The sequence below is a fragment of the Bradyrhizobium sp. Ken01 genome (genome assembly GCF_055807355.1).
The window spans coordinates 55,679-113,349 of record NZ_JBVVPC010000024.1; the positions used below are offsets into that span (position 1 = coordinate 55,679).

Here is a 57,671-nt window from a genome sequence, read left to right on the forward strand (position 1 = left end):
TCGACCGCGCCGACGATCGGCGATCTGGCGTCGGAGGCCTGCGCGACCGCGGCCGCGACCGGATGATGGCTCGACAGCGCGAGCCGCCCGGCAAGCTCGAAGATATCAGCGGGGATATCTGCCGCATTCATCACTTCGAGATCCGGCAGCGTCAGCGTGCCGGTCTTGTCGAAGATGACGTGATCGGCTTCCGCGAGACGCTCGATGGCATCGCCGGAATTCAGCAGGACACCCGCCTTGAACATCGCGCCCGAGGCCACTGTCTGCACCGTCGGAATGGCGAGCCCGAGCGCGCAGGGACACGTGATGATCAGCACCGCGACGCCGGTCACGATCGCATCATGCCAGCCGGCGCCCGCGATGACCCAACCGAGGATGGTGACGAGCGCGGTGGCATGCACCACCGGCGCGTAAAGTCGCGAAGCGCGGTCGGCGAGCCGCATGTAGCGCGAGCGCGCCTGCAGCGCATTGTCGAGCAGCCGCGTGATCTCGGCGAGCAGCGTCGCCTCGGAGGCGGCCGAGACCCGCACCCGCAAGCTACCCGAGATGTTCATCGATCCCGCATAGACCGGCGTGCCCTGCTCGGCGGTGACATAGAGCGTCTCGCCGGTGATCAGGCTCTGGTCGATTTCGGAGCGGCCCTCGATCACGGTACCGTCGACCGCGCAGCGCTCGCCGGGTCGCAGCAGCACGATGTCGCCGGGATAGATCGCGGCCACCGGCACTTGAGATATCTCGTCAGGCCCGATGAACTTGGCCGCGGTCTCCGCTTTGAGCGCGGCGAGATTGCCCGCGACCGCGCGGGTCCGCCGGCGCATGTTCTGGTCGAGGAAGCGGCCGACCAGGAGGAAAGTGAGCAGCATGATCGCCGCGTCGAAATAGGCGTGCTCGGCGTGGTTGATGGTCTCGACGACGGACATGCCGAGCGCCAGCGTCACGCCGATCGAGATCGGCACGTCCATGTTGGTGGTCTTGGCCGACAGCGCGCGCCAGGCCGAGCGGAAGAACGGCTGGCCGGCATAGGCCGCCGCCGGCAGCGCGATCAGCGCCGACAGCCAGTGGAAGAAATCGCGCTGTTCCGGCAGCATGTCCGAGACGTTGCCGGACCACACCGGGATCGACAGCATCATCACGTTCATGGTGGCGAACGCGGCGACGCCGAGGCAGCGCAGCAAGAAGCGCGATTCGGCGACCTCGCTCGCCTCCGCGCTCTCGGTCTCGTAAGGATAGGCCTTGTAGCCGAGCTCTTCGAGGCGATCGATGAAGCGGGCCGGATCGAGTGTGCCCGCCTTCCATTCCAGCGCAACGCGGCGGTCGGTGAGGTTCACGCGCGCCAGCGTGACGTCGGGAATCGCGGACAGACCGCGCTCGATCTTGGCCATGCAGCCGGCACAGTGAACGCCCTCGACCGCGAGATCGATGTGCTGGACGCCCTCGCCCGCAGTCCGGACGTAATGCGAGAAGTCGCGCGAGACGTGCATGACAAAATCCTTCAGTTCAGGATCACGCGGTTGCGCGACATGAACACGCGCGTTCCCCGCGCCTCGCCCTCGATCACCAGATCCCACTGGCCGGGCGCGACCGATGCGGCATTGCCGCGATAGAGGCCGATGCCGGCCTCCGAGAGCTCGATTGCGAGATCGGCGCGCTTGTCGGTCGGCCGCTCCAGGCGGCCGCCGAATTTCAGTCCGGCGATCGGCTGGCCGCTCGCGTCGCGCGCCTCGACCTGAAGCACGGCGCCGCCATCGCTTCGGCGCTCGACATGGGCGTTGACCTTCCATTTGCGCGCGGCCTGGTCCTGCGCCGCCGAAATTTCGCGATCGTAGGTGAGGCCCGCGGCATAGGGGCTGTCGACGTCCGTGCCAGGCAGCGTCGCGATCGCGAGCTTCATCATGGTCGCGTTGACACCGATCACGACGCCGAAGAAGGCGACCAGCATCAGAAACACCTTGGCTCCGGTCAGCGGCTTGGTTGCCATGGCGGGCTCCTGATCCTACGGCGCGACGAAATTGTCGGTGGCGGTGGCGACTTCGCCGAGGCCGATATCGGTGACGTGAAAGCGAACCGGGATCGACTTTTCCGGATTGCCCTCGACCGGCGCGGTCACGAGCAGCCGCAGCTCGCTGGTGGAGTCGCGCGGGACCACAATCATCGGCCGGTCCGGCGTCACGGAATCGATCCCGATGACATGGATCGTCGCATTGACCGGACCGCTCGCGTCGATCGCGATGACGCGGTCGTAACCGCTCTTGTTGAGCAGCCGCACCGTGTAGGCGTTGCGGATCGAGCCGTCGCTGAGCCTGACCGCGACCGGGTTACGGTCGTGCAGCACGTTGACGTCGAGCAGGCTGCGGGTCGCCAGCGTATAGATCATGATGCCGCCGACCGCCGCGATGATCGCGCTGTAGGCGACGGTGCGGGCCCGGACGATGCGGTAGATCGGCGCCTTGCCTTCCTGGCGGCGCTGGATGTTGACGTCGTTGTCGTAGCCGATCAGCCGCTTCGGCCGGCCGATTTTCGTCATCACGTTGTCGCAGGCATCGATGCAGAGCCCGCACTGGATGCATTCCAGCTGCGGTCCATTGCGGATGTCGATGCCGGTCGGACACACGGCGACGCATTGATAGCAGTCGACGCAGTCGCCGACTTGCTCGCCGAGCGCGCGCAGCTCGATCGCCTTCTTGACCGACGTACGCTTCTCGCCGCGATCGTAACGATAGGTCACGTTGAGCGCCCATTCGTCGGTGAGCGCGGCCTGGATCCGCGGCCACGGGCACATATAGGTGCAGACCTGCTCGCGCATGAAGCCGGCGAGCACGTAGGTCGTAGCCGTCAGAATGCCGATCCAGATATAGGCGATCATCGGCGCCTGGAAGGTGACGAGTTCCCTGACCAGCGTCGGTGCGTCGTTGAAATAGAGCACCCAGGCGCCGCCGGTCCACCACCCGATCAAGAGCCAGATCGAATGCTTGAGCACGATCTCGGAAATGCGCTCCAGCTTCATCGGGTCGGACGATTTGTCCTTCTTCATCCGCTCGCGCCGGTCGCCCTCGATCAGACGCTCGACTGCATAGAACAGGTCGGTCCACACCGTCTGCGGACAGAGATAGCCGCACCAGATGCGGCCGCCGACCGAGTTCATCAGGAATAGTGCCACCGCGGCGACGATCAGCAGGCCGGTGAAGTAGTAGACCTCCTGCGGCCACAGCTCGATGAAGAAGAAATAGAAGCGGCTGTTGGGAAGATCGATCAGCACCGCCTGGCTCGGAGCACCGAGGCCGCGGTTCCAGCGCACGAACGGCAGGAAGTAGTAGACGCCGAGGCAGAACGCCATCAGGCCCCATTTGATCCGGCGGAAGGTGCCGGAGATGCTCTGAGGATAGACTTTCTTCTGGGCCACATAGAGCGGCCCGTTGTCATCGTCTAATGGGAGCTCTTTTGGGTTCACGGGCCTGTTCATCGCCTGCAGCTTTTCGAGAGGTGCGATTAAACCTAGACCCGACGCCGCCGCGTCAGTTGATCCAGCGCAAGCGGGGGCGTTTTTTGTTCGCCCCCGCCTGTCCCGGATTGGCTATTTTCCGCCGCCCAGCGAGTGGACGTAAACTGCCATCGCCTTGATGGTGGCGGGATCGAGCCGCCCTTCCCAGGCCGGCATCACGCCCGCGCGGCCCTGGCTGATGGTCTCGATCAGCGTCGCCTCGTCCGAACCATAGAGCCAGATCTTGTCGGTCAAATTGGGGGCGCCCATCTCCGGGTTGCCCTTGCCGCCGTCGCCATGGCAGGCGACGCAATTCTCCGCGAAGATCTTCTCGCCTTTGGCCGCGTCATAGCCCTTGCGGGTCGGAAGGCCCGAGAGTGCCCGGACATAGTTGGCGGCCGTGACGATCTCGTCCGGTTTCAGCACGCCGTCCTTGCCGAATGCGAGCATCTGGCCTTCGTGCGCCTTGGCATGGCCGGAGCGTGCGCCGAACTGGATGGTCTGCATGATCTGGTCGAGCGTGCCGCCCCACAGCCAGTCGTCGTCGTTCAGGTTCGGATAGCCCTTGGCGCCGGCGCCGCCTGAGCCGTGACATGGCGCGCAATTGTCGCCGAACACGGTTTTGCCCTTGGCTCGCGCGAGCGCCAGCAACGCGGGATCCTTCTCGATGTCGGCGAGCGAGGCCGCGCCCAGCGCAACCATCTTGGCTCCGCGGATCTTCTCGAGGTTGGCGAGCTCGACCGCGACGTCGGCGCGCGTCGAGTAGCCGAACAGGCCCGTGGTATTGCTGGAGATCAGCGGCCAGGCCGGATACACGATCCAGTAGCCGATCGCCCAGACGATGGTGAGGTAGAAGGTGATTACCCACCAGCGCGGCAGCGGCGTGTTGAGCTCCTTGATGCCGTCCCACTCATGGCCGGTCGTGGACCTGCCGGAGACGGGATCGATGTCGCTATGATGATCGGTCATGATCTCTTACTCCTCCCGCAACGGCAGGTGTGCCGCTTCGTCGAAAGCTGCCTTGTTACGGGGCCAGAATGCGTAGGCGATGATCGCGACGAAGATCGCGACGAACACCGGCGTCCAGATCGTGGTCACGAGGCCGGACGCGAGATTGTCGAGGGTCAGGATGGCTTTCATCGTTGGTGCCTTCTCAGCGAAGATTGGCTTTCTCGTTGTAGATCTTGAAGTCGACCAGCGTGCCGAGCATCTGGAGATAGGCGATCAGCGCGTCCATCTCGGTCGGCGTGCCGGCCTTGCCGTCGAAGTTGCGCACCACGGCCTTGGCGTAGCGCTTCGTGAAAGCGTCGGAGCCTGCATTGTCAGGATCGGCCTGGGCCTTCATGTCGGCGCCCGCATTGGCGATCTGGTCGTCGGTGTAGGGCGTGCCGACCGTCCGCAGCGTGCGCATGTGGTCGGCGATCGTGTCCGGATCGACCTCGGTCTTGCTGAGGAATGGATAGCCGGGCATCACCGACTGCGGCACGATTGCGCGCGGGTTCGTCAGATGGGTAACGTGCCAGTCGTCGGAATATTTGGCGCCGACGCGGGCAAGATCGGGACCGGTGCGCTTCGAGCCCCACTGGAACGGATGGTCGTACATGCTCTCGGCGGCCAGCGAGAAATGACCGTAGCGCTCGACCTCGTCGCGCAAGGGGCGGATCATCTGCGAATGGCAGAGATAGCAGCCCTCGCGGATGTAGACGTTGCGCCCGGCGAGCTCCAGCGGCGTATACGGCCTGATCCCGTCGACCGCTTCGATCGTGCTCTTGAGGTAGAACAGCGGAGTGATCTCGACGAGACCGCCGATCGCGATCACCAGCAGGATGCCGACGATCAGGATGATCGAGTTCTTTTCGAAGATTTGGTGGCGTGTCCAGAACGACATGGAAAACTCCTCATTCCGCCGGCTGAAGAGCGACGGGCATCTGGACTTCCTGTTCGCCGACGCGAACGGTCATCCAGAGATTATAGGCCATGATCAACGCGCCGATCAGGAACAGCCCGCCGCCGGCTGCGCGGATGATGTAGAAGGGATGCATCGCCTCGACGGTCTCGATAAAGGAATATTCGAGGAAGCCGAGCGAGGTGTAGGCGCGCCACATCAGGCCCTGAAGGATGCCGGACACCCACATCGCCGAGATGTAGAGGACGATGCCAAGCGTCGCGATCCAGAAGTGCCAGTTGACGAGCTTGAGGCTGTAGAGGCCCTTGCGATTCCAGATCCATGGCACCAGGCAGTAGAGTGCGCCAAAGGAGACGAAGCCGACCCAGCCGAGCGCGCCGGAGTGCACGTGGCCGATGGTCCAGTCGGTGTAGTGGCTGAGCGAGTTGACCACCTTGATCGACATCATCGGGCCCTCGAAGGTCGACATGCCGTAGAAGGCGACGGAGACCACGAGCATGCGCAGCACGGGATCGGTGCGCAGCTTGTCCCAGGCGCCCGACAGCGTCATCAGACCGTTGATCATGCCGCCCCAGGAGGGCATCCACAGCATGATCGAGAAGGTCATGCCGAGCGTCTGGGTCCAGTCCGGCAGCGCCGTGTAGTGCAGATGGTGCGGGCCAGCCCAGATGTAGAGGAAGATCAGCGCCCAGAAGTGGATGATCGAGAGACGGTAGGAATAGATCGGCCGCTCGGCCCGCTTGGGGATGAAGTAGTACATGATGGCGAGGAAGCCGGCGGTCAGGAAGAAGCCGACCGCGTTGTGGCCGTACCACCACTGGAACATGGCGTCCTGGATGCCGCCCCAGGCGATGTAGGATTTCGAACCGAACACCGAGACCGGCAGCGCCGGGTTGTTGCCGAGATGCAAGACCGCAATCGTCACGATGAAAGCGAGATAGAACCAGTTCGCGACGAAGATGTGCGGCTCCTTGCGCTTGATGATCGTGGCAAGGAAGACCAGCAGATAGGTGACCCAGACGATGGTCAGCCACAGATCGGCGTACCATTCCGGCTCGGCATATTCCTTCGACTGGGTGACGCCGAGCAGATAGCCGGTGCCGGCGATCAGGATGAAGAAGTTATAGCCGACGACAACGAACCAGGGCGCGAGATCGCCCGCAAGGCGAACGCGGCAGCTCTTCTGGACGACGTAGAAGGAGGTCGCGATCAGGACGTTGCCGCCGAAGGCGAAAATCACCGCGGACGTGTGCAGCGGACGCAGGCGGCCGAAGCTGGTCCAGGGCAGATCGAAGTTCAGCGCCGGCCACGCCAGTTGCGAGGCGATGATGAGGCCGACGAGAAAGCCGGCAATGCCCCAGAACATCGCCATGACGGAGGAGAACTTGATCGGCCCCATGTTGTAATTCGGGCGACCGTTGATCTCCGCAGGCGGTAGCGCCGCCGGCCGGTCGAGGTAACGGTTGATGATGCAGAAGACGGCGGCCAGGCTCGCCGCCGCGCTCAGCGCGGCATGGAAGGCGAAGGGCGCATCGAGCGCCTTGGCCGAGGCAATCACGCAGAGGAAGGCGGTGACCGCGAACACGACAGCCAGGCCGCTTTCACCTGACGTCATGGACTTGGAGATGGAGGGCTGGCTCATGCGGATTCTCTCTGAAAGAACACAGGGCCAGAAACCACATTCGCCCTCGTGGGGAATTGATTGAAATCAAGCTATGTGGATTTCTGTTAATGTGAGGGCTGCGCCACAGCCAGTTGATGCGCCCTCTCTCCTTGTGAGAGGGCAGCGAGGACCGTCCCGCACACTCACTTGGGTGAGGGGTTGGTCCCGCACCAAGAGTCTCTCGGTGGAGAAAAACCTCTCATCCGGCGCCATAGCCGAAGCTTCGCTCCGGCGTTCTTAAGAACGGAGGCCGAAGGCCGCCTATGCCACCTTCTCCCACAGGGGGAGAAGGGAAGAAAAAGAATCTTCCGCAAAATCACGCAACCGCCGTGTCACTCGCGTGCCGTCGCCTTGAGCGCCGCGATAACGTCCTCGCGCGCGACGATACCGACCAGCTTCTGCGCGCCGTCGAGCACGATGATGCTCCTGATGCGGTGCTCGACCATGATCTGGAGCACGCGCGTCAGCCGCGTGTCGGGGCTGACATAGATAAAGTCGGGCGTCATGACGTCGCCGATTTTACGGCTCATCAGGTCGTGGTAGCGCGGCAGCATCTGGCTCGGCGTGAAGGCGAAGCACTTCAGGATGTCGAACTTGGTGACGATGCCGACGACCTGCCCGTCGTCCTCGACCGGATAGGAATTGAAATCGTCGCGTTCGAACATCTCGCTCAGCGCGAGCAGGTCGAGGTCGCGCCTCACCGTCCTGACGTCGTGCGTCATGTAGCCGTCGACGGTCTGTTCAAGGAATCTGTACACGGCGCGTCCTCTTCGATTCGTCTTGTATCGCTCCGGCGTCAGTGCGACAGCAGCACGCAGCGGGCAGATTGAGTAACCAGATACTGGGTGACGCCGCCGAGGATTAGTTCGCGGAAGCGCGAATGACCGTAGGCACCGGCGACGACCAGGCTGGCGCCGACATCGCCGGCAATTTTCTCCAGTTGCCCGGCGACGGTTTCGTTGCGGGCCGCTTCGGAAACGCGCGCGATCGCGGTCACGCCGTGGCGGGCAAGCCACGCCGTCACGTCGGTCACGCCAGCGACCGCGGCTGGGCGATCGTCGTCGCCTTCGGGAATTGCGACGACGGTAACATCCCTGGCCTTGCGCAGGATCGGCAGCGCATCGGCGAGCGCCCGCCGGGCTTCCGGCGTATCCTTCCACGCCACGAGGACGCTGCGCAGGTCGAGCCAGTTGACGCCGTCGGGCACGACCAGGATCGGCCGGCCGGCTTGCATCACCAGATCCTTGGGGCTCGCGAGCGCGAAGGCGTCGGAGAAGGTCGGGCTCTGCCCGCCGGTGACGATGATGTCGGCGCAACGCGCCTGGGTGAACGTAAAGCGCGCCGGGAAATCCATGGCGCTGCGCCATTCCACATGTCCGCCGCGATTCCTGATCGCGGCGCGGAATTGCGCCTCGAGCTCGCCCAGGCGTCGCTTGACCGAGGCTTCTCCCTCATCGATCAGTCCCTGCGCTGCGGCGCCATCGCTGAAATACAGCGGCGGGGCGAACTGCCCCGCAGCAATGCCGATGATCGACGCCTCGAATCGTTCGGCAAGCTCGCCCGCGAGCTGAAGCCGCGCCTCGTTGGGCTGATCGAGCGCCAGGCTGACCATCACGGTCGCGTATGTCATCGGAGTCTCCGGGGCAATGAGCTTTGATCCGATCGTAAGCCGGTCGCCAGCTGGCAGGATGAGATAGATCAAAACCTTGGATCACCGCGCGGGCCCGAAATCTGCCAATGGTATAAGACATCGGAACTTGCCTCTGGCCCCTCCTTGGGTACATTGCCGACGGTAACGCTGTGCGGTTCCCCGCATCAGAATGGGAGTGATCGTGTGGCGCCGACCCGTGTGATTCATCCGCAAGATGACGGCCGGGGCGAACATTTCCGCGTTCGAATCGAAGGATTTGGCGTCGGGACCTGGGATCTCGATCTCAAGACACTGGAATTGGAGTGGTCGGAGACGGCCAGAATCCTGTTCGGAATCGAATCCGGCCAATCGGTGAGTTACGCGCTGTTTCTGTCCCGGCTGGAGCCGAACGACCGCGAGCGGATCGAGATCGCGATCCGGCGCGTCTCCGAACGGGGCGGCAGCTTCGACGTGTCGTTCAGGGTCACGGGGGCGTCGGGCAGAGCGCAGTGGATCCGCGCCCGCGCGGGACTGATTCGTGACGACGCCGGCGCTGCCCGACATCTCAGCGGCATCTTTCTTGATGTCGATGAGGAGAAGCAGGTCGAGGAAACCCTGCGCACCCGCGAGAGTCACCTCCGCTCGATCCTCCAGACGATTCCCGATGCCATGATCGTCATCGACGGCCATGGCATCATCCAGCTCTTCAGCGCGGCGGCCGAGCGCCTGTTCGGCTGGGTCGAGTCGGAGGCAATCGGCCAGAACGTCCGCATCCTGATGCCGGAGCCCGACAGCTCACGTCACGACGGCTACATCGCGCGTTACCGGACCACCAGCGACCCGCACATCATCGGCATCGGCCGCATCGTGACCGGCAAGCGCCGCGACGGCACGACCTTTCCGATGCACCTGTCGATCGGCGAGATGCAGTCGGGCGGCGAGCCCTATTTCACCGGCTTCGTCCGCGATCTGACCGAGCATCAGAAAACCCAGACGCGGCTCCAGGAATTGCAGTCCGAGCTCGTCCACGTCTCGCGATTGAGCGCGATGGGCGAAATGGCGTCCGCGCTCGCCCACGAGCTCAACCAGCCGCTGGCAGCGATCAGCAACTACATGAAGGGGTCGCGGCGGTTGCTCGCCGGAAGCCAGGATCCGAATGCGCCGAAGATCGAGAGCGCGCTGGAGCGCGCCGCCGAGCAGGCGCTGCGCGCCGGCCAGATCATCCGGCGCCTGCGCGACTTCGTCTCCCGCGGCGAATCGGAGAAACGGGTCGAGAGCCTGTCCAGACTGATCGAAGAGGCCGGCGCCCTCGGGCTGGCAGGCGCGCGCGAGCAGGACGTGCAGCTCCGTTTCAGCCTCAATCCCAACGCCGATCTCGTGCTCGCCGACCGGGTGCAAATCCAGCAGGTGCTGGTCAACCTTTTCCGCAACGCGCTGGAAGCGATGGCGCAGTCGCCACGGCGTGAGCTCGTCGTCACCAACTCTCGCGGCGCCGACGACATGATCGAGATCGAGGTCTCCGATTCCGGCTCCGGCTTCCAGGACGAAGTCATGCCAAACCTGTTTCAGACTTTTTTCACCACCAAGGACACCGGCATGGGCGTGGGACTCTCCATCAGCCGCTCGATCATCGAGGCTCACGGCGGCCGGATGTGGGCCGAGAGCAACGCATCGGGTGGAGCGACATTCCGCTTCACGTTGCCGGCAGCCGACGAGAACTGATCCATGACGACCAAGGGAATCATCTACGTCATTGACGACGACGAGGCGATGCGGGATTCGCTGAACTTCCTGCTGGATTCGGCTGGCTTCGGCGTCACGCTGTTCGACAACGCGCAGAGTTTTCTCGACGCCCTGCCCGGCCTCGCCTTCGGTTGCGTCGTCTCCGACGTGCGCATGCCCGGCATCGACGGGATCGAGCTTCTCAAGCGCCTGAAGGCGCAGCGCAGCCGGTTTCCAATCCTGATCATGACCGGCCATGGCGACGTGCCGCTCGCGGTCGAGGCGATGAAGCTCGGTGCCATGGATTTCCTGGAAAAGCCGTTCGAAGATGACCGCCTCGTCGCCATGATCGAATCCGCGATCCGCGAGGGCGAGCCGGCGGCCAGGAACGATGCCATCGCCCAGGATGTCGCCGCTCGCGTCGCTTCCCTGAGCCCCAGGGAACGCCAGGTCATGGAGGGGCTGATCGCGGGCCTCTCCAACAAGCTGATCGCCCGCGAGTACGACATCAGCCCGCGCACCATCGAGGTCTACCGGGCCAATGTGATGACCAAGATGCAGGCCAACAGCCTGTCGGAATTGGTGCGGCTGGCCATGCGTGCCGGAATGCTCAACGATTGAAGTCACCAGGATTGAGGCAAGTCAAAACCGCTCGCTCGCCCTGTGCTACCAGATCGGAATGATTGCGATCAGCTCCCATCCTGAGCGGCTCCCGATGTCGTCACCAGCAAAGCCAAGCATCTATGTGGTCGACGACGATGCCGCTGTGCTCGGCTCGCTGAGGTTTTTGCTGGAAACCGACGGTTTTTCCGTGCGGACCTTCAGGAATGCCACAGCGCTGCTCAATGCGGCGAGCCCGTCCGGTGCAGACTGTTACGTGATCGACTACAAAATGCCCGACATCAACGGCATCGAGCTGGCCGGGCGACTGCGCCAGTCCGAGGGCGATACCCCGGTGATCCTGATCACCGGCTATCCCGACCCGAATATCTCGGCCCGGGCGGCGGCCGCAGGCGTGAATGAAGTGATTCTGAAGCCGCTTCTGGACGAAAACCTGGTCAAACGCATTCGCCACGCCATCCAGAACCGGGTCCATAGCTGACCTACGGGATTCTACGTAAGGCACCCCCCTTAAGATATCTCGCGAAATTTTCGAGGCACCCGATACCGCGTAACAAAGCGCCATCACAACGGAGATGGCGCAGATGCTGACCCAGACGATCAACACCCAGGCGATCAAGACCCAGATCAACGGCAGCAAGATCGCCCCGGGCTATCCCGTCTCCGACCAGTTCGGTGCGATCGCCGGCCATGTCGGCCTCGTTGCCACCGAGTTCTCCTACCGCAAGGAAGAGGAGATCTATGGCGAGGACGAGCCGGCCGAGTATGTCTATCAGGTCGTCACCGGCGCCGTGCGCAGCTACAAGCTTCTCTCCGACGGCCGCCGCCAGATCGGCTCCTTCCACCTTCCCGGCGACGTATTCGGCCTCGAATCCGGCACCACCCACCGCCTTGCTGCTGAAGCTATCATCGACACCACGGTGCGCCTCGTGAAGCGCGCGAGCCTCGAGAAGGCCGCAGCCACCGACGTCCAGGTCGCCCGCAAGCTCTGGGCCATGACCGCCGGTGAGCTTCGCCACGCCGAAGACCACATGCTGCTGCTGGGCCGCAAGACCGCGATGGAGCGCGTCGCAACCTTCCTGCTCGAAATGGACCGCCGCCTCGCGGTTGCCGGCATGATGGCGCTGCCGATGTGCCGCCGCGACATCGGCGACTATCTCGGTCTCACGCTCGAGACCGTCTCGCGCGCGCTGTCGCAGCTTCACGCCCAGGGCATTCTCGGCTTCTCGGGCGCCCGCCAGATCGTGCTGCGCAATCGCGCACGCCTGCACAATCTCGACGCCTGATCTCTTCTCTCCCATCCACTCATGGCCGGCTGAATCGGTTCAGCCGGCCATTTCTTTTGCTACGATCATGTCCGTGCGCCGCGTCTCCGGCATCACAAGCAGAATAAGCAGAAGTCCCGTCGCCGCGATGCCGGACAGTCCGGTGAACGCCATCGCATTGCCGAATTTATCGCTGACATAGCCGCCAAGCGCGGTGCTCAGCGACGCGCCGATGCCCATTGCCGTGCCGACGATGCCCTGCGCGAGGTTGAAGTGGCCGCTGCCGAAGGCGACGTCGGCCACGATCAGCGGGATCATCACCGCGAACACCGCCGCAGTGAGGCCGTCGAACACCTGCACCAGCACCAGCAGATACGGATCGCGCACGGTCGCGAACAGCAGACCGCGAATCGTCAGCGCCGCGAATCCGATCAGCAGCAGCGGCCTGCGGCCCCATGCTTGCGCCTTGCGCCCTACGCTCGGCGACAGCAGCGCCACGATCGCCTGCGGCACGACGATGCAGAAGGCGACGAGGACCGTCGCCCACTCGCTCGATCGCGCCGTCACCGCGCTTGCCATCAGCGGCATCATCGAGGCGTTCGCGAGCTGCAACAGGAGCACGCTGAGCGCAAAGACGATGAGCGGCCGCTGCCGGATCAGATGCCAGATATTGGTGTCGCCGCGATCCTCCGCCTCGCGCGGCATCTCGCCGTGACAGCGCGCGATGTCGACCTCGTGCTCGCGGATGCGAGAGAGGGCGATCAAGGTGGGAATTGCGAGCAGGAAGGTGACCAGGAACACCGAGCGGCTCGACAGCAGATAGCCGGCCGTTCCCATCACCGCGGCCGCAACACCGTTGCCGAGCGAAGCAAAGCGCGCGTTGCGGCCGAGACGCTCGCCGATCGCGAGCGGGCCGACCAGACCGAGGCTGATCGCCGCGATCGCCGGTCCGAGCACGCAGCTCGCGGCGGCGTGCAAGGTGGCCGCAGCCACCACGACGGGAAAGATCGGCATCGCCGCATAGGCGAGCGCGCAGCAGCCGATGGTGGCGATGGCGAGGCCGGCGACCAGGCGCTCGGATTTCGCGGCATCGATGATGGCACCGCCCGGCATCTGGCCGATCAGGGCAACGATGCCGCCGATCGACAGCACGAGGCCGATCTCGACCTGGGTCCATTTCTGGGTCGTCAGATAAACTGCGATGAACGGCCCGAATCCGGTCTGCACGTCGGCGAGGAAGAAGATGAACCAGTCGAGGCCGCGCAGGCTCTGGCGCGACGGCGCCGGAATGCCGGCGGGCATCGGCGCCGCAAATTTGTCCTGCTCAACGCGGCCCTCGCGATCCGCATGATTCGGCTTCCTCGACAACAGCACCGGCGGCCATCCCTCCCCGCGCCTCACTGAACAGCTTGCAGCGGCTGCAGGCTGCCGGACGCGCCGAGCACCACCATCGGCGTGTCCTCCTTGTACTCCGGCGCGGCCGCGACCTGCGCCTTGGTCAATTCCAGCGTGATGCTGTCCTTCTTGTTGGTGATCTTGCCGAATCGAAGCGCGTTCCAGTCCACTACGATCTTGCGGCTGCCGACGCCGAGGAAGCCGCCGAAATCGATCACGGCGGCGCGCACGTGCCCGCTCCGGTCGACGATGACGTCGACGATGCGGCCCATGTCCTCGTTCGCCGCGCTGAGCACGTCACGGCCAAGCACACCGTGCGCATCGCTCGCGCCGATGATCGTGACCGACGGCGGCGGCGCGGCATTCTTTGGCGTGACGGGGACCGACGACGCCGGCGGCTGCGCCGTCGGCGGTGCATTCGCTTCGGTCGAGGGTGCGGGTGACTCCTCCGCGGCGCGTGACACGGCGAGCGTCATTCCGCAGACGATCACGACGCCCAAGGCCAACCATCCGGCGGTACGCATGCACCCTCCTCCCGGCGCGCCGTCAGCGCGCCAGCACGATCGAGACCTGGATCTGGCCACGCGTGCGCAACACCTCCAGCGCCACGTCCTCGCCATGGCGGCTGACGCGCAGGTCCACGCTGGACTCGCCCAGACGCAGATCGCGCAATATCACCTCGTGCAGAAACGCCGGCAGATGCGGATTGCGCAGCCGGATCTCGCCGCGCGCCACGTCGAATTCGATGCCCAGCGCCGCCTCCAATAGCGTGAACGCCGTTGCGCTGGCCCAGGCCTGCGGCGCGCAGGCGACCGGATAGAGCGTCGGGCCGCGCCGCTTTTCGCGCCGGAAGCCGCAGAACAATTCGGGCAACCGGCGCAGGTCCATGTAGATCGCGGCGTCGAACAGTCCCTTGAAGACATGCGCGACCGAATGCTTGAGCCCGTAGCGCGCGAGCCCGAGCGCGATCAGCGCATTGTCATGCGGCCAGATCGACCCGTCATGATAGGACATCGGATTGTAACGCACCTCGCCGACAGCGACGGTGCGGATGCCCCAGCCCGAGAAGAAATGCGGCCGCATCAAATCGGCGGCGACGAGGCGCGCACGGTCCTCGCGGATCATGCCGCTGAACAGGATCTGGCCGGCGTTCGAGGTCCGCACCTTGCAGGGCCGCTTCTTGCCGTCGAGCGCAAGCGCATAGGTGCCGAGCTCCTCGCACCAGAACGCGGTCTCGAAACGCTCGGCCAGCTCCTTGGCCTCGGCCTCGAGCTTTTTGGCGAGATCAGGCTTGCCAAGCCGGAGCGCGCAGCGCGCGGCGAGCCGCTTGGCGGCAAAGACGTAACCTTGCACCTCGGCCAGCGCGAGATTGCCTTCCGCAAGCTGGCCATCGGCATGGAAGATCGCGTCGTAGGAATCCTTCCAGCCCTGGTTGGCGAGGCCCTTTTCCGTAGCGCGCTGATACTCGACGAAGCCGTCCTTGTCGGGGTCCCCCGGACCGTCGATCCAGGCCAACCCCGCTTCGATGGCCGGCCACAGCTCGGTCAAGGTCTTTTCGTCGCCGGTGCGTTCGAAATAGCTTCCTGCCAGCAGGACGAACAAGGCCGTGGAATCGACGCTGCCGTAATATTGCGCGAACGGCACCTCGCGCAGCGCCGCCATCTCGCCGCCGCGCATCTCATGCAGGATCTTGCCCGGCGCGGCATCGGCGAGCGGATCGACCGCCTTGGCCTGGAAATGGGCGAGCCGCCGCAGCACGCCCTTGGCGATCCGCGGGTCGACCCATAGCATCTGTAGCGCGGTGATCAGCCCATCGCGGCCGAACGTCGTCGAGTACCAGGGAATCCCCGCATACGGATAGCGGCCCTGCGGCGTCTCCGTCATCAGCATGTTGAGGTCGGCCATGGCCTGGCACAGCACCTCGTTGAAGATGTTGTTGGAGGTCTCGATGCTGGCGGCGCCCATCGTCGATCGGCGCATCTCGCGGCGGTGGGCGAGCAGGCTTCTGAAAAAGCGCGCCGGCTTCTCCGTGACCGGCCGGTTGCAGGACACGGCTACGAACAGGGATTTCGACTCATGCGGGTCGAGTTCGAGCTGCCAGGTCGCAGCATTCACCGACAATTTGGTCGGGCGCGGATCGAAATGCAGGCCCGTGGTGCGCTCGGCGTCATCAAGACCGCGGTAGTCGAACAGCACGTCGGTCGGTCCCAACAGCCGGCTCGAGCCGATGCCGCGGCGCGGGCGCCGCTCGCCGCGGACTTCGAACAGATCGGCGAAATCATTGTCGAACAGCAGCGTCAGCGCGAAGCCAGTCGGGCGGTCGCCGTGGTTCTGCACGCCGATGCGCTGATAGGCGGTCCCGCGCCACAGGAAGATCGTGCGCACGATGTGCAGCATGTCCTTTTGCAGCACGAGGCTCCCCTGCCGGTAGATGTCCGGATTGGTCAGATCGACGGTCAGGGCTGAATTGTCGTCGCGCAGGTTCGAGCCCAGCAGCAACGGCTGGAGATCGTCGAGCACGAGCTCGAGCCTCGCAAGGTAGCGCGTGTCGTGATGGAACAGGCCATCGGGCCCACCGGCCGAAGCGCCGATGTCACCATGGCTGTCGAGCACGATAAAGGTGTCGTCGTGCTTGAGCGAACGCCGCGGCCGCGCCGACGGTCCCGTCATCGGAATATAGAAAGGCTGTTCCGCGACCTGGTCCACGGTCCGCGTCACGGAGACGAATTGGGTAACGGCTTCAGCCGACATCAGCAGCTCCCCTGCGCTTGTTTCGACACGCAACCGACTCGAACGCGACTGTGGTTTACGCGGCGGCTTGGGCGAGCCGGCTCATTTCCTGCGTGACCAGCTCACGATAGGGCCCGTGGCCCTGCATCAGACGCTCGGGCGACCCGTCCTCAATGATCTTACCACCCCTCAACACGATCACGCGATCGAAATTGCGCAGGGTCGCGAGGCGATGCGCGATCGCGATGACCGTGCGGCCGCGCATCAGCCGCGACAACGCCTCGCGGATCGCCTCCTCGGATTCGCTGTCGAGCGCGGCGGTCGCCTCGTCCAGCAGCAGGATCGGCGCGTCCTTCAGGAAGGCGCGCGCAATCGCGATGCGCTGGCGCTGACCGCCGGACATCTTGACGCCGCGGTCGCCGACCATGGTGTCGAGACCACCAGGCAGGCTTTCGACGAAATCGCAGCGCGCCGCAATCGCCGCACGCAGCACCTCGTCGTCGGTCGCGTTCGGGCGACCATAGCGGATGTTCTCGCGAATTGAGCGGTGGAACAGCGAGATGTCCTGCGGCACGACGGAGATCGCCTCGCGCAGGCTCTGCTGCGTCACCTTGGAAATGTCCTGGCCGTCGATGGTGATGCTGCCCTCGTCGGTGTCGTAGAAGCGCTGGAGCAGCGTGAACAGCGTCGACTTTCCGCCGCCGGACTGGCCGACCAGGCCGACGCGCTGGCCGGGTTGCAGGCGCAGGCTGAAGCGCTCGAAGATCTTTTCGCCGCCGGGATAGCCGAAAGTGACATTGTTGAACGCGATCGCGGCGCCGCTCTTCACCAGCGGCTCGGCCTCGGGGTGGTCGCGCAATTCGTGCGGCACCAGCAGCGTGGCGATCGCCTCGGTCAGCCGCGCAACGTGCTGGGTGACGTCGACCAGCGCCACCGCGAGATCGCGCGTCGCGTTCAGAATGGAGAGACCGAGGGTGCAGACCAGCACGACGTCACCCGTGGTCGCCCGGCCATCCTGCCAGAGCATGATCGCCCAGGCCATCAGGGCGATCGTGAGCACGACTGTGACGCCGGCATGGATAAGCCGCAGCTTCTCCAGATAGCGCAGGCTGCGGCCGCGCGCGGTGAGCTCCCGATTCACAGTCGCGTCGAACCGCTCATGCTCGTGCCCGATGCCGCAGAAGGCGCGCACCAGTGGCATGTTGCTGATGACGTCGATCATCTCGCCGTCGACGACGGCGGCCTTGTCGGCGAAGTCGTCATGCAGCGGCTTGCCCGCGGCAGCCAAGCGGAACATCGCAAGCACCATGCCGCCGGCAATTACCATCAGGCCGAGTGCCATGTAAGGGCTGACGGTTCCAATCAGCGCGATTGCCGCAACCGTTGCGATGCACGGCGGCAGCACATTCCAGACGAACATGTTTTCGACCGTGAACACCGCATTGGACGTCGCCGTGATGCGGCTCGTCAGCATGCCGGGCATGCGGTCGGAGAAGTAGCTCGGCGCGTGGCCGGTCAGATGACGAAAGATGTCACGGCGTAAATCACCGGTGACACGGACGAAGGTGAAGCTGGCCGTCCAGCTCGCAATCCGCCAGAGGAAATTGTCAGCGGCGATCAGCGTCATGAGGAATATGAATGCCAGCCATACGCTTCCACCATGCGAAGCGCCTGCCGACAAACTGTCGACGAGGGATTTGACGCCATACTGCGTGCCTACGGAGCAGGCGACGGCCGCTACCACAGCGGTCAGGATCACGAGATGCGACGTGAGGCGACGCCGAAGATAGCGCAAAACAAAGGCAAACGGCCGGGGCGCATATCCAGAAAGATGATCCATGTGACTATCGACCCCGTCGTGATGATTCAGACTTTTGTTGTTAGCCGACTGAACATCGACCACTCGCCTCGGTTCCCGGGCACACTCATCACGACATGCGGATGCGGGCGTTCTGCGATGATGTGATGGCAGCATCGCGACGGGCATCCGACGTGTCGAATAAGTAACGTTCGGAGGGAGGAACTTCGCAAGTGCGGGAACGTTCCCTTGATTGGCATGCCGGTGCTGAACAGGCGGGGGCTTTCCTACACATGATCGCACAGAGGAGATGGTGAGATGCGCATCGCGCAGGTAGCTCCGTTGACGGAGGCTGTTCCACCCAAGCTGTATGGCGGCACCGAGCGGGTGGTGCATTGGTTGACGGAAGAGCTGGTGGCCCTTGGGCATGACGTAACGCTATTCGCCAGCGGCGACTCGCAAACCTCGGCAAAGCTGGATGCGCTGTGGCCGCGGGCGCTCCGCCTCGACGGTTCCGTGCGCGATCCCAATGCGCTGCACATGGTGATGCTGGAGCGGGTGCGGCAGAAATGTGACGACGAGGAGTTCGATTTCCTCCACTTCCATCTCGATTATTATCCGTGGTCGCTGTTCTACCGGCAGCCGACGCCGTTCCTGACCACGCTGCACGGTCGGCTCGATCTGCCGGAGCATCAGCCGGTCTTCAAGACCTTCTCGAAGGTCCCCGTCGTCTCGATCTCGAATGCGCAGCGCCGGCCGGTGCCGCAGGCGAACTGGGTGAGGACGATTCACCACGGCCTGCCGGAGAACCTGCTGACGCCGAAGCCGGCGAAACAGGAATATCTCGCCGTGCTCGGCCGCATCGCGCCGGAAAAGGGCGTCGACCGCGCCATCAAGATCGCGACGCATTGCGGCATTCCGCTCAAGATCGCCGCCAAGGTCGATCGGGCCGACCAGGATTACTATGACGAGCTGATCCGGCCGATGATCGAGAACAATCCGCTGGTGGAATTCATCGGCGAGATCAGCGATCACGAGAAGTCGGAGTTTTTGAGCGGCGCGCTGGGCTTGCTGCTGCCGATCGACTGGCCGGAGCCGTTTGGACTGGTGATGATCGAGGCCATGGCTTGCGGAACGCCGGTCATCGCCTTCAACCGCGGCTCGGTGCCGGAAATCATCGACGAGGGCCTCACCGGCTTCGTCGTCGAGGACGTCCTCAGCGCGGCCGGCGTCGTCGGTCGCCTGCCGCAACTCGACCGCTCCGTTATCCGCAAGCAGTTCGAGACGCGCTTCACGGCGCGCCGCATGGCGCTGGATTATCTCGCGGCCTATCGCAGCCTCGGCGAGGAACAGGCGCCGCGGATCAAGCTGGTGAGCAGCGCGGAGTAGCCACTGTCGTGCCCCGCGCAGGCGGGGCATCCAGTACGCCGCGGCTTCTCGGTTCGATCAGCGGCGTCACTGAATACTGGATCGCCCGGTCAAGCCGGGCGATGACAATGAGAACGCGCTGACGGCTGCCCTACCTCACCACCGCCCGCTTCGGCTCGACGATCTCGAACATGCGCGGGAATTCGTCCATCAGGCCCATCAGCTCGGCGAGGCGCATCGGGTTGCCGGCGAATTTGACCTTGCCGGCGGTCACGGCCTCCGGGAAGCTGGTCAGTTTTGCGATCACCTCGTCGAGCGTCGACCGCGCCAGCGTGAAGCTGGCATCGGCATTGTCCGCCTGCATGCCCTCCGTGTAAGTCAGCGCGCAGTTCTCCAGATTGAGCACGAAGGTCTCGCCGGTGTCGGAAAAGCTCCAGTTCAGCACGATGTGCTTTCCTTCCGCCTTCGGTCCGTTGAGGCGGATGCCGAGCACGTCCCAGAGCTGTGAGGTGCGCAGCGCCGCCAGCGTCTCGCGCGGCATCGGCGGGCGCGAAGGCACCTTCGGCATGCCCTGGCGCAATTCCTGCGCGCCGAACAGATAGGCATTGCGCCAGGTCGCGCTTTCGGCGGCGTAGCCGAGCTGCTCCAGCGTATCCGCCAGCAACGCACGCGCAGCCTGATTGTCCGGCTCGGCAAAGACGAGATGGCCGAGCGCCTGCGCCACGAAGCGGAATTCGCCCTTGTCGAAATCGACACGCGCCCGCGCGAGGATGGCGCCGGCGCCGCCCATGTACTCGACATACTTCTTGCCCGACTCGACCGGCGGCAGCGGGTCGAGATTGACCGGATTGGCGTCGTACCACCCCAGGTACTTTTGATAGATCGCCTTCACATTGTGCCGGATGTGGCCGTAATAGCCGCGGCCGTGCCAGGCGCCCTCCAGGCTCTTGGGCAGCTGGATCGCTTCGGCGATCTCGGCTGCGGTGAGGCCGTGGTTCATCAGGCGAATGGTCTGGTCATGCGCGAACTTATAGAGGTCGCGCTGTTGCCGGATCATCGTGCCGATGCGTTCGCGTCCCCACACCGGCCAGTGATGCTGGCCACACATCGCCTCCGCCTTGCCGTCCCAGAGCTGCAGGGCCTCGCCCAGATATTTCGACCAGGCCAGCGCGTCACGCACGTCGGCGCCGCGGAACGGCAGCAGATTGTGGAAATTGTGGGTGCAGTTCTCGGCAAGGTTCAACAGCTTGTAGCGCGGGATGAAGAAATGCATCTCCGCCGGCGCTTCGCTGTTCGGCGCCATCTGGAATTCGAATTCGACGCCGTCGATCACGCGCCTGTCGCCGGTCGCCATGATCAAATCGGTCGGCCGCAGCAGCGCCACCGAACCTGCCGCCATCGACTTGCCGAGGCCGCAATCGACCTGCCCGCGCGCGCCCTTGGCGAGGAGCGGCCCGAACTGGTACTGCGCCCGGCGCAACATCGCGGGTCCCGCGATGATGTTCTCGGAGACGGCATGCTCCATGAACAAGTTCGGCGCGATGATCGGCACGCGGCCGGTCGCGAGTGCATCCTCCTCCAGCACGCCGCGCGCACCGCCCCAATGGTCGGTGTGGGTGTGGGTGAAGATCACGGCCGCCACCGGCCGCTGGCCACGGTGCCTGTAGTAGAGATCGAGCGCGGCGCGCGCGCCCTCGATCGAGGTCAGGGTGTCGACGACGATGACGCCGCTGTCGCCTTCGATCAGCGTCATGTTGGCGATGTCGAGCCCGCGCACCTGGTAGATTCCGGGCACGACCTCGAACAGGCCGTGCTGCATGTTGAGCCGCGACTGCCGCCACAGGCTCGGATTGACCGTGGCTGGCGCCTGCTCGGCGGCGAGAAAGCCGTAAGGCTCGAGGCTCCAGACCGTCCGCCCTTGCGGATTGGTGATCGCCGCGTTCTCGATCGTGCCGAGGAAGCCGCGCGCGGCGTCGTCGAAATCCCGCGTGTCGGAGAATGGCAGCGCGTTCAGCATCGCCGTTTGCTGCGCGATCACGGACGGCGTTGCGCCCTTCGGCGTGTCGGCTTCGATGCTGCTCATAATGCCCTCCCGGCTCGTCTCTTGGGAGGTATCTAACCGCATCTCGATTGCGGTTCCAACAAGTCCTTACGCGGCCAAACCTCCGGCCACCGACTTATCGGAGGCGCGCATGTCCGCCATCCGCAGCTCCCGCGCGAGCACGTAGCCGCCGCCATCCTGCTTGGCGCGGTACATCGCCCGGTCGGAGCGCGACAACAGCCCCTCCACAGTGCGCCCATCCTGCGGCGCGACGGCAACGCCGACGCTGACGCCGAGCCCGATCACCTGCCCGTCGACATCATAAGGCGCGCTGATCGATTGCACGATCCGCCGTGCCATCGCTTCCGCATCGGCCGCCGCGCGCTGCACCAGGATGAACTCGTCGCCGCCCATCCGGACCACGAGATCATGAGCTGCGGCGATCGCCTTGAGCCGCCCGGCCACCTGCTTGAGCAGCGCGTCGCCAACAGGATGGCCGAAGCGGTCATTGGCCTCCTTGAAGCGGTCGAGATCGAGCGCATGGATGGCGATCATGCTGGAATTTCCGTCCGCCAGCATTCGCGGCAGATCCTCCACCAGCACCGAACGGTTGAAGACGCCGGTCATCGAGTCCGAGCGCGCGAGCCGCTCAAACTGTCGCTTGAGCGTGATCTGTCTGATCGAGGCATTGAAGCTCAGCCGCACCATCTCGAAGCTCGCGGCCACATACATCAGGATGAGGAGCCCGAGCCCGACATGGCGCAGATCGGGCTGCATGAACGTCACGATCGCCGCGGGCGCGGCGATCGCGACCAGATCGAGCAGCGCTGCGACCGGGCGTAGCGCCAGCCGCGCCACCACGCCGGCACCGAAGCCGAAACCGATGCCGACCGCCATCACGCAGCAGAGCGCATCGCCCAGCACGATGCTGCGCGCGGCAAACACGCCGAGCACCAGGGCCGTCATGACCGTGCCGGAAATGTACCGCCGTTCCCAACGCGCGGCCTCGGCCCGATCCAGCTGCGGCGGCTGCGAGAGGCGACGGCGGAACGCCGCGATTTCGAACAGGCGGATCATGGCCACCACGACGCCGGCGGCCGTAAGGACTGCCGTCACCGCGTCACCGGTCTCGTAGGTCGTGATCGCGCCGACCATCACCTGGCAGACGGCGGCGAGAATAGTGGGCACCGTCGTGCCGTGCAGCCCCGTGATCACTTCCATGTAGACGGCGTCGGAAATCGACGCCCGTCCGGATTCCATTCTGTTGAACAACATGCCAGCCCCATCCGCTGGCACGGTTCTACCGCACATCCGTAAAAATGCGTGCACCGCACAGCGGTGGCATTTGAGCGAGCGGATTTACCGCGCGTTAGCCATGCATCGCCTGTGCCCGATTACATGCCCAGCAATCTCGGCAGCCACAGCGACAGACCCGGCCAGTAGGTCACGACCACGAGGAACGCGAGCATCGTCAGCAGCCACGGCCACACCGCCACCGTGAGCTCGGTGATGCCCATCTTGGCGATGCCTGAGGCGACGTAGAGATTGAGGCCGACCGGGGGATGGCACAGCCCGACCTCCATGTTGACCGTCATCAGGATGCCGAAATGGATCGGGTCGATGCCGAGCTTGATCGCAACCGGAAACAGGATCGGCGCCATGATCAGGATGATCGAGGACGGCTCCATCACGTTGCCCGCCACCAGCAGCAGGAGATTGACGAGGAGGAGGAAGCCGATCCAGCCGAGGCCCTGGTCGATCATCCATTGCGCCAGCGCTTGCGGCACGTTCTCGTAGGTCATCAGGAACGAGAACAAGACTGCGTTGGTGATGATGTAGAGCAGCATCGCCGAAAGATTTGCCGACGACAGCAGCACGCGCGGCACGTCTCGCAGCTTCAGATCCTTATAGATGAACACCGCGACGATGAAGGCGTACACCGCACTGACCGCGGCAGCTTCGGTCGGCGTGAACAGGCCGCTGTAGATGCCGCCGATCACGATCACGATCAGCAGGATACCCCAGATCGACTTGCGGAACGCATCGAAGCGTTCGTAGAAGGTTGCTTTCGGCATCCTCGGATAGTCGTTACGCCAGGCCCGATAGAACGTCGTGGCGCCGAGCAGCATGGCGAGCACGAGCCCCGGCACGATGCCGGCGATGAACAGCTTGCCGACGGAGGTGTTGGTAGAGACGGCAAAAAGCACCATCGGAATCGAGGGTGGAATGAGAATTCCCAGCGAGCCCGAGGTCGTGATCACGCCCGCCCCGAACCTCTTCGGAAATCCCTGCGCGACCATCGCGGGCAGGATCACCGATCCGATCGCCACCACGGTGGCCGGCGACGAGCCGGAAATCGCGGCGAACAGCGCGCAGGCGACCACGCCCGAGAGCGCGAGACCGCCGTACCAATGCCCGACCAACGAAGTCGCGAACGCGATCATCCGGCGCGCGACGCCGCCATGGGTCAGGAAGTTGCCGGCAAGGATGAAGAACGGGATCGCCATGATCTCGAAGCTCTCGATGCCGGTAAACAGCTTCAGCGCCACCGATTCCGTTCGCACGTCGGTCAACGTGAACATGAAGCTGAGCACGGTGAGGCCGAGCGCGATCGAGATCGGCATGCCCGTGAGCATCAACGACAGCAGAAGGCCGAAGACGACGGCGACACGCAGGCCCTGCGGCAGCGTGATCACGTGCGCGGAATGGGCGAAGCACACGGCGACGATCAGGACCGGCAACAACATCAGGACCCAGCCGAGCGGGCTGCGTTCGTCGCGGACGACTTGACTGCGCGTGACCGGGGCCGGATGGACCGGGTCTATTTCGACGCCCTCGACGCCGGCCATGTCGTGATGCGGCAGCTCGCCGGTGTGATAGAACGACCAGGCGACCTGCAGGAAGCGGAAGCACATTAGCCCGGAGCCGAGCGGGATGGTGAGATACACCAGCCACATCGGCGCTTCCAGATCGTTGGATTGCTGGCCGGTCTGCCACATCTGGCCGACGAACGCGGCCCCGAAATAGCACACGATGGCCGTAAAAAGGGCGCCGCACATCAGGCCGAACGTGATGACGCGGCGGCGCGATCCGCCGGGAAGGATGTTGACCAGGACGTCGACGCCGACATGGATGCCGGTGCGCACCCCATAGGCCGCACCGAACTTCGCCATCCAGATGAACATGTAGATGCAGAGTTCCTGCGCCCAGGACAGGTCGAGAGCGGCAAGCCAGACGAACGCCGCTCGCGCGGGGACGGCCAGCAAGGCCAGGTTGCGCGCCTCCGCCCATTTGGCGATGTCGATCGACAGCCCGGCGCCATATCGGTGCAGCACGGCAACGAAGATGAGCAATGTCGCGGCCGCGATCATCGTCGCGATCAGCCATTCCTCGAGATGATCGAGCACACGATTGAATGCACGCAGCAACTTGGTCCCCTCAGCTTGGCTCATCATTCAAGAGCAACGGCCGGGAGTGCGATCACCCCCGACCGTTCATGGTTGTTCTCAAAACGCGCCCGCGTCAGTTCATCTTGACGTCGAGTTCCTTGGCGACGAGATCGAGCACCTCCTGCCCGACCCGCCCCTTCGCCCATTTGTAAGTCGGCTGCATCGCTTCCTGCCACGCCTTGCGATCGGCGTCAGTCAGATAATGCAGCGTGGTCTTGCCCGTCTTCTTGATCTCGGCCAGCGCATCCTCGTTTTCCTGGTGCGCGATCCGGTTGGTGTAGTCGGTCGCCTCGTTCATCGCCTTCTCGAGCTGGGCGCGGATATCAGGCGGCAGGCCGGACCAGAATTTCGAATTGACGATGACGGCATACTGCAGGTGCGCGTGATAGGACACGGTGATGTCCTTCTGCACCTCGTAGAACTTCTGCGTCAGGTAGTTGGATGCGGTGTTCTCGCAGCCGTCGACCACGCCCGTCTGCAAAGCCTGGTAGACTTCGGAAAACGCCATGATCTGGGGGATCGAGCCCATGATCCGAAGATATTGGTCGGCGACCTTCGATCCGGAGATGCGGAATTTGAGACCCTGGAAATCGGCCGGCTTCATCAGGGGACGGTTGGCGGAGAGCATGTGGAAGCCGTTGTCCCAGTAAGCGAGCCCGGTGATGCCCTTGGTCTCGAGCTTCTCGAACAGCCACTTGCCGATCGTGCCCTTCATCGCGTTTGAATAGGTCTGGTCGTCCTTGAACAACCAGGGCAGGTCGAGCGCCTCGAATTCCTTGATACCGAGCGGTGCGAACTTCGCGGTCGATGGCGCGAGCATCTGCACCGAGCCGAGCTGCAGCGCCTCGATCTCCTCCTTGTCCTTGTACAGCGTTGAGTTCGGGTAGATTTCGACCTTGACCTTGCCGTCGGTGTACTTCTCCGCAAGTTCCTTGAACTTCAGGGCGCCCTTGCCCTTGGGAGTGTCGTTGGCGACGACGTGGCTGAATTTAATGACGATCGGGCTCTGGGCCTCGACGACGGCGGGACACAGGAGAACAGCTGCGGCGGCGACCGCAAGAAGCAGCTTGCGCATGAACGAACCTCCCAACAACCTCTAAAGCCGGGTCTTTTTTGTTTTCCGATTTCAGTACTGACAGCAATCCGCCACCCGAACAACTAGACCTAAGCCCAATTTGCCGCAGCCAAGCTATCTTGCGCAACCCGGCTCCTGCTGCCGTTCCCGGAAGCGAGCGCTTATGTCGCATTGCGGTAGTGCGATCAGCCGTTGCGCTGGGCGACCATGAACAGACGCCGGAACGGAAACAGCGTCTGTCCCGCGGCGTTCTTCGGATAGGCTTTCGCGACCCGCATCCCATAGGCGGCTTCGAACGCGGCCTTCTCGTCGCCCTGCAAGATATCGAGATAGCGCGTGAGCCAGGTCCCCTTGGTCCACTCCTTCACGGGATTCTCGCCTTCCAGCACCTGCAGATATTCGGTCTCCCAGATGTCGATATTGGCCGACATCGGAGCAAGAAGACCGTGATAATAGGCCGGCGCTTCGACCGGCGGCGGCGTGACGAGATGCTCGACCTTTGACCGCCAGGGACCGTTCAGCGCCGTCTCGCCGATCAGCACATGCGAGGGCGCTAGAAAGTTTCGCGGCATCTGCACCGCGAGCATCCCGCCAGGCGTCACCTTCTCCATGATCGACGGAAACAGTGCCGCATGATTGGGCAGCCAGTGCAGCGCGGCATTGGAATAGACGACGTCATATTGCTTCGTCGGGCGCCAATGGCCGAGGTCCTCGTGTGACCATTCCACGTCCGGCGCCGCCTTGCGACCGGCGGCGACCATCTCGGCTGAGCCCTCGACACCGGTCACCGTCGCGTCCGGCCAACGCTCCTTGATCAGCTTGGTGACGTTGCCGGCGCCGGCGCCGAGATCGGCAACGGCACGCGGACCAGAATCCGGAATCCGCATCAAGAGGTCAACGGCGGGCCGGAGCCGGTGGCCGGAGAATTTCAGATATTGCTGCGGATCCCAGACCATCGCTCGGCGCCTTTTCTTTTTCGTGTTTCCTTCAACGCGGCTCTTGGTTACCACTGCTCGTCCCGGTCGGGCAAATCAGGCTGACGGGGACAGGGCAGGAAACGAACAGAAAAACGATCAGCCAAACCAACAGCGACAAGCAGAAAAGCAAACAAGAGGGCGTGTCACCATGGATCTCGGGCTCACATCCAAAACCGCCGTCGTCACCGGAGCGAGCGTCGGCATCGGCCGTGCCATCGCCAAGGGCCTGGCTGCCGAAGGAGTGCGCGTCGTCGGCGTGGCACGGCGCACCGACCTGCTCGCCGAACTGGTGAGCGAAGTCGGCTCCGGTCTGATCACGCCATTCGAGCAGGACGTGATGGCCAAGGACGCGGCGGAGAGGATTTCGGCCTTCGCCGTGAGCGAGCTCGGCCATGTCGACATCCTGATCAACAATGCCGGCGGCAGCCGCCCCCTCCCCGTCGATGCGCCGGACAGCCAATGGGACGAAGCGATCGCGCTGAATTTCACCAGCTACCGCCGCATCGCGCATGCGCTGCTGCCGCAGATGATCGAACGCAAATGGGGCCGCATCGTCAACATCACCGGCAAGTCCGAGCCGGAAGGCCTCAACGCCGCGTTCGCCGCCAAAGCAGCCGTGCACGCCTGGGCCAAGGGCCTGTCGCGCGAGATCGGCGAGCACGGCATCACCATCAACTGCATCCCGCCCGGCCGCATCATGAGCGAACAGATCCGCCGCAACTACGCGCCTGATTATCGCGAGCGCTTTGCGGAGGAAGAGATTCCCGTCGGCTATTGGGGCGAGCCGGAAGATCTCGCCGCACTCGCGGTGTTTCTGGCGTCCCCCGTGGCGCGCTACATCACGGGCACGGTGATCCCGGTGGATGGGGGACTGCGGAGGTATCAGTTCTGAAGCTATCATCCCCGGACTCCATCAGCCCCGAAGGCAGTCCTATCCGGACTGTCTTCAGGAGGAGCGGAAAGTGCCAGTTCGCTCTGAGGAGCTGGCTAAGGACACCAGCAGAGCGCAGACGAACCCGCCGCAATCATCTGCATACCTCAAAAGGATCTAGCGGCCTGCCCGGTAGCAGCCTTGGAATGGTGCGGCGTGAGGTCCTGCCAGACAGGATAGTTCCCGTTTGGCATCGCCGCTTGGCCGAAACCAACGTAAGCCATAGCTAGCGGCCCGCGACTGATCAATGCCGTCGCAATGCAGCTTCGCCTTTTGGACAGCGATGGAACCGTATCGCCAGCGAGTTACCCAACACGCAGCATTTCGAGTTCTTTGGAGGCCCCACAACGGATGATCCTTGATCATTGATCTAAATCAACCGACCACAGGTCGGTTCGTTCTCCTCTCAAACGAATCGCTGGTCATAGCAATCGTACCGAAATCGACCGATCGAGCTTCAATTGGAGAAAGGATGAAGCAGACTTGGTACGTAACCTTTGAATTGCCCTTACGGAGCTTTTCAAGGTTGGACGCAAGACCAACAAGAGCGGCGATTCAGGTTGCAGCGATATCGCCTCACCCTATTCGCGATCGTTCTGCAATGAGGGAGGGGATATGCGAGACGGCAAGTTCTTCGATAGCCCCGCAGGCTTGACGGTAGCCAAAATTATCTCGCTAACCGGCGCCGAATGTCACGACGCGACACGACTTTCACATCTGATTACAAACGTTGCGCCACTCGAACTCGCCGGGCCGAATGACCTCGTTTTTATCGAAAGCGGCAAGTATGCCGACGCGCTGACCAGAACGGGCGCCGGGGCCTGCCTGATGCTTCATCGCTTCGAAAGCCGCGCCCCAAGCACTCTCATCTCGCTGCTTGCGAAGCAGCCCTACCAAGCATTTGTCGACGTCCATACCGAACTTTACCCCCGATCTCTTCGGCCCACCTCCGTTTACGAAGCCAGCGATATAGCTTCCGGCTCGACGATCCATCCAACTGCGCGCCTTGCTGGCGGAGTCACGGTTGATCCGGGAGCCGTGATCGGACCCCGAGCTGAGATTGGAGCGGGAAGCATCATCTCCGCAACGGCCGTGATCGGCCCGGATGTTCTGATAGGCCGCAACTGCACGATTGGCGCGGGCTGCTCGATTACACATACGCTTATGGGCGAGCGCGTCGTGATCCATCCGGGTTCCCATATTGGGCAGGACGGCTTTGGCTATGTCGCCGGTGCCCGATGGCAAAAAGTCCCGCAGACCGGGCGAGTCATTATCCGTGACGACGTAGAGATCGGGGCTGGCACGACGATTGATCGGGGCGGCATAAGAGACACGATCATCGGAGAAGCCACAAAGATCGACAACCTCTGTCAGATCGGTCACAACGTAGTCATTGGCCGCAATTGTATCATCGTCGCACAATCGGGTCTTAGTGGCAGCGTTACGATTGAAGATTTTGTCGTCCTTGGTGGCAGAGTTGCGATTGCTCCTCACGTCACGATAGGCAAGGGTGCAAGGGTGGCAGGGGGATCGGGAGTTATGACCAACGTTCCCCCGGGAACGACCTGGGGTGGCTATCCAGCCCGGCCTAGAATGCAATGGATGCGGCAACTCGCTACGCTGGCTCGACTTACCAAATCGGGCATATAGCTGAGCAACAGAGCGCCCGACAGGATCAGCGAGACCGGATTGGCGAGATGTCAGCCGCCGAGCCGTGCACGGCCTGCTCCATGGCGCGGCTGTGACCGACATTGAGCGAGCCGCCGCGGCCCCACTGTTATTCGATCACGTCGTCCGCGCGCACCAGCAACGACGGAGGTATCTCCACGCCGAGCGCCTTTGCGGTCTTGTGGTTGATGACGGTCTTGAACTGCGTCGGCTGCTCGATGGGAATCTCGGCGGGGTTGGCACCCTTCAATATCTTGTCGACGAAAACAGCGGCGTGGCGGAACATTGCGGTGAAGTCCACACCGTAACCCATCAGGGCCGCCCCCCGGGAGGCGACGATGGGTGCGGCAACCGATGGCACGCGGCACTTGTCCACAATCGCGGCCACCATGGACGTGTTGGTGACAAACGCGTTTGCGTCCGTGATCACGAGGCCGTCCATCGGGTTAGAGCCGACGAGTGACAGCGCGCTTTCGACATCGCCGGGGACGTCGACCTCGATAGCTAGTAGCTCCATCTTCAATGCCTGCGCGGCGTTCCTCATGGTGCTCATTGTAGCGTTGTTCAGTGGATTTCCTCGCTGCATGAGCACCCCTACGCGTCGCGTCGAGGGAGCCAAGCCTGCGAGAATCTCCAAGCGCTTTGCAGCCAGTTCTGTCAGGAAAAAGGTTTGCCCCGTGATGTTGCCGCCTGGATGAGCCATACTGGCTGCAAGGCCTATGGTCACCAGATCGGGGCCCACGATCATCACCGTCGGAATTTTTGTCGTCGCGTTGTGAGCGGCAAGAATCCCGGGAAATGTGGCTGTGACGAGAACGTCAACATCAAGAGCGACAAGTTCATTCGCAAGCGCCGGCAGCCTGGCGTCGTCGCCACCGGCGTCCCGGTATTCGACATGAACGTTCACGCCGTCAACCCAACCGAGATCGCTGAGCCCCTTGAGGAACGCGTCGACTTCCAAATTCCGCGGTGGGGGGAGGAGAAGGCCAATTCGCGGCATTCGCTTCGCTTGCTGTGCTCGCGCTGCCAGAGGCAACGCAGACGCACCACCAACCAGAGTCAGGAATTCTCGTCGTTTCATTACCAATCCAATCTCATACACCCGGCTGAGAACAGCCATTATTCTACGTTGGTCCAAGCGAGCCGATGACCGGGTCGGGTGAAAGGCGGCAGTCTGCACCGGAGCGATGACTTCTGCTCTACCAGACTCCGGACCTGCCGATGCCCCACGCCAACCGACGCTTAGGGCCAAGGAGCGACGTTATCCCCCGCAGCAGCGGCTCGGATCATGGGGAGAGCGACGCCACGTAGGCAGCCAGCGCGATCATGTCGTTCTGCGACAGCTTTTCGACAGTCTGTTGCATCAGGGAGCTTGTGCTCGCCACGCGCCCCCCGCTTTGGAATTCATGGAGCTGGCGCACGATATAGGTCGGCGAGCGCCCGGCAATTGCCGGAATATCACCGACGCCTTTCAACTCCGGACCGTGGCAGCTACCGCAGGCAACGGTTGTTCCCGATCCGCCCGTCTTGGCGAGTGCTTCTCCCCTCGCCAGGCTTCCAACCGGCACATAGGCCGTGAAGGTCGCCCGGGAATCTCGAAGCTCGAACTGATCTACATCGTCCGGTACCTCGACGATGCGCGGGCCGAGAGTTTCGGAGCCGCCCTCCGGGCTCTTGACGTAGAACAAGCGGGACGGGCCCGTCTTTGGAATGCTCTCGCTTTCGACGACCTTGATGATCTGCTTGGGCTTCTGCGCAGAGAAATAATCTGCCGCGGCGCGCACCTCGGCGTCCGTCATGCCTTTGACTGACGCCATCATCAATTGTGTGGAGGGCCTCTCCGGCCCCGACATCTTTCGCGCGCCGCTTTTGAAATCGGCTAGCTGCTGAACGAGATAGCTCGCCGGCAAGCCCGCGAGGCTCGCATTTTCAGGACCGCCGGTGCCCTCGACGCGATGGCACGATCCGCAAGCGCGGACATCCGGCTTTCGTCCGTTGGCAACGATCTCCGGCATGGCCGGATGGTCATCCGGATGCCAATCAGGCGCAAAGAAAAGGTCGCGCGCCTGCTTCCAGCTGAATGCGGCACTACTGCCGGCGAGTTGATTGGGCTTGTCGTCAGCCGGGGGCACCTTGACGGTCGGGTCCCACAAGAACGCCCAGGCCGGAAGGCCATTCTGGGCCAAGGCAGCGGTCGCGGTGAGGATCACGGTTGCCCACAAAATCGGCACAGACATCTTCATGGCAATAAACCTCTGCAAATGGATCGAGTAAATTCAGCGGAAAAGAAAAAATGAAACTCAGCACTTCGAAGCCGACAATAGACTTTTGCCGACCGGTGCAATCCTGACATCCTGCCAGTGTTTTGCCCGACGGGTCAACGTCGCGGCAGCGGCAAATGTCGTCGTGACGCGATTCGAAAATCCCTTATCGATCAAGGGGCCTTCTACTGTGCATGGGGTTGTTTTCGCGTTTTTTGTTTTGGGCGCCTAAAAAAACACGCAAGACCCCGCGTGACCACTCACCCGACCTGCAATATCTCCGCGATCGCGGCCCCCGCGGCGATGGTGCCGAGCTTGCCGCCGACGTCGCGCGTTGCCCTGCCCTCGCCGATCGCCTTCGCCACGGCCGCCTCGATCGCACGTGCGGCTTCCTCGTAGCGCACCGCGCCGCTGTTCTCGCCATGCCAGGCCAGCAGCAACGCCGCCGACAGGATCAGCGACACCGGATTGGCGACATCCTGGCCCGCGATGTCGGGCGCCGAGCCATGCGCGGCCTGCGCCATGGCGTGGCTGTGACCGACATTGAGCGAGCCGCCGAGGCCGAGGCTGCCGGAGAGCTCGGCGGTGAGATCGGACAGGATGTCGCCGAACATGTTGGTGGCGACGATGACGTCGAACCGGTCGGGGTTGCGCACCACATGCGCCATCATGGCGTCGACGAGGATGTCGTCGACCCCAAGACCAGTATAGGCCTTCGCCGCTTCGCGGCAGATCTCGAGGAACATGCCGTCGCCGAGCTTGAGCACATTGGCCTTGTGCACGATGGTCAGATACCTGCGCCGCTTCATCGCCAGCCGGCACGCCGCGTGCGCGATGCGCTCGCAGCAAAGGCGCGTGATCCGGCGCAGCGAAATCACGACGTCGGGCGTGACCAGCATCTCGCCATTGCCCCGCTCCATGTTGCGGTCGGCGTAAAACCCTTCCGTGTTCTCGCGCACCACGACGAGGTCGAAATCGCCGACCCGCCCGGACCGCCCCGCATAGGTGCGCGCGGGCCTGACATTGGCGTAAAGGTCGAGGTTCTTGCGAAAATGCCGCGACGGGTTGAGCTCGCCATGGGCCTCGTCCTTGAAGTCGAAAGTCGCGGTCGGCCCGAGGATCAGGCCGTCGGCGGCGCGAACGATACCGAGCAGCTCGGGGCGCACGGTCGTGCCAAATTGTTGGAGGCTCGCATGGCCGACTGCGTGCTCCTCCAGGCGCAGATTGAGCTGGAAGCGCTCGGAGGCCGCGCGCAGCACGCCTGATGTCGCGGTCGTGATCTCGGGCCCGATGCCGTCACCGGGCAAAACGACGATGTGCATGGCGCTCCCCTGACATTGCAGCAGTTCGCGTGATCATACGCCGGCGCCCGGAATCATCGCCCAGCCTTCGCGCATACACTGCATGCAAGCATATGCCTGTGGAAGGCAGCCGCGCCGTAGTACATGCCAAGTCCCCTCGAGCCGGCCGCCGGAGCAACGCGCTGACGCAATGACAATCACGTTACCTGCCGCCGCGCGCAAGCCCGACCACCCCATTGCCGATGGCCTTCCGCCCGCACAGCGGCGCTGGGCCACTGCCGCGATCTTCACCGCGCTGGCGATGGCCTCGCTCGACACCGCGATCGCCAACATCGCGCTGCCCGCCATTGCCGGCGACCTGCATGTCAGCCCGGAGCAATCGGTCTGGGTGGTCAACGTCTACCAGATCGCGCTGGTGGCGACGCTGCTGCCGTTGGGAGCACTCGGCGAGATCGTCGGGCACCAGCGCATCTATCTCGGCGGCCTAATCCTGTTCACCATCGCCTCACTGTTCTGCGCGGTGGCGTGGTCGCTGGAGAGCCTGCTGGTTGCGCGCACGCTGCAGGGGCTGGGTGCGAGCGGCATCATGAGCGTCAACACGGCGCTGGTGCGCTTCGTCTATCCCGGCCGGATGCTCGGCCGCGGCTTCGGCCACAACGCGCTGGTGGTCGCGACCGCCTTCACTTTTGGCCCGTCGATCGCCTCCGCCATCCTCGCGGTCGGCCCGTGGCCATGGCTGTTCGCCGTCAACATCCCGTTCGGCCTGATCGCGATCGGCATCGGATTTGCGATGCTGCCGAAGACGCCGCGCGCCGATCACGGCTTTGACTTCCTCGGCGCGATCCTGGCGTCGGCCTGTCTCGGGTTGTTCATCACGGGCATCGCCAGTGCCGCGCATAATCTCTCACCGGTGGTCGTGGGCATCGAGCTGGTCACGGCTCTCGCGCTCGGCTTCATCCTGACGCGCCGCCACGCCGACCATCCCGCGCCGATGCTGCCGATCGACCTGTTCAGCCGGCCGATGTTCGCACTGTCGGCGGCAACGGCCGTGTGCTCGTTCGCGGTGCAGGGCCTCGCCTTCGTCTCGTTGCCGTTCTATTTCGAGGACGTGCTGGGACGTTCGCAGGTCGAGACAGGCTTCTTCATGACGCCGTGGCCGCTGGTGGTCGGCATCATGGCGCCGATCGCCGGACGCCTCTCCGACCGGCACGCGGTGGGATTGCTCGGCGGCATCGGCCTCGTGATGCTCGGCCTTGGCATGGCACTGCTGGCGATGCTGCCAGCCAACCCTGCGATCCCCGACATCATCTGGCGGATGGTGATCTGCGGCATGGGATTCGGCTTCTTCCAGGCGCCGAACATGAAGGCGGTGATGTCGAGCGCGCCGCCGCATCGCAGCGGCAGCGCCTCCGGCATTGTCGCCACCGCGCGCCTGACGGGGCAGACGACGGGGGCGGCGCTCGCCGCAGCCTGCTTCTCGCTGGCCGGTCACGACGGCGCAGTCGTGGCCTTGGCACTCGGCGCCGGCTTTGCCGCGCTCGGCAGCGTGATGAGCTTTTTGCGGCTGGCGGTGAAGTAGACCGTCAGGCCAGATGTCGGGCCGCCGTTACCTCGACACTCGCCACCGGAACGACCGTCTCCTCGTCGAGCGCAGCGAGACGCTCATCGATGGCAGCGATGACTTTGCGCGAGAACGGCCCGAGATGCGCATAGGCCGCGATCATCTGCACGGCGATCCGCGCCGATGTGGTGTCGCGCTTGGCGCAGTTCATGAAGGTCTGCCACAGCGGCCCGCGCGCCTCGGGAAGGGCCGTGACCACCTTGTGCACCGTTTCCATCGCGCCGATCCGGGCGCGGATATCGCCTTCCGCGAGCTCCTGGCGCTGGCGAGAGCGGTCGAGCAGCGTCATCAGACGGTCGATGCGCCTTGCATAGGCGGCCGGGCTGTAGATGTGCTCCAGCACGCGCTTGTAGTCCGTCAGAATGTCGCGCAACGGGCGCACCGGATCGAAGTTGATCCCGGCGGTGCACTGATCCGCGCCGATGGTCGGCGCCAAATCGTGGCCCGGATGCAACCGGCCCTCGCGCTCGAGGCGGCGCGTCAGCTGCGTGTTCGGCAAGGCATAGAGCAGGCCGACCATGCTGACCGGGATCGCCGCCTCTTCGATGAAGTCGATCATGGCATCCGCCATCGAGAGCTTCTCATTGTCGAAGCCGACGATGAAACCCGCGGTGACGAGCATGCCCGCGGCGTAGATCTTGTGGATGCTCTCGGCGATGTTCCGCCGCGTGTTCTGCTTCTTCCGCATCGCGACCAGCGTCGCCGGATCGGGACTTTCGATGCCGACGAAGATGGCGAAGAAATTCGCCGCGCCCATCAGCTCCAATAGTTCGGGATCGTCGGCCAGATTGACCGAGGCTTCCGTCGACAATTCGAACGGATAGCCGTGAGCGCGCTGCCATTCGGCGAGCTGGGGCAGGAACAGCCGCAGCGACTTCTTATTGCCGATGAAATTGTCGTCGACGAAGTCGAGATGGCCGCGGTAGCCCATGGCGTAGAGCCTGTCGAGCTCGTTCAGCATTTGCTCATTCGTCTTGGTTCGCGGCACCCGGCCATAGAGCTCGATGATGTCGCAGAACTCGCAGGTGAACGGGCAGCCGCGGGAATACTGCACGCCGAGATAAAGGTAGTCCTCGAACTTGAGCAGGTCGAAGCGCGGCACCGGCGTCTTGGTGACGTCGGCCTGGAATTTCGGCGCCGTGAAGACGCCCGAGCGTGCGCCGCTGTCCCATGCCGCGATAAATTCGTGGAGAACGCTTTCGGCCTCGCCGAGCACCTGGAAGTCGGCCCTCTCATAGATATGGGGGCTCGAGGTGGGATCGGGACCGCCGACGACCACCGGCTTGCCCGCGGCACGGCAAATTTCGATCAGGCGCAGCGTGTCGGCCTGCTGCGGCATCATTCCGCCGGTGAAGACGACGTCGGCCCAGGAAAGATCCTCGTCGCTGAAGGATTCCGTGTTGCAATCGATCAGCCGGACCGTCCAGTGCTCGGGCAACATCGCGGCAACGGTGATCAGCCCCAAAGGGGCCGCGGGGCGCTTCACGCCCAACACTTTGCAGGATTCGCCAAAGCTCCAGAAGGACTCTGCCGAGAACAGCGGATAGAGCATCAGGACTTTGCAAGGCTGCGGTACGTTCATGGAACCTCTTTTTGGCTGATTCCACTGTAGCAGAGCATTGTCGACTTGCACCCCGGCAAAAGGGACAAACTGTCGCTCTCGGTTCCATGGGCGTCCCGCGGAAGCCGGTAGACGTCGCCCCAAGCCATGCCGCGGGTGCTCAGGGAAGGAATCCCCGCCGGCTACCCCTCGGACTATTGATTTGAACCTTTCCAATTTGCCGGACACATTGCGCCCCTGAGTCCAATTGGTGGATTGGGCCAATCAGGGGACTGCGATGGCAAACCTAACAATCAACGGAAAAACCTTCACGCTCGACGTCGAGCCGGATACGCCGCTGCTCTGGGCGATCCGCGAAAATGCGGGCCTGACCGGCACCAAATATGGCTGCGGCATCGCACAATGCGGCGCCTGCACCGTTCACATCGACGGCGTCGCCACCCGCTCCTGCGGCGTTTCAGTCGCCGAGGCCGCAGGCAAGAAGATCACGACCATCGAAGGGCTCGCCTCCGGCAACGCACTGCACAAGGTGCAGGAAGCCTGGATTGCCCAGGACGTGCCGCAATGCGGCTATTGCCAGAGTGGCATGATCATGGCGGTGGCGGCGCTGCTGAGCGAGAAGCCGAAGCCGACCGACGCCGACATCGACGAGGCCATCACCAATATCTGCCGCTGCGGCACCTTCCAGCAGGTGCGCGAAGCGATCCACACGATCGCAAGCGCGTAAGGAGCCGCCAAATGAACAAGCATGTCTCTCCCAGGATGAACCGCCGTGCCTTCGTTGTCGGCGCCGCCGCGGTCGGCGCAGGTCTCGCAGTCGGCCTCGATATCCCCTTCGGCGGCCCCGGCGTGGTCCGCGCGGCCGACGGCTCCCCCGAGATCAGCGCCTGGGTCGTGGTCAGGCCCGACGACACCGTCGTCATCCGAATCGCCCGCTCCGAAATGGGCCAGGGCTCGCTCACCGGCCTCGCCCAGCTCGTCGCCGAGGAACTCGAATGCGACTGGTCGAAGGTCTCGACCGAATATCCGACACCGGGCCAGAGCGTCGCCCGCAAGCGCGTCTGGGGCGATTTCTCGACCGGCGGCAGCCGCGGCATCCGCTCTTCGCAAGACTATGTCCGCAAGGGCGGTGCCACCGCACGCGTGATGCTGATCCAGGCTGCCGCCGAGGCGTGGAAAGTGCCGGCGTCGGAATGCACGGCCGCCAACAGCGTCATCACCCACACGCCGTCCGGCAAGACCACCACCTACGGCAAGGTCGCCGAGGCCGCGGCCAAGCTGACGCCGCCGGCCGACGTCAAGCTGAAGGACCCCAAGGACTGGAAGCTGATCGGCAAGGGCGTGAAGCGGCTGGACACCGCCGAGAAGACCACCGGCACCATGATCTACGGCATCGACGTCAAGCTGCCGGGCATGCTGAACGCCGCGATCAAGGACTGCCCGGTGTTCGGCGGCAAGGTGAAGAGCTTTGACGAAGCCAAGATCACCGCCATGAAGGGCGTCAAGAAGGTCGTCAAGGTCGGCGATACCGCGGTCGCGGTCGTTGCCGATACCTGGTGGCAGGCCAAGACCGCGCTGGAGGCGCTGCCGATCGTCTGGGACGAGGGCGACAACGCCAAGGTCTCGAGCGAGTCGATCGCGAAATGGCTGACCGAGGGCCTCGACAACGGGCAGCCGGCCTATGTCGGCAACAAGAACGGCGACGCGAAGGCGGCGATTGCCAGCGCCGCCAAGAAGGTCGAGGCCGTCTACAGCTATCCCTACCAGAACCATGCCACCATGGAGCCGATGAACGCCACGGCGGTCTACACGGCGGACAAGTGCGAGGTCTGGTGCGGCACGCAGAATGGCGAGGCGGCCTTCGCGGCCACGTTGGAAGCATCGGGCCTGTCGGCGGAGAAGTGCGACGTGCACAAGGTGATGCCCGGCGGCGGCTTCGGCCGGCGCGGCCAGACCGACTATGTCCGTCAGGCCGTCCTGATCGCCAAGCAGATGCCGGGGACGCCGATCAAGCTGCTGTGGTCGCGTGAAGAGGACATGGCGCACGGCAGATATCACCCGATCACCCAGTGCAAGATGACCGGCGCGTTCGATGCGGACAACAATCTGGTTGCGCTGCACTACCGCCTGTCCGGGCAATCGATCCTGTTCTCGCTCCGTCCCGAAGCGCTGCAGAACGGCATGGATCCGGCCGCATTCCAGGGCGTCGCCCAGACCGGCGAAGCCGCGTTCGGTTACTCCGTGCCCAACCTCCTGGTCGAGCATGCGATGCGCAACCCGCACGTTCCGCCGGGCTTCTGGCGCGGCGTCAACGTCAATCACAACGCGATCTACATGGAATGCTTCATGGATGAGCTGGCTCAGGCCGCAGGCCAGGATCCGCTCGAATTTCGCCGCAAGCTGATGGGCAATCACCCCAAGCACCTGGCGGTTCTCAATGCCGTGGCCGAGAAGATCGGCTGGAGCACCCCGGCGCCGCAGGGCATCTATCGCGGCATCGCGCAGGTCATGGGCTATGGCAGCTATGTCGCCGGCGCCGCCGAAATCTCGGTGACCGACGGCAACAAGATCAAGGTGCATCGCATCGTCGCCTCCACCGATCCCGGCTACGTCGTCAATCCGGCGCAGGTGGAGCGGCAGATCGCGGGCTCCTTCGTCTATGGCCTCTCCGCGCTGTTCTACGGCGGCTGCACCGTCAAGGACGGCAAGATCGAGCAGACCAACTTCGACACCTACAATTCGATGCGGATCAACGAGATGCCGAAGGTCGAATCGGTGATGGTGCCGAGCGGCGGGTTCTGGGGCGGTGTCGGCGAGCCGACCATCGGTGTCGCGGCGCCGGCGGTGCTCAACGCGTATTTCGCGGCGACGGGCAAACGCATCCGCTCAGTGCCGCTGCGCGACCAGAACATCACCTTCGCCTGAGAAACGCCGCGGCGGCCGTACGGCCGTCGCGGCAGACGTTCCGGACAAGACTCATGAATGCTCCGGTGACACGGCGGGATGCCGTCCTCGGCATTGCCGCCGCGGCCACATCATTCGCCGTCCCTTCGATCCTGCGCGCGCAATCGGCGGGTCGCATCGTCGTGGTCGGCGGCGGCTTTGGCGGTGCGGCGTGCGCCCGCGCGCTGAAGCGCGCGCAGGCGAACTTGCAAGTCATCCTGATCGAACCCAATGCGGTCTTCACCTCCTGCCCGTTCAGCAACGAGGTGATTGCCGGCCTCCGCGACATCGAAGCTCAGCAATTTGGCTATGACAGACTCGCCGCCGAGGGCGTCACGGTGATCAGCCAGACGGTAGCCACAATCGAGCCGCAGCTGCGCAGCGTCGTGACGGCCGATGGCGTTGCGCTGCCCTATGATCGTCTCGTCCTCTCTCCCGGCATCGACTTCCATTTCGAGGCCCTGCCCGGCTACGACGGCCCGGCATCAGAAAAAATGCCGCACGCCTGGACGGCCGGCGCGCAGACGCTGCTGTTGCGTCGGCAGTTGGAGGCCATGCCGGACGGCGGCACCGTCGCTATCGCGATCCCCGCCAATCCCTCGCGCTGTCCGCCGGCGCCTTACGAGCGGGCCAGTCTGATCGCACATTACCTGAAAACGAAGAAGCCGCGCTCAAAGGTCTTGATCCTCGACGCCAAGGACAATTTCTCCCAGCAGCGACTGTTCGAGAGGGCGTGGAAAGAGCTTTCCGGCGACATGATCGAACGCATCGGACTATCGCAAGGCGGCCGCGTGACCTCGGTCGATCCCGCGACAAGGACCATCGTCACCGAATTCGGCAACTACACGCCTGACGTCGCCAACGTCATTCCGCCGCAACGCGCCGGACGCATCGCCCAGGTCGCGGGGGCTGCGGATGCCACCGGCTGGTGCCCGATCGATCCTGTTAGCTTCGAGTCGAAGCTGGTCCCGAACATCCACGTCATCGGCGATGCCTGCCTCGGCGGGGGCATTCCCAAATCGGCATCCGCGGCAAGCGCACAGGGCAAGGCCTGCGCTGCCGCGATCGTGAACCTCATTGCCGGCCGCGCACCAGAAACGCCGCGACTGACAGGCGTCTGCTACAACATTGCCGCACCCGGCTACGGCTTTTCACTCGCGGGCAACTACCAGCCCAGGGGCGACATCTTCGCCGAGGTCGAGGGCGGAACGACCAGCCCGGTCGATGCGCCGCGCGAATTGCGCGCCCGCGAGGCGGCTGAAGCCGAGCGCTGGTTTCAAGCCATCACGGCGGACACCTTTGGCTAGAACAACGGTCCATATCGCAGCGCTGATCGCCGCCAGTCTCGCCTTCGCCTGCCATGCGGGAGCCGAGGAGCTCCTGCCCTACAACATCGCCGGCGACGGCATTGCGGAATCGCTCACCGGCGCGCCCGGCGATACCGCGCGCGGACGCGCGCTCGTGCTCGCGCGCACCACCACCTGCATCCTCTGCCATTCCGGTCCCTTCCCCGAAACCCGGTTCCAGGGCGACATCGCGCCTGACCTCTCGGGTGCGGGGAACCGCTGGACGGTGAGCCAGTTGCGGCTTCGACTAGTCGATGCGGCGCGCTTCAACCCTGAGACCATCATGCCGTCCTATTATCGCACCGACCACCTCGTGCGGGTCGGGCGAAATTACGCCGGCAAACCGATCTTGTCTGCCGCCGAGATCGAGGACATCGTGGCTTTTCTCGCAACGCTTCGGGACTAGGACTGTTCATGCCGACCACGCGACGACAATTCCTGAATCTTGCCGGAAGCGTGACGGTCGCCGCGACGATCCCGATCGTCACGCTGCGGCCGCTCGAGGCGACACCGGCGATGCTCAGCGCCGCGATCCGCAACGTCGTCGGCGAAGCACCAGTCCGCACCGGCAAGGTGAAGCTCGACATTCCGCCGCTGGTCGAGAACGGCAACACGGTGCCGATGACCGTGAGCGTCGCGAGCCCGATGACGGCGGACGACTACGTCAAGAGCATCCACGTCTTCAACGAGAAGAACCCGCAGCCGAACATCGGCAACTTCCATCTCGGCCCCTCCTCCGGCCGCGCCCAGGTCTCGACCCGGATCCGGCTCGCCGACACCCAGAAGGTGGTGGCGATCGCGCGTCTTTCCGACGGCACGTTCTGGCAGGTCACGACCGAAATCGTCGTGACGCTGGCCGCCTGCACAGAGGAGATGAATTGATGGCCGCGCTCATCAATGTCCCGGCGAAAGCCAGACGCGGCGAAATCATCGAGATCCGCACGTTGACCTCGCACATCATGGAGACCGGCTTCCGCCATACCGCGGACGGCGCGCTGGTGCCGCGCGACATCATCACCAGCTTCACGTGCCGCTACAACGGTGCCGAGATTTTTCGCGCCGATCTCTTTCCGGCGATCGCGGCCAATCCCTATCTGTCGTTCTTCACGGTCGCAAAGGAGAGCGGCAAGTTCGAGTTCGAATGGATTGGCGACAACGGCTATTCGTCCAGCGCATCGGCGTCGATCACGGTCGAATGAGTTTCTGGCGCGCGATAGCGGCCGCGGCGCTCCTCGCCACCGCCCCTGCCCTGCTCGCCGGCGAGATTCCGCCGGACGCGCGCCGCTCCGGTTATTCGTTCATGCGGCCCGACACGCGCGCGATGCAGGATGACGACACCTCGAATCCCGGCATGCTGTTCGTGCTCGACGGCGAGGCGTTGTGGACGAAGAAGACCGGCAGCGCCGACAAGGCCTGCGCTGACTGCCATGGCGATGCACGCGACAGCATGAAAGGCGTGGCGGCGCGCTATCCGGCCTTCGACAAGGCGCTGGCGCGCCCGGTCACGCTCGACCAGCGCATCAATCTGTGCCGCAGCAATCATCAGCAGGCAACCCCGCTGCCCTACGAGAGCCGCGATTTGCTGGCCCTGTCCGCCTTCGTCGCGCACCAATCGCGCGGCGTCGCGATTACGGCCGGCGACGATCCGCAACTGAAGCCATTCGTCGAGCAGGGCCGCGACCTCTTCATGCAGCGCGAGGGCCAGCTCAACCTTGCCTGCACCAATTGCCACGACGACAATTTCAACAAGCGGCTTGCCGGCGCGCCGATCACGCAGGCACAGCCGACCGGCTATCCGCTTTATCGGCTGGAATGGCAGACGCTGGGATCGCTGGAGCGCCGGCTACGCAGTTGCATGACGGGTGTCCGCGCCCAGGCCTATGATTTCGGCGCACCCGAGCTGGTCGCGCTCGAACTCTATCTGATGTCGCGAGCGCATGGCTTGCCGATGGAAACGCCGGCCGTGCGGCCCTGAATTCCACAGATTAGGGCTAGGCAGACGCAGAACGGCCGCTAGTATCCGCCCAAATTGAGTCACAGGGAGGGACCCAAAGTGGTCAACCACAAAATCTCGCGTCGTACGCTCTTGACCGGCACTGCCGCAGCTGGCGCGCTCAGCCTGACGGGATTGCCGGCGCGCGCCGAGGTGAACTGGAAGAAATACGCAGGGACCAAGCTCGAGGTGATCCTCGCCAAGGGCCCCCGCGGCGACAACCTGCAAAAATACGTCAAGGAGTTCACCGAGCTCACCGGCATCCAGGTCGAAGCGGAGCAGATACCCGAGCAGCAGCAGCGCCAGAAGGTCGTGATCGAGTTCACCTCGGGCCGTCCGAGCTTCGACGTCGTCCATCTCAGCTACCACGTGCAGAAGCGGCAGTTCGAGAAGGCCGGCTGGCTCGCCGACTTGAGTCCCTTCATGAAGGACCCGGCGCTGACCGCCCCTGATCTCGTCGAGAGCGACTTCTCGGCCGCGGGCCTGCAATACGCCAGGAACGACAAGGGCCAGATGCTGTCGTTGCCGTGGTCGGTCGATTATTTCATCCTCTATTACAACAAGGAGCTGTTCGCGAAGAAGGGCGTCGCCATTCCCAAGACCCTCGACGAGATGGCTGCGGCGGCCGAGAAGCTCACCGACACCAAGGAAGGCATCTACGGCTTTGTCGGGCGCGGCCTGCGCAACGCCAACATGGCGATGTGGAGCAACTTCTTCCTCAATTATGGCGGGGAATTCCTCGACGCCAAGGGCAACATCCTGACCGATGGTCCGGAAGCCATTGCCGCGACCAAGCTGTATCAGACGCTCCTGACGAAATCGGCACCGCCCGGCGTCGCCGGCTTCAACTGGATGGAGTCGATGGCCTCGTTCACGCAAGGCCGATCCGCGATGTGGATCGACGGCGTCGGCTGGGCGCCGCCGCTGGAAGATCCCGCCGCCTCGCGTGTCGTCGGCAAGGTCGGCTACACCGTCGTGCCCGCCGGCCCCAAGGGCCAATATTCCTCGACCTATGGCGACGGCATCGGCGTTGCCGCTGCGAGCAAGAACAAGGAAGCCGCCTATCTGCTCTGCCAATGGGTGGTCTCGAAAACGCAAGGCGCGCGGCTGCTGCAGGCCGGCGGCGGCGTGCCGTTCCGCAACTCGATCCTTGGCGATCCCGAGGTCCAGAAGGGCGTCAAGACCAAGGAGTGGCTGCAATCGGTGATCGATTCCGGCAAGATCAGCAAGCTGGGCCTGCCCGTCGTGATTCCGGTCGCCGAATTCCGCGACATCGTCGGCGCCGCGGTCACTGCGACCTTGTCCGGCGCCGATCCTGCCGCTGAGTTGAAGAAGGCCAACGATCAGTACCGGCCGATCCTGGAGCGTAGCGAGAAGGCGTGAGTGCGTTGACACAATCGACTCCGGGCGCGGCACAGTCTGATGCCGCGCCGGAGAAGGAGTTGCGGCCGCCATCCTACTGGCCGTTCGTGGTGCCGGCGCTGGTCGTCGTGATCGCGATCATCATCTTTCCGTGGGTCTTCACGATCTGGATGAGCCTGAACGAGTGGAAGGTCGGCTCGTCGACCACCTTCGTTGGATTGTCCAATTATCTGCGGCTGACGAGCGATCCCCGCTTCATCGAGGCCGTCGGACATACACTGGTCTACACCATACTCTCCGTGCTGCTGCCGCTCGTGCTCGGCACGTTTGCGGCCGTGGTGTTTCACCAGAAATTCCCCGGCCGCGGCTTTCTGCGCGGCGTCTTCATCATGCCGATGATGGCGACGCCGGTGGCGATCGCGCTGGTCTGGACCATGATGTTCCACCCGCAGCTCGGCGTGCTGAACTATCTGCTGTCACTGGTCGGAATCCCAGCGCAGCTCTGGGTGTTTCATCCCGCGACCGTCATTCCCTCGCTGGTGCTGGTCGAGACCTGGCAATGGACGCCGCTGGTCATGCTGATCGTGCTCGGCGGCCTGGCTGCGATCCCGACCGAGCCTTATGAAAGCGCACAGATCGACGGCGCCAGCATCTGGCAGGTGTTCCGCTTCATCACCCTGCCGCTGATCATGCCGTTCCTGTTCATCGCCGGCATGATCCGCATGATCGATGCCGTGAAGAGCTTCGACATCATTTTCGCGATCACGCAGGGCGGTCCGGGATCGGCGTCGGAGACGATCAATATCTACCTCTACAGCGTCGCCTTCTCCTATTACGACCTCGGCTACGGCTCGGCGATCGCTGTCGTGTTCTTCCTGCTGATCGTTCTGCTTGCGGCGGTGATGCTCTATGCGCGCCAGCGCATGCTGTGGACCGAGATCGCGAGCGGCACATGACACCCCGTCAGATCATCGGCAAGATCGGCCTGTGGCTTTCGGTGTTCGTCATCGTGTCGCCGGCAATCCTGTTCTTCCTCTGGATGCTGTCGCTGTCGCTCAAATTCGAAATCGACAACGCCGCGTACCCGCCGGTGTTCTTTCCCGAGCATGTCGCCTGGAAGAACTATGCCGACGTGCTCGCCTCCAACCGCTTCCTGACCTATTTCATCAACAGCCTGATCGTGACCGGCAGCGCGACGTTGCTTGCGCTGCTCGTCGGCGTTCCCGCCGGCTACGGCATCGCACGCATGGCCGCGCATAAATCCGCGATCGTGATCCTGATCGCCCGTATCACGCCGGGCCTGTCCTATCTGATCCCGCTGTTTCTCATGTTCCAATGGCTGGGACTGCTGGGCACGCTGGTGCCGCAGATCATCATCCACCTCGTGGTCACGGTGCCGATCGTGATCTGGATCATGATCGGCTATTTCGAGACGACGCCGATGGAGCTGGAAGAAGCAGCCCTCATCGACGGCGCCACGCGCTGGCAGGTCTTCCGCCATGTCGCGCTGCCGATCGCGAAGCCCGGCATCGCGGTCGCCTTCATCCTGGCCGTGATCTTCTCCTGGAATAATTTTGTCTTCGGCATCGTGCTGGCCGGACGCGAGACACGGACCCTGCCGGTCGCTGTCTACAACATGATCTCGTTCGACCAGCTGAGCTGGGGACCGCTCGCGGCCGCCGCGCTGATTGTCACCCTCCCGGTGCTGCTGCTCACGGTGTTCGCCCAGCGACAGATCGTCGCCGGGCTGACGGCGGGGGCGGTCAAGGGCGGGTAGCTACTCCGCCGGTGCGGCGTGCATGTCCGCATGCGGCATGTAGGGCTCGCTCGCGCCGAGCCGGCTGGCCGCGAACAGACCGGCGGCCATCACGGCATAGGCGAACGCGACCGCTGGCGTGACGCCAAAGCCGCCGCCGATGCCGACGGCTTCGCCGTGCATGAAGCCAAAGTAGGTCAGGACTGCACCAACCAGCGCGAATGCCGAGGCTTTCTCGAAGTCGCGCTCGATGATGAAGACGCCGATCGCACCCAGGATCAGGCCGCCGAGGATGGAGCCGCCGCCCATCACTTCTAACCCGTGATAGAACACGCCCTGCTGCGGCAACGCGGCAATCGCCGCAGCCTTGACCGCGTCGGCCTTGTCGGCGGCCATTCCGCCGACGGTCGCAGCCGCATTCATGGTCGAGCCCAGCATCGTGTCGATCTGCAGCTTGGCCCAGGCGGCCAGATGCGGCGTCAGCGCCAGCACGATCGCGGGCGCGTGCTTCACTGGCGTGGTCTGGAACGCCTGCGCGCCGATCAGCATGCCGATATAGAGCAGGATCGGCGAGATCGCGACGACCGGGACCAGCGCCAGCAGCACCGAGATGATGCCGAACCAGGCCAGCACGACCACCATGATGCCGGTCGCGGCCGAATAGCCGATCCGGCCACCCATCGCCTTCCAGCCGGGATGGCCGATATAGACGGCGTTGATGAAGGGATTGCCCATCAGGCAGCCGATCAGGCTGACGATTCCGTCGGCGGTGAGCACGCGCGTGGTCGGATATTCGTCGCCGGCGGCTTCCGCGCTCTCCACATTGTCCATGGCCTCGACAAGGTCGTAGATGCCGAAGGGAATGGCGGTGACCAGGATCACGCCAAGGAATTCGAATCCGGAGAAGACGTAGCCAACGGCGGGGATCGGCACCGAGAAGCCGAAACTCGCAAAGGCGTCACCGACGCCCTTGATGCTCAATCCACCCAGATTGAGCCCGAACAGGTTCGAGCCCCAGGCGATGACCATCCCGACTGCGATCGCGATCAGGCCCGCTGGAATGCTCTTTGGATATTTCACGCCGCCGAACCAGCTCACCAGGATGATGGCAAAGCAGACCAGGCCGATCTGCGGCGTCATGTACATTTCGAGCGCCGGCCGCATCGAGATGAAGGTGACGGATACGCCGGCGAGCGTACCGAGCAGCGCCGCGCGCGGCGTGATTTTTCGAATGAACGGCGCAATGAAGCCGCCGATCATCAGGATGAAACTCTGGAAGAACACCCAGACCAGGCCCGCCGACCAGCCCTTGAGCGGATCACCGGTCTTGATCGTGATCGGCAGCATGATCACGAAGGTGACAATGAACATGTGCGGCACGCTGACGCCCGAGGGCAGCGCACAGACGTCGTTGCGGCCGGTCTTCTGTGCAAGGCGATAAGCGAGAAATGCGTAGTAAAAGGTCGACAGGCACATCATCAGCCCGAGCGCGGGCAGGATGCGGCCGAACACGAGACTGTCCGGCATCTTCAGCACGAAACGCAACAGGCCCGTGAGCACCAGCATGTTGACGAGAATGTTGGTGCCGAAGCCGAAAAATGCGTTCCAGTCGCCCGGTGTCCATAGTGCCGGCTTGAACTCGGAGGTGCCGGCCGTCCCCGTCGTGCTTGTGCTCATGGTGATGCCCCTAAGCTGGAATGTTTGAAGTCTTCATCGCCTCCAGAACCGCGGCTGAGCTTGCGACCCAGCCGAAGATGCCGCCCTGGGCCTTGATCATTTTCAGGCCCATCTCATGAAACTCGGGAAAGTAGGACGCGCAGCCGTCCGAGATGACGACGCAGCGATAGCCGCGGTCGTTGGCCTCGCGCACGGTGGTGTTGACGCACACTTCGGTGGTGACGCCGCACACCAGCAGATTCTCGATGCCGTATTTCTCCAGCACGTCGGTGAGCTCGGTGGCGTAGAACGCGCCCTTGCCGGGCTTGTCGACCACGATCTCGCTGTCGAGCGGATAGAGCTCCGAGATGATGTCGTGGCCGGCCTCGCCGCGAATGAGAATGCGTCCCATCGGACCGGGGTCGCCGATGCGCAAGGATGGCGCGCCGCGCTCGATTTTCGCCGGCGGCGCGTCGGAGAGATCGGGCAGATGGCCCTCGCGCGTGTGGATCACCAGCATGCCGGTATCCCGCGCAGCCTTCAGCACTGCACCGATCGGCTTCACCGCGCGCGCGAGCTGGCTGACGTCATTGCCGAGCGTCTCGCCAAAGCCGCCGGGCTCCATGAAGTCGCGCTGCATGTCGATGATGAGAAGCGCGGTGGCAGGCCAGTCGAGCTTGACCGGCGCCGGTTCGGCGCTGATGACACCCAGTGTCGGCTTGGTTGAGTTCAACATGACTCAAGGCCCCCGCGAGAACTCTCTCTGCGGGAGTTCTGCAAGCGGCGTGCCATTGTGTACAATTGCGATTAAGCCAACGGCTTAGGAAAATTTACTGCGCTGTCAGAATGTTATTAGAAAAGCCGGGGTCTGCTTATTCGCTGTGCGGCGGCTTTGCGACGTGCATTTGCCCAAAGGATGAGCGCTCTCTGTCGCCATTCCGGGGCGACGCGTAAGCGTCGAACCCGGAATCCATCGGGCGGCTAAACACGTGGTGAAATGGATTCCGGGCTCGCGCTACGCGCGCCCCGGAACAACGAAGGTGGCGTTAGCGACCCGCTCCACGGCCACCGATGTGCCTCCTCGCAAGAGGCATAGGAGTCGTCGCCAGGTTGATCGACCTTCAGGTCTTGAGGATGACGGGATCGGCCAGCGGCATGAGTTCGCGAAGACGTCTGTCGAGGGCTATCGGCGCACCAACATTATCGGCCGTGCCGCGCGATACTTCTGCCTGGAGCATCTGGTGCGGGTGGCGCCACGGCTCGATTAGAGCCTCAGCCGTCTCTGTGATCTCGGTATCGAACGCGCTTGCAGCCATGGTGTTCTCAGCAAGCAAGCCATGACCAGCAGGAGCGCCACGGATGCGGCCAGCGATATTGACATCGTCTGCGCATGCCCTTGACTGTCACAATTCGCGTCGCGCAGCCGCTCCTCCCTTCCGCAGCGCAAACCCCAAGTCGAATAAGAGCCGAAACAAGAGACGAGGACTCCTGAAATGACGCTGATGCAGGTCGAGCTGGACGACAAATACCGGCTCGAATCGAAGCGGATCTTCCTGTCCGGCACGCAGGCGCTGGTCCGGCTGCCCATGTTGCAGCGCGAACGCGACCGGCTTCAGGGCCTCAACACCGGCGGCTTCATCTCGGGCTATCGCGGTTCCCCGCTCGGCATGTACGACCACGCACTGTGGCGGGCGAAGTCGCACCTCCAGCAGCACGACATTGCCTTCGTCCCCGGGCTCAACGAGGACCTTGCGGCGACCGCGGTCTGGGGCAGCCAACAGGTGGGCCTGTTTCCTGGTGCCAAGGTCGATGGCGTGTTCGGCATCTGGTACGGCAAGGGGCCCGGCGTCGATCGCTCGGTCGATGCGCTCAAGCATGCGAATGCCGCCGGCACCTCGCTCAATGGCGGCGTGCTCGCGCTTGCCGGCGACGACCACGGCTGCCAGTCCTCGACACTGGCGCACCAGAGCGAACAGGTGTTCGCGGCGGCGCTGATCCCCGTCATCAACCCGGCGACGCTGCAGGATTATCTCGATCTCGGCCTCTACGGTTTTGCGCTGTCGCGCTTCTCCGGCTGCTGGGTCGGCTTCAAGGCGATCAGCGAAACCGTGGAGAGTTCGGCCTCGATCTATAGCGACCCCGAACGCATCCAGATCAAGCTCCCCGAAGATTTCGAGATGCCGCCCGGCGGCCTCAACATCCGCTGGCCCGATCCGCCGCTCGACGCGGAGAAGCGCCTGTTCGGCCCCAAGATGGCCGCGGTGCAGGCCTTTGCGCGCGCCAACCAGCTCGACCGCATCGTGCTCGACTCCAGGCCGGCACGGCTCGGCATCGTCGCGACCGGCAAGGCTTATCTCGATCTGCGGCAGGCGCTGGCCGATCTGGGCATCACCGAAAAGGATGCGCAGGATTTGGGTTTGCGCATCTACAAGGTCGCGCTGACCTGGCCGCTGGAGGAAAGCGGGGCCAAGCGCTTCGCCGAAGGACTTCAGGACGTGCTGGTCGTCGAGGAGAAGCGCGGCTTCATCGAAGACCAGCTGATGCGCATCCTCTACAATATCGATGCGTCGAGGCGCCCGACCGTGACGGGAAAACGCGACGAGCGCGGCGCGCCGCTATTGCCGAGCGAGGGCGAGTTGACGCCAACCATCGTTGCATCCGCGCTGGTAGCGCGGCTGCGCAAGCTCGGCCACCACAGCCCGGTGCTGGAGCAGCGCCTCGCCCGGCTCGAGGCGTTCGACAATCCCGTGACGACCAGCACGCCGATCAAGCTCGCGCGCACGCCGTTCTTCTGCTCGGGTTGCCCGCATAACACCTCGACGCGCGTGCCCGAGGGAAGCCGCGCCATGGCCGGTATCGGCTGTCACGGCATGGCTTTGAGCATGCCGACTCGCCGCACCGATTTGATCTCGCATATGGGCGCCGAGGGCGTGAACTGGATCGGGCAAGCGCCCTTCACCACCGAGCAGCACATCTTCCAGAACCTCGGCGACGGAACCTACACCCATTCCGGACTGCTTGCCCTTCGCGCGGCATCGGCCGCCGGCATCAGCATCACCTACAAGATCCTCTACAACGACGCTGTCGCGATGACCGGCGGCCAGCCGGCCGAGGGCGCCTTCAACGTCGCCCAGATCGCGCATCAGGTCTGGGCCGAGGGCGTCAAGCGCCTCGCGATCGTGTCGGACGATCCAGGCAAGTATCCAGACGGCAATTACTTCCCACAAGGCGCGACCGTCCATCACCGCCGCGAGCTCGACGCCGTGCAGCGCGAGCTGCGCGACATCAAGGGCCTTACGGTCGTGATCTATGACCAGACCTGCGCCGCGGAAAAGCGCCGTCGCCGCAAGCGCGGGCTGTATCCGGATCCCGCCAAGCGCGCCTTCATCAACGAGCTCGTCTGCGAAGGCTGCGGCGATTGCTCGCAAGCCTCGAACTGCGTCTCGGTGCAACCGCTGGAGACCGAGTTCGGCCGCAAGCGCCAGATCGACCAGTCGAACTGCAACAAGGACTTCTCCTGCGTGGAGGGTTTTTGCCCGAGTTTCGTCACTGTGCACGGCGGCACACTCAAGCGGATCAAGACCTCGGCGGTGGACTCAGGCCAGTTGTTTGCCGACCTGCCGCTGCCACCCGCGCGTGAGCTGGACGCCCCCTACAACATCCTCGTCACCGGCATCGGCGGCACCGGCGTCATCACCATCGGTGCACTGCTCGGCATGGCCGCCCATGTCGACGGCCGCGGCTGCTCCGCGCTCGACTTCACCGGCCTGTCGCAGAAGAACGGCGCGGTGATGAGCCATGTGCGCATTGCCGCGAAGCCGGAAGACATCTCCGCGGTCCGGATCACCACCGGCGGCGCCGACGTCATCCTCGGCTGCGACATGATCGTCTCGGCAGGTCCCTCCGCGCTCAGCCGCGCCGAACGCGGAACCACGAAAGCGTATATCAACGCCGACCTGCAGCCGACCGCGAGCTTCGTGCAAAACCCCGATCTCGATTTCGAGATGGGCACGATGCAGACCGTGCTGCGGGACGCTGTCGGCGACAACAACCTCGACATCATCGATGCCACCGGCATTGCCTCCGCGCTGATGGGCGATTCGATTGCGACCAATCCCTTCATGCTCGGCTTCGCCTTCCAGAAAGGCGCCATCCCGCTGTCGCTGGAAGCGCTGCTCCGCGCCATCGAGATCAACGGCGCCGCGATCGAGATGAACAAGCTCGCCTTCACCTGGGGACGCCTCGCCGCCCACGACATGTCGCGGGTGCGCAGCGTGCTGCAGTTCAGGAGCCGGGCCTCCGCGCCGACGAAGTCGCTCGACGACATCATCGCGACGCGCGCCGAGTTTTTGACGGGCTATCAGGACAAGGCCTACGCCGACCGTTACCTCGCCGCGGTCGCCAAGGTGCGCAAGGCGGAGAATGCGGCCTCGCCCGCATCCACTGAGCTGACCGAGGCTGTCGCGAAAAACCTGTTCAAGCTGATGTCCTACAAGGACGAGTACGAGGTCGCGCGGCTCTACACCGACGGCAGCTTCTCCAAGAAGGTCTCGGAGAAATTCGACGGCGACTTCAAGCTGAAGTTCTATCTGGCCCCGCCGATCTTCGCGCAGCGCGACAAGACCACCGGACATCTCCAGAAGAAGGAATTCGGCGGCTGGATGATCCATGCCTTCCGCGTACTGGCCAAACTGAAATTCCTGCGCGGCGGCGCGTTCGATCCGTTCGGCCGCACCGAGGAGCGCCGGACCGAGCGGAAGCTGGTCGCGGATTATCTCGACATGATCGATCAGCGGATCGTTGGCCTGAAAGCGGAGCAGATCCCGCTGCTGACGAGGCTCGCGCGGCTGCCGGAGACGATCCGCGGCTTTGGGCATATCAAGGAAGCCAACATCAAGCTGGCGGCGGCCGAGAAGGCGCGGCTGGAAGCGGAACTGGAGAACAGCCGCTTTGCGGCGGCTGCGGAGTAAGACCAAGCCGGCGCCACACACTCAGTGTCATCGCCCGGCTTGACCGGGCGATCCAGTACTCCGAGAAGGTTGTGATCAAGTCGAGAAGCCGCGGCGTACTGGATGCCCCGCCTTCGCGGGGCATGACAGCGGTGGAGATGGCTAGACCGGCGTTGTAGCGGCGATCGGCGTCGCTGCCACACTCCCCTCCGCCAGATGTCGCCCCGCGATGTACCCGAACGTCAGCGCGGGCCCCAGTGCAATCCCCGGCCCGGGACAATTGCCGTTCATGATCGAGCCCATGTCGTTCCCGCAGGCGTAGAGGCCCGCAACCGGCGCGCCGTCCTCGCGCAGCACGCGCGCTTGGGCATCCACCTTCATGCCGATCGCCGTGCCGAGATCGGCGGGATAGATCCGCATCGCATAGAACGGCGCGCAAAGGATGGGCGCGACGCACGGGTTCGGCTTGTGGCTGATATCACCGAGGTATCGCTGATAGATGGTGCTGCCGCGACCGAATTCCGGATCGCGGCCCTCTTTCGCATCGGAATTGTAGTTTGCGATCGTCGCCGCGAGTGTCGACGGCTTAATGCCGATCTTCATTGCGAGCTGCGCGATATCAGTCGCCTCGACCAACTCGCCGCTCGCCGCATAGCGCCTGATACTGCGCGTGAACGGCTTGATGCGGCCGAGGCCGTAGCTCCACAGGAAGGGACGGTCGCAGATCAGATAAAACGGCCGCTCCGGCTCACCATTGCCATCGCGCAGCATGGCGAGCACGAACTCGTGGTACGACAGTGCCTCGTTGACGAAGCGCCGACCTGCCGCATTGACCGCGATCACGCCGGGCTTGGCGCGGTCGGTCACCATGTGCGGGAAAACGCCTCGGCCTCCGTCAGTGCGCCGGAACAGTGAGGCCGGCACCCAATAGGCCGGGCTCGTCGCATCCGTGTTGAGAGCTGCGCCGGTTGCAGTCGCAAGGCGGAGCCCGTCGCCCGTAACGGACGTGTGGGCCGCCGAGACGGATCCGGCGGCGGGTGGGAACAAGCGTTTGCGCAAGGTCGCGTCGTGCGAAAAGCCGCCGGTCGCCAGCACCACACCGCGTCGCGCGGCGATCAGCCGATCGCGCGCGCCGTGACGGATAACCACACCGCCGACGCGCTCGCCCTGCATCGACAAATCCTCGACGTCGGCCCTGAAGAGGATCTCAACCTGCCGCGCCAGCAGCGACGCATACAGCCGCGCGGCGAGCGCATTGCCGAGATGCAGCGTCGTGCCGCGCGGGCTCCGCAGCCGCTGCCACCCATACTCCGAAACCAGCCGCATCGCGCGAAGAGTCGAGCGCAGCGATTTTCCGGCCCGGCGCAGATGCGGGATGTCGAGGCGGTTGACCGTCATCCCGCCGAACAAAGTGAGCTCCGGCAGCGGAGCGCGCAGCCGCGCGAAATGCGCGCCCAGTCGCGTGCCGTCAAAGACGACCGGCTCGAGCACGCGCCCGCCCGCGGTCGCGCCCAGTCGCTCCGGATAATAGTCCGGACAGGCTTTCACCGGCTGGAGGCGCACTTGCGTGTTGGCCTCGAGATAGGCGACCGCCTCCGGTCCACGCGCGAGGAAGGCGGCGCGGAGGCCCGCATTGGCGGGCTCGGGCACCGTGTTCGATAGGTATTGCACGGCGTCCGTGACGCTATCGGAGAGCCCCGCCTCTTTCATTTTGGCATTGGCGGGGATCCAGACCATGCCGTCGGACCATGCGGTGGTGCCGCCGACGAAAGCGGTCTTCTCGATCACCAGCACACGCAGGCCTTCGGCGGCGGCGACCGCCGCGGCGGTCATGCCACCGGCGCCCGCGCCGACGACGATGACATCGTAGGTCTCATGCGCCGGCATCATGCGGCGGGGTTCCCGAAGCGAGGCATGACACCGTCATACCTCGCTTCGGCGCCCACACGCTAGCGGGCCGGCTTGCGCTCGACCGGGTCGATATCGATCGCCCGCAGGCGGCCGAGCCGCAGCACGTCCATGGCCAGCCGACGGCCGATCCGATCGCGGTCGAGCACGCGGATCAGATCGTCGACGCCGTTGATCTCGACCCCGTCGAGGCCGATCACGACGTCGCCGGACAACAGGCCCGCCTTCGCCGCCGGCCCGTCCGGCTCGATCTGCGCCAGCAGCGCGCCCATCTTGTTCTCGACGCCGGCTAGCACCGCGTGCCGCCGCGGGATCGGCGCGGTCTGGCCGGCGACGCCGATATAGGCGCGACGGACATAGCCGTGGCGGATAATCTCCGACAGCACGAATTGCGCGGTGTTGCTGGCGACCGCGAAGCAGATGCCTTGCGCGCCATTGATGATCGCGGTGTTGATGCCGATCACCTCGGCGTTCGAGGACACCAGCGGCCCGCCCGAATTGCCGGGGTTGAGCGCAGCATCGGTCTGGATCACGTCCTCGATGGTGCGGCCACTGACCGAGCGAATCGAGCGCCCGAGCGCCGAGACCACGCCGGCGGTAACGGTCGATTCAAAGCCGAGCGGATTGCCGATCGCGATCACGAGCTGGCCGCGCCGCAAGGTCTTGGAGTTGCCGAGCGCCGCATAGGGCAAGTCCCGCACGCCATTGGCGCGAAGCAGCGCAAGGTCAGTGTCGGGATCGACGCCGAGCACCCGGGCGTCGCCGACATGGCCCTCGACGTCGCGCAGCCGGATTTCCTTCGACGAGCCGACCACGTGGCTATTGGTGAGAACGAGCCCGTCCGGCGAGATCACGATGCCCGAGCCGAGCCCGCCGCGCTCGCGGCCGTTCGGCACCTTTGGTCCGGTCTCGACGCGCACGACGGCAGGACCGACGCGGTCGGTCACGTCGATCACGGCATTGGAATAGGCGTCCAGCAGGGCCCGGTCATCGACCGGAGCGGCAGTTTCCGTTCGCGATGACGCGGTGTCATCGACGATATCTGAGGTGAAATCCAGCATGATAGGAGTCCTTGAGGCTCACACAAATGGTAGCCTGCTCCGTTAGGCGCAAGGGACCCCGCCCGAGGCGCAAGGCTGGACTGCCCAGGTGGCTAGGGCGCCCGTCGCAGCGTGCCCGCCCTTGCCTTGACCGGGTCCAGCAGCGACCAGTCGCCATCCGGCAGCACATGCCCCTCGGGAAAAGGTGCGCGCGGCTCGAGCCCGAGAGAGCGTAGCACCCGGTCGTCGCGGTAATAGCATTGCAGCACCACGCGGACGAGCGTGGCCGCAGCCGCACCGCCGGAACTGCGAAACTCCTGCGCCACCGCATGCCGCCGGGCAGCATCGAGCTCGGCGAACGGTTGGCCCGCGAGCCGCGCCAGATGGTCCAGCGCCGCCACCACCAATTTGGCGTCACGCCCCAGCGTCGCCAGCATGTCGGCCTGGATCGCGGAGTCGTCGGCGCCGGGCACCTTGTACTCGTCGCTGGCGGGCACGATCATCGCGGCGATAGCGCGGAGGTCGTCGCGCTGGCTGTGTGTCAGTTGATTGTCTGCGGACATGTCGGCCTCAATCGAACAAATTGGCGAGGCGCTGCTTCATCTGGTCGGCGATGTAGAGCGCGAGGGCCTGGATGGTGGACGTCGGGTTGACCCCGCCCGAGGTGACGAAGATGCTGCCGTCAACGATGAAGAGGTTCTTCACGTCGTGTGAGCGGCCCCATTCGTTGACGACGGAGCGTTCGGGGTCGGTGCCCATGCGTGCCGTTCCGAGCAGGTGCCAGCCGCCCCACGGGATCGGCGAGTTGACGCAGATGTCGCTCGCTCCCGCGGTTTCGAGAATCTCCCGGCCGCGCGCCAGCGCATGCTCCATCATCTTCCGGCTGTTCTCGCTGATCGTATAGTCGATCTTCGGCGCGGGAATGCCGTGGCTGTCCTTCAACACCGGATCGAGCGTAACCTGGTTATGCTCCTCCGGCAGGTCCTCGCAGATCGCGGAAAAGCCGAGCCGGTGGCCGTTGAGCTTGCGGAAGATGCGGTGATGATCGGCGCCCCACGGCAATATCCCCTTCTGCTCGCTGACGACAGCCTCGAACACCGGCCCGGCGCCGCGCACGAACTGGACGCCGTAGCCGCGCACGAAGCCGCGCGAGAGGTCCGTGTCATACCATTCCTTGCTCCACAGGCAGGTCGGCGGCGCGCGGTTGCTATCGGTCGGCTCCTTCACATAGCCGTAGATCTGCGCATAAGGATGGAACATCAGGTTCTTGCCGACGAGGCCCGACGAATTGGCAAGCCCGTTCGGAAAGCGGTTCGATGCCGAGTTCAGCAGCAGCCGCGGCGTGCCGACGCCGTTGCAGGCGATGATGACGACATGAGCCGGCTGGAACTGCTCGACGCCATCCTTGTCGTAATAGACCACGCCGGTGGCCATGCCGTTCTCGTCGGTGGTGATCTCGCGCACCCGGCAGTGCGTACGCAGCTCGACGCCGGCGCGGACCGCGTGCGGCCAATAGGTAATGTCGGTCGAGGATTTGGCGCCTTGCGCGCAGGCCGGCGTGCAATGGCCGAGATTGATGCAGCGCGCGCGGCCCTCGTAGTCCATGGTCGCGACCGTCGTGTCCGACGGCCACCAATGCCAGCCGAGCTTGTTCATGGCCTTGCCGATGATGGCGCCGGACAATCCGAGCGGCTGTTGCGGCATCGGCGGATGCGTCAGCGGTGAGAGCGGGTCGCCCGAGAGGCCGGACGTGCCCATCATCCGGTCGTTCTCTTCGAAGAACGGGGTCAGCGCGTCGTAGTCGATCGGCCAGTCGTCGGCGACGCCGTCGAGCGTCCTCACCTTGAAATCGGAGGGATGCAGCCGCGGCCAGTGCGCGGTGTACATCACCGTCGAGCCACCGACCGCATTGTAGTTGACGACCTTGATCGGCGAGTTGTCGTCGTTGATCGGATAGTCCTCGGGCCGGCCGCGGACGTTGGGGCTGGACGACCACTCGCCGTAGAACTTGGCCTCCCAGTCCCGGCCCGTGCTGGGATATTCCGCCGGGTTCATCCAGCCGCCCTGCTCCATGCAGAGAATATGCATCTTGGTCTCGGCCAGCGACCACGCCACCGCCGCGCCTGAAGCGCCGGCGCCGATGATTAGGACGTCCACGGGGTCTTTCATCGCGAAATTTTCCTCCCTTCGCCGCTTCCCGGGCGATTCGGCCTCCGCTCCGCAAGGCCGGCGAACGATAGGATCAGAGCTACGGCCG

At 64.1% G+C, this 57,671-nt stretch carries 48 protein-coding genes and 2 pseudogenes (1 of these 50 cut by a window edge); 19 read left to right on the top strand and 31 right to left on the bottom strand.

The window, feature by feature from the left end:
- From AC0L3S_RS22340 to AC0L3S_RS22380, 9 genes are all read right to left on the bottom strand, one after another.
- Positions 1-1,481 carry the 5' portion of a cation-translocating P-type ATPase gene (locus AC0L3S_RS22340; RefSeq protein WP_473281271.1) on the bottom strand. 712 nt of this gene lie to the left of the window's left edge, so 1,481 of the gene's 2,193 nt are visible here — the first part of the coding sequence; it begins with the start codon at positions 1,479-1,481; its stop codon lies beyond the left edge, outside the window.
- Positions 1,482-1,492: 11 nt separating this feature from the next.
- Positions 1,493-1,978: a FixH family protein gene (locus AC0L3S_RS22345; protein WP_473281273.1), complete on the bottom strand. Its 486-nt coding sequence runs from the start codon at positions 1,976-1,978 to the stop codon at positions 1,493-1,495.
- Positions 1,979-1,993: 15 nt separating this feature from the next.
- A complete protein-coding gene (ccoG, locus tag AC0L3S_RS22350) occupies positions 1,994-3,460 on the bottom strand; it encodes a cytochrome c oxidase accessory protein CcoG (RefSeq protein WP_473281275.1) in 1,467 nt (488 codons plus the stop codon).
- 111 nt (positions 3,461-3,571) lie between these two features.
- Positions 3,572-4,447, bottom strand: coding sequence for a cytochrome-c oxidase, cbb3-type subunit III (gene ccoP, locus AC0L3S_RS22355; protein WP_473281277.1), 876 nt, complete (start codon positions 4,445-4,447; stop codon positions 3,572-3,574).
- A gap of 6 nt (positions 4,448-4,453) precedes the next feature.
- On the bottom strand, positions 4,454-4,618 hold the full coding sequence (locus tag AC0L3S_RS22360; protein WP_007594016.1) for a CcoQ/FixQ family Cbb3-type cytochrome c oxidase assembly chaperone: 165 nt from the start codon (positions 4,616-4,618) through the stop codon (positions 4,454-4,456).
- Between the two features lie 13 nt (positions 4,619-4,631).
- Complete coding sequence (gene ccoO, locus AC0L3S_RS22365; protein ID WP_247288469.1) at positions 4,632-5,366, bottom strand: cytochrome-c oxidase, cbb3-type subunit II; 735 nt, start codon at positions 5,364-5,366, stop codon at positions 4,632-4,634.
- Positions 5,367-5,376: 10 nt separating this feature from the next.
- The gene (gene ccoN, locus AC0L3S_RS22370; protein WP_007607681.1) at positions 5,377-7,026 is read right to left on the bottom strand and encodes a cytochrome-c oxidase, cbb3-type subunit I; all 1,650 of its coding nucleotides are present in this window, start codon (positions 7,024-7,026) and stop codon (positions 5,377-5,379) included.
- 353 nt (positions 7,027-7,379) lie between these two features.
- On the bottom strand, positions 7,380-7,805 hold the full coding sequence (locus tag AC0L3S_RS22375; RefSeq protein WP_456765398.1) for a CBS domain-containing protein: 426 nt from the start codon (positions 7,803-7,805) through the stop codon (positions 7,380-7,382).
- Between the two features lie 38 nt (positions 7,806-7,843).
- Complete coding sequence (locus tag AC0L3S_RS22380) at positions 7,844-8,677, bottom strand: universal stress protein (protein ID WP_473281279.1); 834 nt, start codon at positions 8,675-8,677, stop codon at positions 7,844-7,846.
- A gap of 204 nt (positions 8,678-8,881) precedes the next feature.
- Here AC0L3S_RS22380 and fixL point away from each other — a divergent pair, with 204 nt between their 5' ends.
- The 4 genes from fixL (at position 8,882) to AC0L3S_RS22400 (ending at position 12,306) form a co-directional block, all read left to right on the top strand.
- A complete protein-coding gene (fixL, locus tag AC0L3S_RS22385) occupies positions 8,882-10,399 on the top strand; it encodes a sensor protein FixL (protein ID WP_473281282.1) in 1,518 nt (505 codons plus the stop codon).
- 3 nt (positions 10,400-10,402) lie between these two features.
- Entirely contained in the window at positions 10,403-11,020 is a 618-nt protein-coding gene (gene fixJ / locus AC0L3S_RS22390) for a response regulator FixJ (protein ID WP_473263470.1), read from the top strand.
- Between the two features lie 58 nt (positions 11,021-11,078).
- Positions 11,079-11,501 (top strand): response regulator, encoded by a 423-nt coding sequence (locus AC0L3S_RS22395; RefSeq protein ID WP_473263469.1) that lies wholly within the window; start codon positions 11,079-11,081, stop codon positions 11,499-11,501.
- Positions 11,502-11,604: 103 nt separating this feature from the next.
- Positions 11,605-12,306, top strand: a complete 702-nt coding sequence (locus AC0L3S_RS22400; RefSeq protein ID WP_473263467.1) for a helix-turn-helix domain-containing protein — start codon at positions 11,605-11,607, stop codon at positions 12,304-12,306.
- 39 nt (positions 12,307-12,345) lie between these two features.
- On the opposite strand, the gene AC0L3S_RS22405 is transcribed toward AC0L3S_RS22400, so the two are convergent.
- From AC0L3S_RS22405 to AC0L3S_RS22420, 4 genes are read right to left on the bottom strand one after another with little or no spacing between them, the layout of a single operon-like run.
- The gene (locus tag AC0L3S_RS22405) at positions 12,346-13,659 is read right to left on the bottom strand and encodes an MFS transporter (protein ID WP_473281284.1); all 1,314 of its coding nucleotides are present in this window, start codon (positions 13,657-13,659) and stop codon (positions 12,346-12,348) included.
- Between the two features lie 23 nt (positions 13,660-13,682).
- Positions 13,683-14,204, bottom strand: coding sequence for a PRC-barrel domain-containing protein (locus AC0L3S_RS22410; protein ID WP_473263465.1), 522 nt, complete (start codon positions 14,202-14,204; stop codon positions 13,683-13,685).
- A 22-nt stretch (positions 14,205-14,226) separates the two neighbouring features.
- On the bottom strand, positions 14,227-16,431 hold the full coding sequence (locus AC0L3S_RS22415) for an amylo-alpha-1,6-glucosidase (RefSeq protein ID WP_473281287.1): 2,205 nt from the start codon (positions 16,429-16,431) through the stop codon (positions 14,227-14,229).
- 55 nt (positions 16,432-16,486) lie between these two features.
- Positions 16,487-18,250 (bottom strand): ABC transporter ATP-binding protein, encoded by a 1,764-nt coding sequence (locus AC0L3S_RS22420; protein ID WP_473281289.1) that lies wholly within the window; start codon positions 18,248-18,250, stop codon positions 16,487-16,489.
- A 276-nt stretch (positions 18,251-18,526) separates the two neighbouring features.
- Between AC0L3S_RS22420 and AC0L3S_RS22425 the strand changes: the two genes are divergently transcribed.
- A complete protein-coding gene (locus AC0L3S_RS22425; protein ID WP_473263461.1) occupies positions 18,527-19,597 on the top strand; it encodes a glycosyltransferase family 4 protein in 1,071 nt (356 codons plus the stop codon).
- 130 nt (positions 19,598-19,727) lie between these two features.
- Here the strand turns inward: AC0L3S_RS22425 and AC0L3S_RS22430 are convergent, their stop codons facing one another.
- The 6 genes and pseudogenes from AC0L3S_RS22430 to AC0L3S_RS22455 all read right to left on the bottom strand — a co-directional run bounded on the left by AC0L3S_RS22430 (position 19,728) and on the right by AC0L3S_RS22455 (position 27,097).
- On the bottom strand, positions 19,728-21,659 hold the full coding sequence (locus tag AC0L3S_RS22430; protein ID WP_473281291.1) for an alkyl/aryl-sulfatase: 1,932 nt from the start codon (positions 21,657-21,659) through the stop codon (positions 19,728-19,730).
- Between the two features lie 66 nt (positions 21,660-21,725).
- Positions 21,726-22,892: a diguanylate cyclase domain-containing protein gene (locus tag AC0L3S_RS22435; RefSeq protein ID WP_473281293.1), complete on the bottom strand. Its 1,167-nt coding sequence runs from the start codon at positions 22,890-22,892 to the stop codon at positions 21,726-21,728.
- A gap of 119 nt (positions 22,893-23,011) precedes the next feature.
- Positions 23,012-24,292 carry a TRAP transporter large permease gene (locus AC0L3S_RS22440; RefSeq protein ID WP_342761046.1) on the bottom strand — a complete coding sequence of 427 codons (1,281 nt, stop codon included), beginning with the start codon at positions 24,290-24,292 and terminating at the stop codon, positions 23,012-23,014.
- Positions 24,293-24,514: 222 nt separating this feature from the next.
- A pseudogene (locus tag AC0L3S_RS22445) lies at positions 24,515-25,072 on the bottom strand (TRAP transporter small permease); the annotation flags it as partial.
- A 67-nt stretch (positions 25,073-25,139) separates the two neighbouring features.
- Positions 25,140-26,141, bottom strand: a complete 1,002-nt coding sequence (locus AC0L3S_RS22450) for a DctP family TRAP transporter solute-binding subunit (protein WP_473263456.1) — start codon at positions 26,139-26,141, stop codon at positions 25,140-25,142.
- A gap of 185 nt (positions 26,142-26,326) precedes the next feature.
- Complete coding sequence (locus tag AC0L3S_RS22455) at positions 26,327-27,097, bottom strand: methyltransferase domain-containing protein (RefSeq protein ID WP_027568788.1); 771 nt, start codon at positions 27,095-27,097, stop codon at positions 26,327-26,329.
- Between the two features lie 169 nt (positions 27,098-27,266).
- On the opposite strand from AC0L3S_RS22455, the gene AC0L3S_RS22460 reads away from it, so the two are divergent.
- Both AC0L3S_RS22460 and lpxD read left to right on the top strand, forming a co-directional pair.
- Positions 27,267-28,010, top strand: coding sequence for an SDR family NAD(P)-dependent oxidoreductase (locus AC0L3S_RS22460; RefSeq protein ID WP_473281295.1), 744 nt, complete (start codon positions 27,267-27,269; stop codon positions 28,008-28,010).
- Between the two features lie 654 nt (positions 28,011-28,664).
- On the top strand, positions 28,665-29,699 hold the full coding sequence (gene lpxD / locus AC0L3S_RS22465) for a UDP-3-O-(3-hydroxymyristoyl)glucosamine N-acyltransferase (protein WP_473281297.1): 1,035 nt from the start codon (positions 28,665-28,667) through the stop codon (positions 29,697-29,699).
- On the opposite strand, the pseudogene AC0L3S_RS22470 reads toward lpxD, so the two are convergent.
- The 4 genes and pseudogenes from AC0L3S_RS22470 to AC0L3S_RS22485 form a co-directional block, all read right to left on the bottom strand.
- A pseudogene (locus AC0L3S_RS22470) lies at positions 29,696-29,820 on the bottom strand (isocitrate/isopropylmalate dehydrogenase family protein); the annotation flags it as partial. The gene lpxD and the pseudogene AC0L3S_RS22470 sit on opposite strands and share 4 nt — an antisense overlap.
- 6 nt (positions 29,821-29,826) lie before the next feature.
- Positions 29,827-30,837, bottom strand: a complete 1,011-nt coding sequence (locus AC0L3S_RS22475) for an ABC transporter substrate-binding protein (protein ID WP_473263452.1) — start codon at positions 30,835-30,837, stop codon at positions 29,827-29,829.
- 166 nt (positions 30,838-31,003) lie between these two features.
- Positions 31,004-31,960, bottom strand: a complete 957-nt coding sequence (locus AC0L3S_RS22480) for a c-type cytochrome (RefSeq protein ID WP_473281299.1) — start codon at positions 31,958-31,960, stop codon at positions 31,004-31,006.
- A gap of 278 nt (positions 31,961-32,238) precedes the next feature.
- The gene (locus AC0L3S_RS22485) at positions 32,239-33,300 is read right to left on the bottom strand and encodes an isocitrate/isopropylmalate dehydrogenase family protein (protein WP_473281301.1); all 1,062 of its coding nucleotides are present in this window, start codon (positions 33,298-33,300) and stop codon (positions 32,239-32,241) included.
- A gap of 169 nt (positions 33,301-33,469) precedes the next feature.
- On the opposite strand from AC0L3S_RS22485, the gene AC0L3S_RS22490 reads away from it, so the two are divergent.
- Positions 33,470-34,858, top strand: coding sequence for an MFS transporter (locus AC0L3S_RS22490; protein ID WP_473281303.1), 1,389 nt, complete (start codon positions 33,470-33,472; stop codon positions 34,856-34,858).
- Positions 34,859-34,862: 4 nt separating this feature from the next.
- Here the strand turns inward: AC0L3S_RS22490 and AC0L3S_RS22495 are convergent, their stop codons facing one another.
- Positions 34,863-36,482, bottom strand: a complete 1,620-nt coding sequence (locus AC0L3S_RS22495) for a B12-binding domain-containing radical SAM protein (protein WP_473281305.1) — start codon at positions 36,480-36,482, stop codon at positions 34,863-34,865.
- Positions 36,483-36,738: 256 nt separating this feature from the next.
- On the opposite strand from AC0L3S_RS22495, the gene AC0L3S_RS22500 reads away from it, so the two are divergent.
- The 10 genes from AC0L3S_RS22500 to AC0L3S_RS22545 all read left to right on the top strand — a co-directional run bounded on the left by AC0L3S_RS22500 (position 36,739) and on the right by AC0L3S_RS22545 (position 45,882).
- Positions 36,739-37,188 carry a (2Fe-2S)-binding protein gene (locus tag AC0L3S_RS22500; RefSeq protein WP_473281308.1) on the top strand — a complete coding sequence of 150 codons (450 nt, stop codon included), beginning with the start codon at positions 36,739-36,741 and terminating at the stop codon, positions 37,186-37,188.
- 11 nt (positions 37,189-37,199) lie between these two features.
- Positions 37,200-39,386 (top strand): xanthine dehydrogenase family protein molybdopterin-binding subunit, encoded by a 2,187-nt coding sequence (locus tag AC0L3S_RS22505; RefSeq protein ID WP_473281310.1) that lies wholly within the window; start codon positions 37,200-37,202, stop codon positions 39,384-39,386.
- A gap of 53 nt (positions 39,387-39,439) precedes the next feature.
- Complete coding sequence (locus tag AC0L3S_RS22510) at positions 39,440-40,711, top strand: FCSD flavin-binding domain-containing protein (protein WP_473281312.1); 1,272 nt, start codon at positions 39,440-39,442, stop codon at positions 40,709-40,711.
- Positions 40,704-41,156, top strand: coding sequence for a sulfur oxidation c-type cytochrome SoxX (soxX, locus tag AC0L3S_RS22515; protein WP_473281314.1), 453 nt, complete (start codon positions 40,704-40,706; stop codon positions 41,154-41,156). Before AC0L3S_RS22510 ends, soxX begins: the two co-directional genes overlap by 8 nt.
- Positions 41,157-41,164: 8 nt before the next feature.
- Positions 41,165-41,632 carry a SoxY-related AACIE arm protein gene (locus AC0L3S_RS22520; RefSeq protein WP_473281316.1) on the top strand — a complete coding sequence of 156 codons (468 nt, stop codon included), beginning with the start codon at positions 41,165-41,167 and terminating at the stop codon, positions 41,630-41,632.
- Entirely contained in the window at positions 41,632-41,949 is a 318-nt protein-coding gene (soxZ, locus tag AC0L3S_RS22525; protein WP_473263441.1) for a thiosulfate oxidation carrier complex protein SoxZ, read from the top strand. The genes AC0L3S_RS22520 and soxZ overlap by 1 nt, the downstream gene beginning before the upstream one ends.
- Entirely contained in the window at positions 41,946-42,725 is a 780-nt protein-coding gene (gene soxA / locus AC0L3S_RS22530; protein WP_473281318.1) for a sulfur oxidation c-type cytochrome SoxA, read from the top strand. The genes soxZ and soxA overlap by 4 nt, the downstream gene beginning before the upstream one ends.
- A 78-nt stretch (positions 42,726-42,803) precedes the next feature.
- Positions 42,804-44,126 carry an ABC transporter substrate-binding protein gene (locus AC0L3S_RS22535; protein WP_473281320.1) on the top strand — a complete coding sequence of 441 codons (1,323 nt, stop codon included), beginning with the start codon at positions 42,804-42,806 and terminating at the stop codon, positions 44,124-44,126.
- Complete coding sequence (locus tag AC0L3S_RS22540; RefSeq protein ID WP_027516623.1) at positions 44,123-45,061, top strand: carbohydrate ABC transporter permease; 939 nt, start codon at positions 44,123-44,125, stop codon at positions 45,059-45,061. The genes AC0L3S_RS22535 and AC0L3S_RS22540 overlap by 4 nt, the downstream gene beginning before the upstream one ends.
- The gene (locus AC0L3S_RS22545) at positions 45,058-45,882 is read left to right on the top strand and encodes a carbohydrate ABC transporter permease (protein ID WP_473281322.1); all 825 of its coding nucleotides are present in this window, start codon (positions 45,058-45,060) and stop codon (positions 45,880-45,882) included. The genes AC0L3S_RS22540 and AC0L3S_RS22545 overlap by 4 nt, the downstream gene beginning before the upstream one ends.
- On the opposite strand, the gene AC0L3S_RS22550 is transcribed toward AC0L3S_RS22545, so the two are convergent.
- The 3 genes from AC0L3S_RS22550 to AC0L3S_RS22560 form a co-directional block, all read right to left on the bottom strand.
- Positions 45,883-47,538, bottom strand: a complete 1,656-nt coding sequence (locus tag AC0L3S_RS22550; RefSeq protein WP_473281324.1) for a regulator — start codon at positions 47,536-47,538, stop codon at positions 45,883-45,885.
- Between the two features lie 10 nt (positions 47,539-47,548).
- A complete protein-coding gene (locus AC0L3S_RS22555) occupies positions 47,549-48,253 on the bottom strand; it encodes a cysteine hydrolase family protein (RefSeq protein WP_473281326.1) in 705 nt (234 codons plus the stop codon).
- A gap of 385 nt (positions 48,254-48,638) precedes the next feature.
- Positions 48,639-48,833, bottom strand: coding sequence for a hypothetical protein (locus tag AC0L3S_RS22560; RefSeq protein WP_473263433.1), 195 nt, complete (start codon positions 48,831-48,833; stop codon positions 48,639-48,641).
- Positions 48,834-49,010: 177 nt separating this feature from the next.
- Here AC0L3S_RS22560 and AC0L3S_RS22565 point away from each other — a divergent pair, with 177 nt between their 5' ends.
- Positions 49,011-52,487 (top strand): indolepyruvate ferredoxin oxidoreductase family protein, encoded by a 3,477-nt coding sequence (locus AC0L3S_RS22565; RefSeq protein ID WP_473281328.1) that lies wholly within the window; start codon positions 49,011-49,013, stop codon positions 52,485-52,487.
- Between the two features lie 141 nt (positions 52,488-52,628).
- On the opposite strand, the gene AC0L3S_RS22570 is transcribed toward AC0L3S_RS22565, so the two are convergent.
- The 4 genes from AC0L3S_RS22570 to AC0L3S_RS22585 all read right to left on the bottom strand — a co-directional run bounded on the left by AC0L3S_RS22570 (position 52,629) and on the right by AC0L3S_RS22585 (position 57,583).
- Entirely contained in the window at positions 52,629-54,356 is a 1,728-nt protein-coding gene (locus tag AC0L3S_RS22570) for an FAD-dependent oxidoreductase (protein WP_473263431.1), read from the bottom strand.
- 59 nt (positions 54,357-54,415) lie between these two features.
- Positions 54,416-55,435, bottom strand: coding sequence for a S1C family serine protease (locus AC0L3S_RS22575; RefSeq protein WP_473263429.1), 1,020 nt, complete (start codon positions 55,433-55,435; stop codon positions 54,416-54,418).
- Between the two features lie 92 nt (positions 55,436-55,527).
- The gene (locus tag AC0L3S_RS22580; protein ID WP_473281330.1) at positions 55,528-55,977 is read right to left on the bottom strand and encodes a gluconate 2-dehydrogenase subunit 3 family protein; all 450 of its coding nucleotides are present in this window, start codon (positions 55,975-55,977) and stop codon (positions 55,528-55,530) included.
- Between the two features lie 7 nt (positions 55,978-55,984).
- Positions 55,985-57,583 (bottom strand): GMC family oxidoreductase, encoded by a 1,599-nt coding sequence (locus AC0L3S_RS22585; RefSeq protein WP_473263427.1) that lies wholly within the window; start codon positions 57,581-57,583, stop codon positions 55,985-55,987.
- Between the last annotated feature and the right edge of the window lie 88 nt (positions 57,584-57,671).

Bases quoted from the DNA above. Each gene is read 5' to 3' on its own strand.
- AC0L3S_RS22345 (WP_473281273.1), bottom strand. From the start codon at position 1,978: ATGGCAACCAAGCCGCTGACCGGAGCCAAGGTGTTTCTGATGCTGGTC.
- ccoG (WP_473281275.1), bottom strand. From the start codon at position 3,460: ATGAACAGGCCCGTGAACCCAAAAGAGCTCCCATTAGACGATGACAAC.
- ccoP (WP_473281277.1), bottom strand. From the start codon at position 4,447: ATGACCGATCATCATAGCGACATCGATCCCGTCTCCGGCAGGTCCACG.
- AC0L3S_RS22360 (WP_007594016.1), bottom strand. From the start codon at position 4,618: ATGAAAGCCATCCTGACCCTCGACAATCTCGCGTCCGGCCTCGTGACC.
- ccoO (WP_247288469.1), bottom strand. From the start codon at position 5,366: ATGTCGTTCTGGACACGCCACCAAATCTTCGAAAAGAACTCGATCATC.
- ccoN (WP_007607681.1), bottom strand. From the start codon at position 7,026: ATGAGCCAGCCCTCCATCTCCAAGTCCATGACGTCAGGTGAAAGCGGC.
- AC0L3S_RS22380 (WP_473281279.1), bottom strand. From the start codon at position 8,677: ATGACATACGCGACCGTGATGGTCAGCCTGGCGCTCGATCAGCCCAAC.
- fixJ (WP_473263470.1), top strand. From the start codon at position 10,403: ATGACGACCAAGGGAATCATCTACGTCATTGACGACGACGAGGCGATG.
- AC0L3S_RS22395 (WP_473263469.1), top strand. From the start codon at position 11,079: ATGATTGCGATCAGCTCCCATCCTGAGCGGCTCCCGATGTCGTCACCA.
- AC0L3S_RS22400 (WP_473263467.1), top strand. From the start codon at position 11,605: ATGCTGACCCAGACGATCAACACCCAGGCGATCAAGACCCAGATCAAC.
- AC0L3S_RS22410 (WP_473263465.1), bottom strand. From the start codon at position 14,204: ATGCGTACCGCCGGATGGTTGGCCTTGGGCGTCGTGATCGTCTGCGGA.
- AC0L3S_RS22415 (WP_473281287.1), bottom strand. From the start codon at position 16,431: ATGTCGGCTGAAGCCGTTACCCAATTCGTCTCCGTGACGCGGACCGTG.
- AC0L3S_RS22420 (WP_473281289.1), bottom strand. From the start codon at position 18,250: ATGGATCATCTTTCTGGATATGCGCCCCGGCCGTTTGCCTTTGTTTTG.
- AC0L3S_RS22425 (WP_473263461.1), top strand. From the start codon at position 18,527: ATGCGCATCGCGCAGGTAGCTCCGTTGACGGAGGCTGTTCCACCCAAG.
- AC0L3S_RS22430 (WP_473281291.1), bottom strand. From the start codon at position 21,659: ATGAGCAGCATCGAAGCCGACACGCCGAAGGGCGCAACGCCGTCCGTG.
- AC0L3S_RS22435 (WP_473281293.1), bottom strand. From the start codon at position 22,892: ATGTTGTTCAACAGAATGGAATCCGGACGGGCGTCGATTTCCGACGCC.
- AC0L3S_RS22450 (WP_473263456.1), bottom strand. From the start codon at position 26,141: ATGCGCAAGCTGCTTCTTGCGGTCGCCGCCGCAGCTGTTCTCCTGTGT.
- AC0L3S_RS22455 (WP_027568788.1), bottom strand. From the start codon at position 27,097: ATGGTCTGGGATCCGCAGCAATATCTGAAATTCTCCGGCCACCGGCTC.
- AC0L3S_RS22460 (WP_473281295.1), top strand. From the start codon at position 27,267: ATGGATCTCGGGCTCACATCCAAAACCGCCGTCGTCACCGGAGCGAGC.
- lpxD (WP_473281297.1), top strand. From the start codon at position 28,665: ATGCGAGACGGCAAGTTCTTCGATAGCCCCGCAGGCTTGACGGTAGCC.
- AC0L3S_RS22475 (WP_473263452.1), bottom strand. From the start codon at position 30,837: ATGGCTGTTCTCAGCCGGGTGTATGAGATTGGATTGGTAATGAAACGA.
- AC0L3S_RS22480 (WP_473281299.1), bottom strand. From the start codon at position 31,960: ATGAAGATGTCTGTGCCGATTTTGTGGGCAACCGTGATCCTCACCGCG.
- AC0L3S_RS22485 (WP_473281301.1), bottom strand. From the start codon at position 33,300: ATGCACATCGTCGTTTTGCCCGGTGACGGCATCGGGCCCGAGATCACG.
- AC0L3S_RS22490 (WP_473281303.1), top strand. From the start codon at position 33,470: ATGACAATCACGTTACCTGCCGCCGCGCGCAAGCCCGACCACCCCATT.
- AC0L3S_RS22495 (WP_473281305.1), bottom strand. From the start codon at position 36,482: ATGAACGTACCGCAGCCTTGCAAAGTCCTGATGCTCTATCCGCTGTTC.
- AC0L3S_RS22500 (WP_473281308.1), top strand. From the start codon at position 36,739: ATGGCAAACCTAACAATCAACGGAAAAACCTTCACGCTCGACGTCGAG.
- AC0L3S_RS22505 (WP_473281310.1), top strand. From the start codon at position 37,200: ATGAACAAGCATGTCTCTCCCAGGATGAACCGCCGTGCCTTCGTTGTC.
- AC0L3S_RS22510 (WP_473281312.1), top strand. From the start codon at position 39,440: ATGAATGCTCCGGTGACACGGCGGGATGCCGTCCTCGGCATTGCCGCC.
- AC0L3S_RS22520 (WP_473281316.1), top strand. From the start codon at position 41,165: ATGCCGACCACGCGACGACAATTCCTGAATCTTGCCGGAAGCGTGACG.
- soxZ (WP_473263441.1), top strand. From the start codon at position 41,632: ATGGCCGCGCTCATCAATGTCCCGGCGAAAGCCAGACGCGGCGAAATC.
- soxA (WP_473281318.1), top strand. From the start codon at position 41,946: ATGAGTTTCTGGCGCGCGATAGCGGCCGCGGCGCTCCTCGCCACCGCC.
- AC0L3S_RS22545 (WP_473281322.1), top strand. From the start codon at position 45,058: ATGACACCCCGTCAGATCATCGGCAAGATCGGCCTGTGGCTTTCGGTG.
- AC0L3S_RS22550 (WP_473281324.1), bottom strand. From the start codon at position 47,538: ATGAGCACAAGCACGACGGGGACGGCCGGCACCTCCGAGTTCAAGCCG.
- AC0L3S_RS22555 (WP_473281326.1), bottom strand. From the start codon at position 48,253: ATGTTGAACTCAACCAAGCCGACACTGGGTGTCATCAGCGCCGAACCG.
- AC0L3S_RS22560 (WP_473263433.1), bottom strand. From the start codon at position 48,833: ATGGCTGCAAGCGCGTTCGATACCGAGATCACAGAGACGGCTGAGGCT.
- AC0L3S_RS22565 (WP_473281328.1), top strand. From the start codon at position 49,011: ATGACGCTGATGCAGGTCGAGCTGGACGACAAATACCGGCTCGAATCG.
- AC0L3S_RS22570 (WP_473263431.1), bottom strand. From the start codon at position 54,356: ATGATGCCGGCGCATGAGACCTACGATGTCATCGTCGTCGGCGCGGGC.
- AC0L3S_RS22575 (WP_473263429.1), bottom strand. From the start codon at position 55,435: ATGCTGGATTTCACCTCAGATATCGTCGATGACACCGCGTCATCGCGA.
- AC0L3S_RS22580 (WP_473281330.1), bottom strand. From the start codon at position 55,977: ATGTCCGCAGACAATCAACTGACACACAGCCAGCGCGACGACCTCCGC.
- AC0L3S_RS22585 (WP_473263427.1), bottom strand. From the start codon at position 57,583: ATGAAAGACCCCGTGGACGTCCTAATCATCGGCGCCGGCGCTTCAGGC.